At 45.2% G+C, this 57671-nt stretch carries 46 protein-coding genes, 1 tRNA gene and 3 pseudogenes (2 of these 50 running past the window's edge); 37 read left to right on the top strand and 13 right to left on the bottom strand.

What is annotated here, in order from left to right; genetic code table 11:
- From MHB80_RS18535 to MHB80_RS18470, 14 genes are all read left to right on the top strand, one after another.
- Window positions 1–1177 carry the 3' portion of an extracellular solute-binding protein gene (locus MHB80_RS18535; RefSeq protein ID WP_341278361.1) on the top strand. It extends 236 nt beyond the left edge of the window, so 1177 of the gene's 1413 nt are visible here — the last part of the coding sequence; the start codon falls outside the window, past its left edge; its stop codon occupies window positions 1175–1177.
- A gap of 96 nt (window positions 1178–1273) precedes the next feature.
- On the top strand, window positions 1274–4171 hold the full coding sequence (locus MHB80_RS18530) for an extracellular solute-binding protein (RefSeq protein ID WP_341278360.1): 2898 nt from the start codon (window positions 1274–1276) through the stop codon (window positions 4169–4171).
- 16 nt (window positions 4172–4187) lie between these two features.
- Entirely contained in the window at window positions 4188–5147 is a 960-nt protein-coding gene (locus tag MHB80_RS18525; protein WP_341278359.1) for a sugar ABC transporter permease, read from the top strand.
- Window positions 5148–5155: 8 nt separating this feature from the next.
- Window positions 5156–6025: a carbohydrate ABC transporter permease gene (locus tag MHB80_RS18520; RefSeq protein ID WP_341278358.1), complete on the top strand. Its 870-nt coding sequence runs from the start codon at window positions 5156–5158 to the stop codon at window positions 6023–6025.
- Between the two features lie 16 nt (window positions 6026–6041).
- Complete coding sequence (locus tag MHB80_RS18515; RefSeq protein ID WP_341278357.1) at window positions 6042–7505, top strand: hypothetical protein; 1464 nt, start codon at window positions 6042–6044, stop codon at window positions 7503–7505.
- On the top strand, window positions 7495–8121 hold the full coding sequence (locus MHB80_RS18510; protein WP_341283023.1) for a YIP1 family protein: 627 nt from the start codon (window positions 7495–7497) through the stop codon (window positions 8119–8121). Before MHB80_RS18515 ends, MHB80_RS18510 begins: the two co-directional genes overlap by 11 nt.
- Before the next feature lie 16 nt (window positions 8122–8137).
- Window positions 8138–10690 carry a DUF5696 domain-containing protein gene (locus MHB80_RS18505; protein ID WP_341278356.1) on the top strand — a complete coding sequence of 851 codons (2553 nt, stop codon included), beginning with the start codon at window positions 8138–8140 and terminating at the stop codon, window positions 10688–10690.
- A complete protein-coding gene (locus MHB80_RS18500; RefSeq protein WP_341278355.1) occupies window positions 10687–11598 on the top strand; it encodes a sugar ABC transporter permease in 912 nt (303 codons plus the stop codon). Before MHB80_RS18505 ends, MHB80_RS18500 begins: the two co-directional genes overlap by 4 nt.
- A 16-nt stretch (window positions 11599–11614) precedes the next feature.
- The gene (locus tag MHB80_RS18495; RefSeq protein WP_341278354.1) at window positions 11615–12562 is read left to right on the top strand and encodes a carbohydrate ABC transporter permease; all 948 of its coding nucleotides are present in this window, start codon (window positions 11615–11617) and stop codon (window positions 12560–12562) included.
- 174 nt (window positions 12563–12736) lie between these two features.
- A complete protein-coding gene (locus MHB80_RS18490) occupies window positions 12737–13141 on the top strand; it encodes a hypothetical protein (protein WP_341278353.1) in 405 nt (134 codons plus the stop codon).
- 137 nt (window positions 13142–13278) lie between these two features.
- Window positions 13279–14637: an FAD-binding oxidoreductase gene (locus MHB80_RS18485; protein WP_341278352.1), complete on the top strand. Its 1359-nt coding sequence runs from the start codon at window positions 13279–13281 to the stop codon at window positions 14635–14637.
- 210 nt (window positions 14638–14847) lie between these two features.
- Window positions 14848–15570, top strand: a complete 723-nt coding sequence (locus tag MHB80_RS18480; RefSeq protein WP_341278351.1) for a metallophosphoesterase — start codon at window positions 14848–14850, stop codon at window positions 15568–15570.
- Window positions 15571–15868: 298 nt separating this feature from the next.
- Window positions 15869–16678 (top strand): lysophospholipase, encoded by an 810-nt coding sequence (locus MHB80_RS18475; protein ID WP_341278350.1) that lies wholly within the window; start codon window positions 15869–15871, stop codon window positions 16676–16678.
- Window positions 16679–16710: 32 nt separating this feature from the next.
- On the top strand, window positions 16711–17244 hold the full coding sequence (locus MHB80_RS18470) for a MarR family winged helix-turn-helix transcriptional regulator (protein WP_341278349.1): 534 nt from the start codon (window positions 16711–16713) through the stop codon (window positions 17242–17244).
- Between the two features lie 127 nt (window positions 17245–17371).
- On the opposite strand, the gene MHB80_RS18465 is transcribed toward MHB80_RS18470, so the two are convergent.
- The 6 genes from MHB80_RS18465 to MHB80_RS18440 form a co-directional block, all read right to left on the bottom strand.
- A complete protein-coding gene (locus MHB80_RS18465; RefSeq protein ID WP_341278348.1) occupies window positions 17372–18856 on the bottom strand; it encodes an Lsa family ABC-F type ribosomal protection protein in 1485 nt (494 codons plus the stop codon).
- 302 nt (window positions 18857–19158) lie between these two features.
- A complete protein-coding gene (locus tag MHB80_RS18460) occupies window positions 19159–19938 on the bottom strand; it encodes a stalk domain-containing protein (protein WP_341278347.1) in 780 nt (259 codons plus the stop codon).
- A gap of 177 nt (window positions 19939–20115) precedes the next feature.
- Entirely contained in the window at window positions 20116–21489 is a 1374-nt protein-coding gene (locus MHB80_RS18455) for a helix-turn-helix transcriptional regulator (protein WP_341278346.1), read from the bottom strand.
- Between the two features lie 2 nt (window positions 21490–21491).
- Window positions 21492–21725, bottom strand: coding sequence for a hypothetical protein (locus MHB80_RS18450; RefSeq protein WP_341278345.1), 234 nt, complete (start codon window positions 21723–21725; stop codon window positions 21492–21494).
- Window positions 21726–22130: 405 nt separating this feature from the next.
- Window positions 22131–24485, bottom strand: coding sequence for an MMPL family transporter (locus tag MHB80_RS18445; RefSeq protein ID WP_341278344.1), 2355 nt, complete (start codon window positions 24483–24485; stop codon window positions 22131–22133).
- Window positions 24486–24532: 47 nt separating this feature from the next.
- Window positions 24533–25150 (bottom strand): TetR/AcrR family transcriptional regulator, encoded by a 618-nt coding sequence (locus tag MHB80_RS18440; RefSeq protein ID WP_341278343.1) that lies wholly within the window; start codon window positions 25148–25150, stop codon window positions 24533–24535.
- A 425-nt stretch (window positions 25151–25575) separates the two neighbouring features.
- Here MHB80_RS18440 and MHB80_RS18435 point away from each other — a divergent pair, with 425 nt between their 5' ends.
- Complete coding sequence (locus tag MHB80_RS18435) at window positions 25576–25956, top strand: hypothetical protein (RefSeq protein WP_341278342.1); 381 nt, start codon at window positions 25576–25578, stop codon at window positions 25954–25956.
- A gap of 132 nt (window positions 25957–26088) precedes the next feature.
- On the opposite strand, the gene MHB80_RS18430 is transcribed toward MHB80_RS18435, so the two are convergent.
- Window positions 26089–26979: a LysR family transcriptional regulator gene (locus tag MHB80_RS18430; protein WP_341278341.1), complete on the bottom strand. Its 891-nt coding sequence runs from the start codon at window positions 26977–26979 to the stop codon at window positions 26089–26091.
- Window positions 26980–27105: 126 nt separating this feature from the next.
- Between MHB80_RS18430 and MHB80_RS18425 the strand changes: the two genes are divergently transcribed.
- The 19 genes and pseudogenes from MHB80_RS18425 (at window position 27106) to MHB80_RS18335 (ending at window position 50910) form a co-directional block, all read left to right on the top strand.
- The gene (locus tag MHB80_RS18425) at window positions 27106–28296 is read left to right on the top strand and encodes an MFS transporter (RefSeq protein WP_341278340.1); all 1191 of its coding nucleotides are present in this window, start codon (window positions 27106–27108) and stop codon (window positions 28294–28296) included.
- 32 nt (window positions 28297–28328) lie between these two features.
- A tRNA-Ala gene (locus MHB80_RS18420) sits at window positions 28329–28402 on the top strand.
- Between the two features lie 700 nt (window positions 28403–29102).
- Window positions 29103–29999 carry a helix-turn-helix domain-containing protein gene (locus tag MHB80_RS18415; protein ID WP_341278339.1) on the top strand — a complete coding sequence of 299 codons (897 nt, stop codon included), beginning with the start codon at window positions 29103–29105 and terminating at the stop codon, window positions 29997–29999.
- A gap of 88 nt (window positions 30000–30087) precedes the next feature.
- Window positions 30088–31623, top strand: a complete 1536-nt coding sequence (locus MHB80_RS18410) for a nitrilase-related carbon-nitrogen hydrolase (RefSeq protein WP_341278338.1) — start codon at window positions 30088–30090, stop codon at window positions 31621–31623.
- Between the two features lie 313 nt (window positions 31624–31936).
- Window positions 31937–32617: pseudogene (locus MHB80_RS18405) on the top strand (IS3 family transposase); the annotation flags it as partial.
- A 389-nt stretch (window positions 32618–33006) separates the two neighbouring features.
- Complete coding sequence (locus tag MHB80_RS18400) at window positions 33007–33570, top strand: sigma-70 family RNA polymerase sigma factor (protein WP_341278337.1); 564 nt, start codon at window positions 33007–33009, stop codon at window positions 33568–33570.
- Entirely contained in the window at window positions 33551–34243 is a 693-nt protein-coding gene (locus MHB80_RS18395) for a DUF4367 domain-containing protein (RefSeq protein WP_341278336.1), read from the top strand. Before MHB80_RS18400 ends, MHB80_RS18395 begins: the two co-directional genes overlap by 20 nt.
- Window positions 34244–34499: 256 nt before the next feature.
- Window positions 34500–34664, top strand: coding sequence for a hypothetical protein (locus MHB80_RS18390; protein WP_341278335.1), 165 nt, complete (start codon window positions 34500–34502; stop codon window positions 34662–34664).
- Between the two features lie 210 nt (window positions 34665–34874).
- Window positions 34875–38006, top strand: a complete 3132-nt coding sequence (locus tag MHB80_RS18385; RefSeq protein WP_341278334.1) for a carbohydrate binding domain-containing protein — start codon at window positions 34875–34877, stop codon at window positions 38004–38006.
- A gap of 64 nt (window positions 38007–38070) precedes the next feature.
- Window positions 38071–39711: an S-layer homology domain-containing protein gene (locus tag MHB80_RS18380; protein ID WP_341278333.1), complete on the top strand. Its 1641-nt coding sequence runs from the start codon at window positions 38071–38073 to the stop codon at window positions 39709–39711.
- Window positions 39712–39791: 80 nt separating this feature from the next.
- Entirely contained in the window at window positions 39792–41327 is a 1536-nt protein-coding gene (locus MHB80_RS18375) for an ADP-ribosylglycohydrolase family protein (RefSeq protein WP_341278332.1), read from the top strand.
- Window positions 41328–41444: 117 nt separating this feature from the next.
- The gene (locus MHB80_RS18370) at window positions 41445–43229 is read left to right on the top strand and encodes a sensor histidine kinase (RefSeq protein WP_341278331.1); all 1785 of its coding nucleotides are present in this window, start codon (window positions 41445–41447) and stop codon (window positions 43227–43229) included.
- A 42-nt stretch (window positions 43230–43271) separates the two neighbouring features.
- Window positions 43272–44006, top strand: a complete 735-nt coding sequence (locus MHB80_RS18365; RefSeq protein WP_341278330.1) for a response regulator — start codon at window positions 43272–43274, stop codon at window positions 44004–44006.
- A 138-nt stretch (window positions 44007–44144) separates the two neighbouring features.
- Window positions 44145–45449 (top strand): ABC transporter substrate-binding protein, encoded by a 1305-nt coding sequence (locus tag MHB80_RS18360; protein WP_341278329.1) that lies wholly within the window; start codon window positions 44145–44147, stop codon window positions 45447–45449.
- A gap of 77 nt (window positions 45450–45526) precedes the next feature.
- Window positions 45527–46417: a sugar ABC transporter permease gene (locus MHB80_RS18355; protein WP_341278328.1), complete on the top strand. Its 891-nt coding sequence runs from the start codon at window positions 45527–45529 to the stop codon at window positions 46415–46417.
- Entirely contained in the window at window positions 46414–47226 is an 813-nt protein-coding gene (locus MHB80_RS18350; RefSeq protein ID WP_341278327.1) for a carbohydrate ABC transporter permease, read from the top strand. Before MHB80_RS18355 ends, MHB80_RS18350 begins: the two co-directional genes overlap by 4 nt.
- 15 nt (window positions 47227–47241) lie before the next feature.
- Complete coding sequence (locus MHB80_RS18345) at window positions 47242–48156, top strand: glycoside hydrolase family 130 protein (protein ID WP_341278326.1); 915 nt, start codon at window positions 47242–47244, stop codon at window positions 48154–48156.
- Entirely contained in the window at window positions 48131–48910 is a 780-nt protein-coding gene (locus tag MHB80_RS18340; protein ID WP_341278325.1) for an alpha/beta hydrolase, read from the top strand. Before MHB80_RS18345 ends, MHB80_RS18340 begins: the two co-directional genes overlap by 26 nt.
- A gap of 38 nt (window positions 48911–48948) precedes the next feature.
- A complete protein-coding gene (locus MHB80_RS18335) occupies window positions 48949–50910 on the top strand; it encodes a beta-L-arabinofuranosidase domain-containing protein (protein ID WP_341278324.1) in 1962 nt (653 codons plus the stop codon).
- 264 nt (window positions 50911–51174) lie between these two features.
- Here MHB80_RS18335 and MHB80_RS18330 read toward each other — a convergent pair whose 3' ends face one another.
- The 4 genes from MHB80_RS18330 to MHB80_RS18315 form a co-directional block, all read right to left on the bottom strand.
- Window positions 51175–52614 carry an L-fucose/L-arabinose isomerase family protein gene (locus MHB80_RS18330; protein WP_341278323.1) on the bottom strand — a complete coding sequence of 480 codons (1440 nt, stop codon included), beginning with the start codon at window positions 52612–52614 and terminating at the stop codon, window positions 51175–51177.
- Between the two features lie 33 nt (window positions 52615–52647).
- A complete protein-coding gene (locus tag MHB80_RS18325; RefSeq protein ID WP_341278322.1) occupies window positions 52648–53868 on the bottom strand; it encodes a carbohydrate kinase family protein in 1221 nt (406 codons plus the stop codon).
- Window positions 53855–54757: a TIM barrel protein gene (locus tag MHB80_RS18320; protein WP_341278321.1), complete on the bottom strand. Its 903-nt coding sequence runs from the start codon at window positions 54755–54757 to the stop codon at window positions 53855–53857. The genes MHB80_RS18325 and MHB80_RS18320 overlap by 14 nt, the downstream gene beginning before the upstream one ends.
- A 170-nt stretch (window positions 54758–54927) precedes the next feature.
- Entirely contained in the window at window positions 54928–55968 is a 1041-nt protein-coding gene (locus MHB80_RS18315; protein WP_341278320.1) for a LacI family DNA-binding transcriptional regulator, read from the bottom strand.
- 497 nt (window positions 55969–56465) lie between these two features.
- Between MHB80_RS18315 and MHB80_RS18310 the strand changes: the two genes are divergently transcribed.
- Window positions 56466–56867: a hypothetical protein gene (locus tag MHB80_RS18310; RefSeq protein WP_341278319.1), complete on the top strand. Its 402-nt coding sequence runs from the start codon at window positions 56466–56468 to the stop codon at window positions 56865–56867.
- Between the two features lie 159 nt (window positions 56868–57026).
- On the opposite strand, the pseudogene MHB80_RS18305 reads toward MHB80_RS18310, so the two are convergent.
- Together MHB80_RS18305 and MHB80_RS18300 are read right to left on the bottom strand one after the other, a co-directional pair.
- A pseudogene (locus MHB80_RS18305) lies at window positions 57027–57164 on the bottom strand (transposase); the annotation flags it as partial.
- 51 nt (window positions 57165–57215) lie between these two features.
- Window positions 57216–57326, bottom strand: a pseudogene (locus MHB80_RS18300) (LysR family transcriptional regulator); the annotation flags it as partial.
- A 20-nt stretch (window positions 57327–57346) separates the two neighbouring features.
- On the opposite strand from MHB80_RS18300, the gene MHB80_RS18295 reads away from it, so the two are divergent.
- Window positions 57347–57502, top strand: a complete 156-nt coding sequence (locus MHB80_RS18295) for a hypothetical protein (RefSeq protein ID WP_341278318.1) — start codon at window positions 57347–57349, stop codon at window positions 57500–57502.
- Window positions 57503–57646: 144 nt separating this feature from the next.
- On the top strand, window positions 57647–57671 hold the 5' end (the start) of the coding sequence (locus MHB80_RS18290) for a glycosyltransferase (RefSeq protein WP_341278317.1). Its footprint extends 935 nt past the window's final position; the window shows 25 of its 960 coding nt (coding positions 1–25); the start codon lies at window positions 57647–57649; its stop codon lies beyond the right edge, outside the window.

Here is a 57671-nt window from a genome sequence, read left to right as displayed (position 1 = left end):
GGGCGGACGGGTGATCAAAATCGTATCGTGGTGGGATATGACGATACCCGAGGACAATCCAGACAACATTCAGCGCAAGAAAAATCTGGATGATCTAATGAAGAAGCATAATTTTAAAGTGGAATACGTCGCTGTTGACTACGGTGAGTATCAGCAGAAAGTTGTCGCATCTTTGGTAGCAGGCGAGCCACTAGGCGATATCGTCAGACTGGGTAAAGCCTATATGATTCCGGCATTGGTCCAACAAGATTTAATTTGGCCGATTGATGAGTATACGAAAAATACGAAGGTATTCAACCAGAAGGTTACAAATGAGTTTATGCAGTATGAGGGCAGAGGCTATGGTTTTACGGATAATCAGTCTGATTTTATGAGTGGGGTTTTCTATAATCGTACTCTTCTGAATCAGCTAGGACTTAAGCCGCTTCAGGATTATGTAGATGAAGATAATTGGAATTGGGACACGTTCATTCAAGTTGCCAAAGAGGCCAACAAGGATACGAATAACGATGGGAAGCTGGATAGATGGGGACTTTCACAAGGCTCGCTGATGGATCAGTCGCTGTACTCCAATGAAGCAAGCCTTACCCTAGGGAATAAGCAAAATTTAGAAGATCCCAAAACGGTTGAAGCCTTTAATTTCATTTCCCGTGTGGCAACCGAGAAGGTTGCCAGAGCTACGGAAGGCGGAGATTGGACAGAGCCTGGCCAGTTTTTCCGTCAAGGCAATACGCTGATGTATGCAGGCGCCATTTGGGAAATCGGAGGACTTAAGACTGATATGAAGGATTATGACATCGGCTTCGTTCCCTTCCCTAAAGGTCCGAGTGCTACCGCCTACCATGCTGGCGAAGCTCTCTTCCAGTCCCTGGCGATTCCAAAAAAAGTCGAGAACCCAGAGCAGCTTATGTACATTTGGGAAAAAATAAACGATGTCGATTCGCTTTATGATTATCCAGACCAAGCTACACTGGAGAGCAACTTTACGAATGAGGATGATATTGAGAACGCCATCATTTCCGGAAAAGGCATGCTTGTTCTCGATCACAATACATTCCCGAAATTGCCTTATTACGATATTATAGGCGATCTTATTGCTGGAAACTCGGTATCTACCGTTATAAGCAAATTTAAAGCGAATGTTCAAGCTGCAATTGACGAAGTGTATAAAAAATAGCGATTCCTTACGAATGTCGAACAGTCCCTATTGAGCCAGTCTATTAATAGGGGCTGTTCGGAATATTTTATCTCTAGCAGCAGGAGGGGAGAAGAATTGAACAGCAAAGCGAAGAAATACACAATCGCCATACTAGCTCTAGTTTTATTTTTTTTGTCCATTTGGAGCTATAACCCTCCGAATCAATCTGATAGGGGGAAGGTTAAAGCCATGAGTGCTTTTGAGATGGGAGAGCATTCCTATGCCAAGGGCGGCTATGACGACTATTTGAACAGCTATTCGACTGCCGATCGTCCGGCTGAAGTTATCCGAATCGAAGGGGAAAGCTTTTCGAAAACGGTTGGAGACGGCTTTGAAATGGCAGATCGGTTTGAAGGCTTGGATGGAAAAGCGGTGATTACGCCGGAGGCTGGAGCCATTAGCTGGAATCTGGAGATGGCAGAACCGGGACTATACAACATTAGAATTCATTATTACCCCATAGAGGGGAAAAGCTCAGCGATCGAAAGGCAGCTTGCTATTAATGAGAAGGTGCCATTCAAGGGTGCGGAAATGCTGTTGTTCAACCGACTGTGGGGTAATCTGGAAGATGCTATAAGAAGGGACGATAGAGGAAACGACCTGCGCCCGAGACAGGTCGAGAAGCCATCATGGCAGCTCAAAACTTTAACGGATAGCGGCGGTTATTATGACGAGCCGTATTTATTCTATTTTGACCAAGGGCAGCAAACCTTGTCGCTGACGTCATCACGGGAGCCAATGGCTATCGATTATATCGAGCTGTATCAGGAGAAAACCGCAAAATCATATGCGGAAATCAAAAAAGAATATGAAGTCGCAGGTTTAGCACCTGTTAAAGATCAATACGTGACGATTCAGGCGGAAGAGGCTGTGCTGAAGTCATCTCCAACCTTGAGCCCGCTTATCGACAGATCAAGTTCGTCGGTTGTTCCGTACGATGTTTCCAAGCTCAGAATCAATACGATTGGCGGACTGAATTGGAAGCTGCCTGGGCAGTGGATAGAGTGGGAAGTAGAGGTGAAGGAGGACGGCCTGTATCAAATTGCCCTTAAGCGCAAGCAGGATCAGCTCCGGGGCGTTTACAGCACACGCAGCCTGATGATTGACGGCCAGTACCCGTTTACGGAAATGAAGCGAATCCCGTTTAAATTCGATATGAACTGGCAGATGAATGTACTCGGAGGAGCGGAGCCGTATTTATTCCATCTGACGAAAGGCACGCATCGAATTCGGATGGAGGTTTCTCTCGGCGAAATTGCGCCGCTGCTGCGAACGGTTGAGTCCAGCGTTTTGCAGCTTAATGAAATGTTTAGGAAAATATTGATGATTACCTCGAATACGCCGGACCCCTACCGCGATTATCAATTGGAGAAGCGTATACCGGAGATGACGAAGGTGTTCAAGGAGCAAGCGGCAACGATTCAACGTGTGGCCGATTACTTGGAGCAAGCAACGGGGGAGCGCAGCGACAAAGTAGCTGTTCTGCATACGATGGTTCGTCAATTGGAAGAAATGGTGGACAAACCGGAAACCGTCGCAAGGCGCTTGAATGCATTTAAAATCAATGTCGGCGGTCTTGGAACATGGATTCTGACCGTACGTGAACAACCGCTTACACTTGATTATTTGGTTGTCTCCTCGCCAGATCGCGAGCTCCCTCAGGCGGAGGCAACGGCATTGGGTCGAATAAAGCACGAGCTTGGCGGCTATATAGCCTCTTATACCGAAGACTATGACAGCATTGGAAATACAGGAGAAAATCAGCGTTCCATAACCGTCTGGATTACGACAGGGCGGGATCAGGCGCAAGTGCTGAAAAGCTTGATTGACGATTCGTTTACATCGGCATCGAATATTTCGGTGAAGCTTAGGCTCGTCCCGGGCAACATCCTTCTACCGGCTACTTTAGCTGAGGAAGGGCCTGACGTTGCTATGCAGATTGGCGAAGATGTACCCGTCAACTATGCGATGCGGAACGCCTCTGCGGACTTATCGAGCTTTGCTGATTTCAAGGAGGTGGCGTCCCGTTTCCGCGACAGCGCACTGGAACCGTATGTGTACAGCAACGGGGTGTATGCCCTTCCGGAGCAGCAGACGTTCCCGATGCTGTTTTATCGCAAGGATATTTTGGAGGAGCTGGAATTGACGCCGCCTAAAACCTGGCAGGAAGTATACAACATGATTTCCGTTCTTCAAAAGCATAATATGGAGTTTTATTTGCCTATTGAGGCGGCAACCAATAACGCGAACCTCGTTCCGAATGCGACATTCGCGATGCTGCTGTACCAAAATGGCGGAGCGTTCTATCGGGATGAGGACAAAAGAAGCGCTTTGGATTCCGAGATATCGATGGAAGCCTTCAAGAGATGGTCGCAGTTCTATACGAACTACAAGTTTCCGCTGCAAGCGGACTTTCCTAATCGCTTTCGGACGGGTGAGATGCCTGTCGGCATTGCGGACTATACGACCTACAATGCACTGACGGTCATGGCACCGGAAATTAAAGGCCTATGGGACTTTACAATCGTGCCCGGCATGGAGCAGCAGAACGGCTCGATCAATCATGAAGTTGCCAGCCATACAACCGCAGTGATGATGCTTGAGAATGCGAATGACAAGGACTCGGCATGGGAATTTATGAAATGGTGGACGGACAAGGAAACCCAAGTGGCATACGGACGCGAGATGGAAGGGCTTATGGGTGAAGCGGCACGTTATCCGACAGCTAATATGGAGGCGCTTGGGCAATTGCCTTGGCCGATTAAGGACTATCAAAATTTAGAGAGCCAGTGGCAGTGGGTGCGAGGAATCCCGCAGGTTCCAGGCGGCTATTTCACGGGCAGGCATCTGGATAATGCCTTCCGAAAAGTCGTCAATGGAAATGAGAATCCTCGTGAGGCATTATCCGATTATATTTTGTACATTAACGATGAAATAGCGATCAAACGAAAGGAATTCAACTTACCGTACTAGATTGGGGTGAAAGCCGATGCAAGCAGAAACAGCAACAGGTAAAACCGTTCCTAAACCCGTCCAGCCAACGAAGACGTCCAAATGGGCACATACGATAAAGGAGTTGAAAAGAAACAAGCATCACTATATTTTGATGAGTCCGTATATGCTTATTTTCTTCTTATTTACGGTCATTCCAGTCGTATTCTCTTTATGTCTAAGCTTCTTTTATTTTAATATGCTCGAATTTCCGCGTTTTGTTGGCTGGCAAAACTATTCAAGGCTGTTTCTTAACGACGATGTATTCATGATTGCCTTAAAAAATACCTTTATGTTCGCGGTCATTACCGGCCCGGTCAGCTATATCGCTTGTTTTCTATTTGCATGGATCATCAATGAGCTGTCACCGAAGATTCGTGCGGTCATGACCTTGATTTTCTATGCGCCATCGATTTCTGGAAATGTGTTCTTTATATGGCTGATCGTATTTTCCGGAGATAGCTACGGCTATTTAAATGGGTTTCTGATCAAATATGGATTAATGCTGGAACCGATTTTATGGCTGACCAATGAGAAATATATTTTGCCGATCGTGATTCTCGTCCAGCTATGGCTTAGCCTGGGCACGAGCTTTCTCGCCTTTATCGCGGGTCTGCAAACGATTGATCAGACGTTGATTGAAGCGGGCGCCGTTGATGGCATTAACAATCGTTGGCAGGAATTGTGGTTCATTACGCTGCCTTCCATGAGGCCGCAGCTGTTATTCGGGGCCGTCCTGCAGATTACTGGAGCATTCGCGGTTGCGGACATCTCCATTGCGCTGGCTGGCTTTCCAAGTGTCAACTATGCTGCGCATACGGTGGTTACGCACCTGATGGACTTTGGCTCGATTCGCTTTGAAATGGGCTACGCGTCAGCCATTGCGACAGTTCTTTTTGTCATTATGATTGGAACGAATATGCTGACACAGAAAATGCTGCGAAAGGTCGGTGAGTGACGTTGGCCATGAAAATGCTCGCGGTCCTTCGGACGCCCAAAAGGCTCAATCGTTCCTTTCTAGTCAGCTTTTTGCTATTCGCGCTCCTGGCCTTATTCGGCGCTTTTATGGCAATGCCCTTGATTTATGCAGTGAACAATGCGTTTAAGCCGCTTGATGAGCTGTTTATTTTCCCGCCACGCATATTTGTGCACAACCCAACGCTGGATAACTTTTTTGACCTGGTGGCGATAATGGGCAATTCGTGGGTCCCGCTCACGCGATATATTGCAAATACGGTGATCATTACAATTATCGGTACGGCCGGCCATATTTTGCTTGCCTCGGCCGCAGCATATCCACTAGCAAAATACCGATTTTTGGGATCAAAAACGCTGTTCTCCATCGTAGTGCTGTCCTTGATGTTTTCTGGGCATGTGACGGCAATTCCCAACTATATGGTGATGTCATGGCTTGGATGGATTAACACGCATGCGTCGATTATTGTACCGTCACTTGCCTTTCCGTTAGGTCTGTTCCTCATGAAGCAGTTCATGGAGCAAATACCGGATGCCTTGCTGGAGGCGGCAAAAATTGATGGTGCTAATGAATACCGGATTTTTTGGAGCATTGTCATGCCGAATGTGAAGCCTGCATGGTTAACGCTCATGATTTTACAGTTTCCTATGTTATGGGGGACCGATGGGGGCAGCTTTATCTACAGTGAGAATTTAAAGACGCTGCATTATGCTTTGGGTCAAATTACGCAAGGGGGAATTGCCAGAGCAGGAGTCGGTGCGGCAGTTGCGCTAATCTTGATGGTCGTTCCGATCACACTCTTTATCATTTCCCAGAGCAGCGTCATTCAGACGATGGCAACTTCCGGAATGAAAGAGTAGAAGGGAGTCGTGCAGGATGTTGAAAGGCAGATTACAGACAAAGGTATACCTATTCATTGCGCTTTGTTGCCTGATAAGCATGGGCATGGGAGGAACGATTGCCAAGGCGGCGGAGGATGCGGGCTCTTACAATTATTCGTTTTGGGGGGACACGGTAGCCGCTCCTGCAGCTTACAAAGCAACTAGCTTATGGAATGGCGAGAGCATGGGAATTGGGCCGTTAAAGGAACCGAGCGATTTGCACGTTACGGCTGATAAGCAGATTTATTTGCTCGACACAGGCAATAATCGTGTCGTCATTTTGAATCAGCAATTTGAGCTGGTGCGAATGATTACTTCATACGTCCATGAGGGCAAAGAGGAAATGTTCCAGAACCCTCAAGGTTTATTCGTAACGGATGAGAAGCAGTTGTTCGTTGCTGATACAGGAAATCAAAGAGTGGTTCATCTCGATCAGGACGACAAGCTGGTGAAGGTTATCGAGTCGCCCGAGTCCGAGCTGCTGCAGGACCCATTTAAATTTGAGCCGGTAAGGGTTGTCGTGGATAAGGCGCAGCGAATTTACGTGATGGCAGCGGGTGTTTTTGACGGATTTATGGAATTTAATGCGAATGGCGAATTCACTTCGTTTATCGGCGCAAACCGTGTGTTTTTCAGCCCAGTCGAGTATTTTTGGAAAATGCTGTCCACCCAAGCGCAGCGGAGCCAGATGGTGATGTTCACGCCGACGGAATTTTCGAATTTGGATATTAATGATGAAGGCTTCCTTTACGCGACAAATAGTCAAATGCAAAACAACGTCAGAAAATTGAATGCACGGGGGGGCGATATTTTAAGGGAGGAAGGTTATTTTCCTCCGGAAGGAGATATTCGTTTTATGAAGGCTGATGGTCCAACCCGCTTGGTCGATATCGATGTCGCGGACAGCGAAATATACGCCATTTTGGATGCCAATAGAGGCCGAATTTTCACCTACAATGGTGACGGACATTTCATGTATGTTTTCGGCGGGCTAGGCAATCAATTGGGTGAATTCCATACACCGGTGGCGCTTGAGCGCGTTGGTGATGATTACCTCATACTGGATAAGGCGCTTGGTGAAATCACGGTATTTCAATCGACGGAATACGGCCGCACCTTGAATGAAGCGGTCAGGGCTTATTATAAAGGCGATGAAGAGCAGGCCAACACGTTGTTTCATCAGACGATTAACATGAATGCAAATCTAGAATTCGCCTATGCGGGCATTGGCAAAGCACTGATCCGGCAAGGGGATTATGGCGAGGCGATGAAATATTTTAAACAAAGCATGGATCAGAAAGGCTATTCGAAGGCGTTCCTGCTTTATCGCAAGCAAGTGCTGCGGGAACATTTTACTGCGATTATGACGGGCATGCTTGGACTTGTGATCGTTGCCTTGCTTATTAAAAAGTATCGGAAAAAGAAAGGGGGACGTCAGGTTGCCTCCATTGAACAGTGAGCTGTATAAATACCCTTTCTATCTCATTATGCATCCCTTTAATGGCTATTGGGAGCTGAAATATGACCGCAATCAAAAGGCGAGCATCGTCATTTCTTTTGTGATTCTGTTTTTGCTGGCCGTGACCAATATTATGCAGAGCCAGTACAGCGGGTTTGTGGTCAATCTCGTTAATCCAAATGGAATGAACAGCTTTATGGAGATTTTGTATGTCGTTGTTCCCGTATTGTTTTGGTGTGTGGCCAATTGGTCGCTGACGACCTTAATGGATGGGGAAGGGAAGTTTGTCGACATCTTTACTTCAACATGCTTTGCATTAATACCGTTCGTTATTATTCAGCTACCTTGGATTTTGCTGAGCAATTTCATTTCGCTGCAGGAGACGGCGTTTTATCATTTTTCCAGCAGCATCGCCATGATATGGTGCGTGTTTCTGCTCTTTGTCGGCAATATGACGGTTCATCAATATACGCCGTCCAAGACGATCGGGACCATCATTTTGACGATTGCAGCTATGGGGTTCATGGCCTTTTTAAGCTTATTGTTCTTTAGTTTAATCCAGCAGATGCTGGCTTTTATATCGGTTATTTATCAAGAATTGGTTTTGAGAAGCTAAGGGAGGAGGCATAGAGATGAATATAGCCAAAAATGCCCTGTTGGTCGCATGCTTCCTAGTCGGGATTATCATTGCAGGCTGCTCCGATACGCCATCTGGCAATCATAGCGAGGACGATAATCAGGCTTTGTCGGTATTTGCGCAGGGGAAGTCCTTGAGCGCTGCTTTCACGGATTCTCGTGTCGCCGGTATGAAGGGAGTAGCTGAAAATGACCAACTGCGGCTATTCGTAGATGATCAGAATGGGGCGATAGCGGTTCTTATTAAACAAACGGGTGAAATATGGAACAGCAACCCGCTTGATCGAGGCTCGGATTCGCTTGCTACGGGAGTAAACAAGGATTTATTGTCCTCGCAAATAAAAATTGATTTTTATAATAGCTTTGGCCAGATCAACTCTATTAATTCATACACAGACAGTGTTGTCCATAAACAGATTAATGTCACAGAGATTCCGAGTGGGATCAGCGTATCTTATCAATTTGGAACGAGCGCAAAAACAGCAGAAGATTTACCCAAAATGTTAAGCAAGGCCCGTTTCAAGGAATTGTCGGGCAAGCTGAAGAAAGCGGGAAAAAGAGCCTTGCTCATCGCTTATAAAGAGGATACGGAAAAAGCGGTATATACAAGAAATGACAGCGCATTGAATGGGCTTCAATTGGAGCGGGCGCTCGCTGCGTTGGAGGAATCGGGTTATACAGAAGCGGAGCTGCAGGAGGACATGGCCGAGCTTCAATTTACGCAGGAGAAGCCCGCCGCGCGCATTTTTCAAGCATCGATTGAATATACGCTGGATGCGGATAGCCTAGTTGCCAAAATTCCCGTTTCCAGCATCCGCTATCCCGATGAATATCCCGTTAACACGATTTCGCTCCTCAGCTTTTTTGGTGCAGGAGGGAAGGATGAGGACGGTTCGATGTTCGTTCCGGACGGCTCAGGTGCTCTTATCCACTTTAACAACGGAAAAACCAAATATCCAGCCTATCAGCAGCTTGTCTACGGGGCGGATCAAACGATAGACAGAACCGAGAATGCAGCTAGAGAACAGAAGGTGAGACTCCCTGTGTTTGGGATTATTCGGGAGGGCGGAGCTTTTCTCGGAATCATTGAGGAGGGCGCATCTGTTGCTACCATCCATGCGGACATTGGAGGCAGGTTGAACAGCTACAACTATGTTTATCCGAATTTTTATGTGATCAATAAGGGAACAGTATACCTAGATGGGAATGGGCAGCAGCGTTCACTCCCAAGATTTCAAGAAAATCCGATGAAAAGCGATTATACGATCCGTTATGCTTTTCTAAGTGGCAAGCAAGCTTCTTACCAAGGAATGGCTCGATATTATCAGCAATATTTGGAGAAAAAGAATGGATTGCTTAAGCACGAAGCAGATGATACGACAATGGATACCCCCTTCTATTTGCAGCTGGTTGGAAGCATATCCAAGCAGAAGCACTTCGTGGGCATTCCCTATCAGGCACTTGAACCGCTTACGACATTCGAGCAAGCGCAGACCATTATCGAGCAGCTGCAGCAGCGTGAGATAAGCGATATTAAGCTCAAGTATTCTGGCTGGTTTAATGGAGGTCTCGATCATAAAGTCCCGAACCATGTTAGGGTCGATAAGGAAATCGGGGGGAGCAAGGGCTTGCAGGAGTTTATTGCGTTTGCCCAGAGCAAAGGGATTTCTCTGTTCCCGGAGGTTTCCGTTTTGACTGCGCTTACAGGAGGAGGGTTCGATGAGTCCGATGAAGCTTCAAGAACGCTAAGAGAGGTTCCTGCCATGCTTTATCCGCTTGATCTGGCATTGAATCGACGTGATATAACCAAATCGCCGTCCTATGTCATATCCCCACGGCTCGTAGTAGGTTATACGGATTCCATGCTCAAAGGCATTCGTGATTTACAGCCTGGAGGCCTCTCGCTGCAGGATTTGGCTGATCAATTGAATAGCGATTTCCGTAAAAACAAGCAAATGGATCGAACGGTGTCTGAAGCCATATCGGGCGAAGCGCTGGAGAAAATTCGGGATGAAAAGTTGAAGGTAATGGCTAACGGAGGAAATGCCTATGCGCTGCCTTATTTGTCCCATATTACGAATGCACCGTTGTCCGGCAGCGGATTTAAGCTTGAGGATGAAGAAATTCCTTTCTATCAGATGGTCATTCGTGGGTTTATTGAATACGCCGGGGCGCCGTATAATCTTTCTACCTATACGAATGAAAAGCAATATGTGCTGAAAAATTTGGAATATGGAGCGGGTGTTTACTTCGAATGGATTTACGAGCCGAACTATAAGGTAAAAGATAGTGAATACAATCATCTCTATGCTGTCAATTACAAGCTATGGCTCGATAAAGCCTCCGAGATCTATCAAGAAGTGAACGCCGTTCTGAGGAGCGTTCGAAACGAGCGGATTACCACGCATGACAAGCTGGATGAAGGCGTATTTAAGACGGTTTATGAGAATGGAATATATGTGATTGTGAACTATAACCAGACTCAAGTGACGGTTGAAGGCAGGACGGTTGAAGCCGAGAGCTATATTACGGGTGGTGAACGCTCTTGAAGCTTATTACGAAGCTCGGGTTGAAGCAGCGGACATATGCGCAGCAGAAGGCTTTTTTAGGTTTTATTTTTGTACTGCCCTGGCTGCTTGGATTTGTTTTTTTCTTTTTTATTCCGATGGTCTCCTCCTTACGCTACAGCTTTAGTTCTATTTCGGCTAACTCGGAGGGCCTGAGCATCCAATTTATCGGATTTTCAAACTTTGTGGAGGCTTTGACGATCAATACGAGCTTTAATCGCATATTGACAGAAGCGATTGTGGACATGGTCGTAAACGTACCATTGATCGTTATATTCAGTTTGTTTTTAGCTGTATTGCTGAATCAGAAATTTTTCGGCAGAGCTATTGCAAGGTCGATCTTTTTTCTGCCTGTCATTTTGGCTTCGGGGGTTATTATGACGCTTGAGAGCACAAGCTTGATCCAAGCTGTCAATGACCAAAATGCGGGCTCCAGCATCATCAATGCTTTTGGCGCTTATGAGCTGGCCGGATTAATGCTTGATGCGGGAGTTAATGAAGACATTGTCTTGTATCTTACGGGGGCAGTCGACCGTATTTATCAGATTGTAAGTCAGTCGGGCGTGCAGCTCTTGATCTTCCTAGCGGGTATCCAGACGATATCTCCTCAGCTGTATGAGGCGTCCAAGATGGAGGGAGCTACGGGCTATGAAGCATTTTGGAAAATTACGTTCCCGATGGTCAGCCCACTCATTCTCGTCAATATGATCTATACGATTATCGATTCGTTCTCAAGGAATAATATGACGGAATTGATTCGGGAGACGGGCTTTGCCACCTTTAACTTTGGACTCAGCTCAGCGATGGCATGGCTTTATTTTCTGGCAATCATGATTATTTTGCTGATCAGCTCGTATTTTGTATCTAAAAGGGTGTTCTACCAAGACTAAAAGGAGCGTGAATGCCTTGATAATGGACCGATTATTATCGCTAGAAAGCTGGAAGCGGTGGCTGTGGTCATTCGTTCGTTTAACTTTAATCGCAGGATTATCCTTCGTTATCCTTTATCCTATTCTGCAAAAGATTTCTACAGCGATAAAGTCCAAGACCGATCTATACTCACCGATTGTAATATGGATTCCACAAAATTATTCGCTGGATAATATTAAGCAGGCGATAGCCATTATGGATTATTGGCAGACGCTGCTGAACACGTTTGCGCTGTCGTCGACAACGACCCTGCTGACGGCTGCCTCCTGCGCGCTCGCTGGCTATGCTTTTGCAAGACTTAAGTTTAAAGGGAGCAAGCTGCTTTTTGGCGGCGTCATTCTAACGATCATGGTTCCGCCTACGACTATACTTATTCCCGTGTATTTAAACCTGAAGGACTTTACCCTGATGGGCTTGATTCCTTTATTGACGGGGAAATCTGTTAATTTGCTGAACACGTATTGGCCGTTTATTTTAACCTCCATAACAGCCAATTCCTTGCGAGCAGGGCTGTATATTTTTATTTTTCGCCAATTTTTTAGAGGTGTGCCCAAGGAGGTTGAGGAGGCCGCTTATATGGACGGTGCGGGTGTCGGGCAGACGTTTTTACGCATTATGCTGCCAAATGCGATGCCGGCAATCGTAACCGTGTTGCTGTTCTCGTTCGTATGGCAGTGGAACGACAGCTTCTTTACGACAACCTACCTAACGTCGAGCAAAGTGATGTCTACACAATTGGCTTCCTTGCCTTATAATTTATCCATCTTTCTCCAAGACGGCGCATCCTCCAAAGCAGACCCGTTTTACTTGAGCATGGTACAGGACACGGGAATACTGCTTGCGATTTTGCCGCTAATTATTCTTTATCTGTTCGTGCAGCGCTACTTTGTCGAAAGTATCGAGCGGACAGGACTTGTTGGATAAGAGAAACAACCAAATGATAGGCAAGCATCTAGTGGGAGCAGCGAATTGCTGGATAGCCTGCTAGGTGCTTTTTTAGTCTGTAGATCAATAAATAGATTCACCACGCTTGGGATTCCAAGCGTTTTTTGCTATGCTGAATTTAGATGATTTGAAATGAGGAAGTAGTGAAAACCTATGAAAAAAATACTAATAATAGATGATGAAGCTGATCTTCGGAAACTGCTGACGGAAGAGAAAGCTGAAACTCCTGTCTTTAACAACAGAAATATGGAGACGGTTATGATGCTGCTGGTAGTTGGAACGGTCCTTTGGGGAGGCTATGCGATCTTCCGAATCAATAGGAGCAAGAAGAGAATAACAGCTGGGAGATTGATTATTTCATCGGTCGGGAGACTGCTGCCGGTCTTGATTTTTCTATTCCTGCCCCAGCTAGCTTCATTTATTGTTGCTGGACGTGTGCTGCCTTGGTTAGGATTATGGACCACCATGTCATCTCTGATCATATGGCTTGCTGTATTATCGCTGGTAAATATAACGAATCTAGTATGCCGTTACCGATTGTATTTCCAGTCTAGATAGGGGGGATTCTAGGTCGATTTTCGATAAAATTTATTTCCGTACATTAGCCCATTCCCTACACGAATGTCCTTCATACGATATACGGTGCCTTATGTTGAGTTGCCGTGTCATCATCTGCTCAAAGGGAGTTGCGATTATTGAAATCAAAAACGAAGCTTACTGGGCGAGTTATTTTCAAAGGCGATCCAGGTTATGAAGCAGCACGTAAAAATTGGGACCCCCATACGGACAAATTCCCTAAAGTGTTTGTTTTTGCCCAAAGAACGCGAGATGTAGCTAATGCTATAAAATGGGCCCGTGAGCATAAGGTGCCGATTCGACCGAGAAGTGGAAGACATTCTCTCGAAGTCAATCTTTCACAGGTCAATGGCGGAATTGTCATCGATGTAAGTAATATGAAAAAAATCAAATTAAATAAAAGATGCGGAACGGCTGTTGTCGAGACGGGCAATAGAGTGGGAAGAATTGCAAACACGCTTGCACGGAAAGGTTTTATAGCTCCTTTTGGTGACAGTCCTACTGTAGGGATCGGCGGTATCACACTCGGTGGGGGAATCGGGCCGCTCCAACGGTCGATTGGCCTCATCAGCGATAATCTTCTTGAAGTCGAAATGGTTGATGCGAAGGGAAGGGTGATTCGTGCCAACAAAAAGTGCAACTCTGATCTGCTATGGGCCTCCCGTGGGGGTGGCGGCGGCAACTTTGGCGTATATACCAAATACAAATTTAAAGTACATCGCGCTCCAGCCGAGGCTACCGTATATCGCATCACTTGGCCCTGGAATCAATTCGAAGCGGTACTCAAAGCCTGGCAAAAATGGGCGCCTTTCGTCAATAACAGGCTAGGCAGCGAATTATCCATCGGTCCGAAAAAGGGCGGCAATGTATCCATGGAAGGGCTGTTCCTCGGATCAAAAACGGAGGCGATCCGCCTATTAAGGCCCGTTACGAGCGTCGGAACGCCTACGAGCACAATAATCCGGTTGCTGCCGTACACGGAAGCGGTGAAATTTCTATTGCCTCCCGATCCGGTGCTTACTCAAAGATACAGCAATCAATTCTCCTCCGGTTTCGGAAGGAAGCCGTTCCCCAATCAGGCGATAAAGTCCATGCGCAATTTTTTAGAAAAGGTAGAAGGAGAGTTCGCGGGATTCTTTTTCCTCAACTGGGGTGGGGCCGTAAGCCGTAAAGCTCCTCGATCAACGGCATTTTACTGGCGTAAAGCGAAATTTTATGTGGAGTGGAACAGCTCTTGGCTCAAGAAATCTGAAGCCGTTAAAAATATCGCCATTGTTCGCAAAACACGCCGGAAGCTGCAGCCCTTTATCGTAGGGTCCTATATAAACGTTCCAGACCAAGGAATTAAAAATTCCGGACCGGTATACTATGGAGCGAACTATCCTAGGCTGCGGAGAATAAAAGCGAAATATGACCCTCAAAATGTGTTTAGAAATCCCCAAAGTATTACTCCGGCTCGCAGAGCAACGACAAAGTAACCATTTTTCCAGGTAGCTAGCTTAGTGATTTTGCTAACATTAAAAACTCCTTCGTTGTAGGCATATAGGCATGTAGGTATGCACGCAACGAAGGAGACCCAATATATGTGCTACATAGAATTTTCAAAGTGAATACTATAGTTAGTGATGTTTTTAAGGAAGGTTTTGCGTGTTATCCTATACAGGGATAATATACTAGGGAGAAAACTTATGAATATGGAACGAACATTGGTAATTAGCGATATTCACGGCTGTTACCGCGAGTTTATAGAACTCTTGGAAAAAGTCGAATATCGTTCAGTACAAGATAGACTGATTCTTCTGGGGGATTATGTCAGTAGAGGGCCGGAAAGCAAAGAGGTCGTTGACTTAGTCATGCATTTAGTCCAAGAGCAGGGGGCAATTGCATTGCAAGGCAACCATGACCATCGTTTTGTTAGGGTGATAGAGAATCGGGCGAGTGAACAAGAAATAATTAAATTTTTTGAGCATGGCGGCAGCGAAACTTTACATAGTTACTGTAAGACTACCAAAAGCAATAGTTTAGATCATTTGAAGGAAGTACGAGATGTGATTATGGGGGAGCTTTCTTCTCACATGGACTTTTTGAAAAACCTTCCTTTCTTTTACGAAGATAACGATTACATCTATGTGCATGCAGGTTTAAATCCTTTAGTATCCCAATTATCTGAGCAGAATGTTCATGACTTGCTGTACATCAAGGAGGAGTTTTACAGGAACAAAACCCGTATGGAAAAGGTTGTTGTCTTTGGTCATACGATTACAAAGGATATTCACGGTTCCTGTGAGATCTGGCTTGGCGGAGACAAAATAGGTATTGACGGTGGTTGTTCCTTTGGAGGACAACTCAATTGCCTAGAGCTGGTCCATGGCAAAGTAAGCGGGTTTTACGTAAACGCTTCAAAATGCTGATGTTATCCATGTGCTTGATCGCGGGCGGATTGTGAGTGGTGGGTCGGGTAAAGCATGAACGACATTTATGACGATCGTCACTTATCATATGACGGCCGTTTTTCTTTTTGAAAGCGCTTAAATTTTGCGTGGACAAAAAGTTGTGATGGTGATAATATTGTTTCTACAAGAAACAATATTATTTTTAAAGAATATAATTTTCTAGGCAATCACACAATAAGCACACTAAAAAACGCTCGGGGCTGGTGGATTTCAATCTGTTTTGTGCTTGAGCGTAGCGAAAGGAATGGGAATTATTATGAGCATGATTGAAACAACGATCGCCTCCTTTGACGGTACAAAGCTTTATTTCAGTAAAAATGTGGTCAGTGATGCAAAGGCCGCAGTTGTAATCGTTCATGGTTTATGCGAACATGCTGGACGCTACGATTATTTGACGGAAAAATTAAACAAGCGTGGTTTTAATGTATATCGTTTTGACCATCGTGGCCATGCCAGGTCAGAAGGTCCGCGCACCTTCTACAACGATTTTCATCAAATGATTGACGATGTAAATGTCATTGTTGAGGCGGCATTGCAAGAGAGCGGCGATACCCCTCTTTTTGTAATCGGACATAGTATGGGAGGCTTTGCTTCCTCTTCTTTTGGAACCAAATACCCAGGCAAAGTAAAAGGGATTGTTTTATCTGGAGCGCTTACGCGTTATCATACGAAGGTTGCCGGAGAACTGCCGCTAGCGCTTCCTTTGGGCACGTATTTTCCAAATGAGCTTGGCAGCGGAGTATGCAGTGATCCAGAGGTTGTATCCGCTTACGCGAATGATCCGCTAGTAGAAAAGCAAATTTCTGTAGATCTATTCAATTGCCTAGGGTATGGAATAGAGTGGCTGAAACAACATGCGAAGACATTTGTTGATCCGGTTTTAGTGCTGCACGGAGCGAATGACGGGCTCGTAAGCGAACAGGATTCTCGTGATTTTTACGGAGATATTGCTTCTACTGATAAAACGTTGAAAATTTATGCGCATCTCATGCATGAAATATTTAACGAACCAAGTCGCGACGAGGTCATTGAAGAAGCCGTTTCTTGGATGGAACAACGAATCTGATTTTTGTACATGCAAGATGAAAGGGATCGCCAATGAAATTAGAATGGATGGGCAACCATCGAGCACTTATTGAGAAAATCATTAAGTACGGGAATGCTTACTCAAACACCTATAAGCTGCAGCGCAGCTATGGAACAGATGTGATGTTCTCTGCCTCGCAAATTCAGACGCTGGAATATATTCTGGAAGCGGAGGACAAAGATGAGAAAATGTCGGAAATGGCAGCACGACTTGGCGTTAGTCGCAGCACTTTTTCCAAAAACGTTAAAAATTTAGAGGAAAAAGGCCTATTGGAGAAATATCATTTAAGCGGCAATCGCAAAGATATATATGTAAAGCCTTCTGCCGAAGGGCGCAAGGTGTATGCAAAATACACGGAATTTGTCCGCCAAATTTGCTTTGATGATATTTTTCAGTATGCTGACAAAGTATCAGAGGCGGACAAGGATAACTTCATTCGTATTTTAGATTTATTTGCTGATGTGCTGCTATGGTATGGTGAAAAAGAACAAGTGCCGCGCAAGCTAATAAAAATGGATGCAGTAACGGATGATATAAATGAGTAAATTCGCTACTACCTGTGAAAGTTGAGTTACTCATCCCCTATTTAAATGGAATTTCCCCTCAGGCTGTGAAATGGCTTGAAGGGAAATTCCTTTTTTATATTTATGGGAGCCTGAGTCATCTGAAAAGCTAGCCTTTCAATTCCACGACCTTCGTCGCCACATGCTTGCAAAACTCGCTGTCATGCTCTACAAAAAGTATCGTTGGCGCATGCTCCAGCAGCAGCTCTTCGATTTGCATCCGGGAGATGACATCGATAAAATTGAGCGGCTCATCCCAAATATGCAGATGGGCGGGCTCGCAAAGGCTTTTAGCGATCAGCACCTTCTTTTTCTGGCCGCCGCTGAAGGAGGCTATGTCCTTTTCGAATTGAATACGAGAAAAATCCAGCTTCCTTAAAATCGCTTTGAACAAGCTTTCGTCGATTCCATGGCTTTCGGCATAAGCTGACAAATGGCCTCGCAAATGCGCGGTGTCCTGCGATACATAGGAAATTTTCAGCTGGCTTCCTTTGCGGAACGTTCCAGAGAAGGGAATTTCCTCGCCATAAATCAGCTTGAGGATACTTGATTTTCCAGAGCCATTCGGGCCGGAAAGAGCAATGCGATCCCCTTGCTCGATCGTGAAGCTGACGTCGCGGCAAACCGGCTTCTCGCCATACTGAATCAAGACGTGATCCAGCTCAATCAGCTGGGACTTGTGATAAGCCAATTGCGAAATTTTGAGGCTATCGGAGCTTTCGACATTTTTCAGAAGCTGGGATCTTTCGTCGATAGCCGACTGCTGTCTATGCTCGAGCGACTTGGATCGCTTCATCATTTTCGCGGCCTTGTGACCGATGTACCCTTTGTCTACCTTGGAACCGGAATTTCGGGTGCCATTTTTCGTTTTCTCTACTTCATGTGACCAGCTGCTCGTTCGTTTTGCCGCTTCGTTCAGCCGCTTGACGTCCTTGCGCAGTTTTTCGTTCTCGGCCATTTCGAAGTGGTCCTGCCGTTGTTTATTTTCCCACCAATCGGAAAAGCTGCCTTTCTGAATTTCGATACCAGCCTTGTTGATCGTCAGAATATGATCGACGCAGTTGTCAAGAAATGCCCGATCATGGGATACGAGAATAAACCCGCTCTTGGCTTTCAAATAATCGCTGACCAGCTTCCTGGCATGGATGTCCAGATGGTTCGTCGGCTCATCGATGAGCAGAAAGCTGTTTTCCTTTAGAAACAAGGCAGCAAGCTGCACTTTCGTTTGCTCCCCGTTCGATAAAGTATCGAAGGGCCTGTATAAAACATCCTCCGACACCTTCAGCAGGGAAAGTTCGCGCAGAAGCTCCCAATGCTGATAGTCCGGACATATATGGTCGATGATATCCAGCGTATTGTTTTCCTTATTTTTGATAGGGAATGGAAAATATTCAAAGCTGACATCGGCAGAAATGGTGCCATTGTATTCATAGTTGCCGAGCAGCAGATTAAGAAACGTCGTTTTCCCCCGGCCATTCCTTCCCGTAAAGCCCAGTTTCCAGTCGGTATCGATTTGAAAGCTGACCTGATCAAAGATATTGTCGTAGCTGCCTTCATAGGCAAATGTAAGGTTCGTCACTTTAATTAAGGACATGACAAATTCCCCCTTTTGAAAAAAATAAAAAGAGCTACAAGAAAGTTACCCTTCTTGTAGCTCAAAAAATACAGCAAATTCAGCCCAGCATGGGCCAAATAAGCCTATATATTTGAGTGAAAAGAATAAGTAACTTTCTTGCACGCAAAGAACAAAACACGATGTTTTATTCTTCAAACGTTCAGCAAGAAAGTCTACATTATCCTCTTCAGCTCCTATCGCACAGTTTAGTGAATTTTAACATATCCTTTGTTTGGCTGCAACCCTACAAAGGAGTTATGCGTAGCCAAAGTGTTAGATAATCATGCTTCCGTTTTGTTATCAATGATAATTGCACTGGAGGTTTCTTTATCCCATGTTACATTGGTGTTCAGTGCTTCGCTAAGAAAGCGTAGTGGTACAAAAACTTTGTTGTTTTTAACCTTACCAGCAACTTCAAGTGTAACGGCTTTCCCATTAATCGTAGCGATTTTACTGCCTAGCGTCAGTTTGACCACGATACCATCACGCGTAACGGTCACCGTTTTCGAAACATTATCATAAGTAACTACGGCGTCCAGCGACTCGGAGATTGCGCGAAACGGAACAAACGTGCGTCCGCTCTCAACAATGGGAGATACGTCAGTACCTAGCGTTTTGCCATTTACATAAACCTTTACACTTTTGTTGCCGAGCTTTATTTTTATTTTACTAAGCTTCTTATATTCTTCAATATTGGTAGGGTCCTGCGAGACAACCTCGGCTTGCACTTCTTCTGCAGCTTTTAGTTCTCCATCCTGCTCCAATGTAGTGACCAGTGTACCTAAACTAGTATCAGCATTCACATCAATGTTATATTTTGTTTTAAGCAGCTCGGCAATTCGATCGCCCGCGGGTGTATCTTTGACGTTTCCATACGCATTTTGAAGACCTTTCGAGCCATTGTTCTTTCCGTTGCCGTAAACGGAATCGCTCACAGTAGTACCTTTTGCTTCGACTTTAATAGTTGCTTCGTTTTTGCCTTGATTTCCAGGTGCGGCAAATGCAGTGGTTGCCATTAGGCTAAGTGAGACTACACCAGCCAAAATTACTGATTTTTTCATTTTTTTACCTCCGTGAGTATGTAGTGTATGCAACAGCTACAACTATTCGGAGGGCATAAAGCTTTTTTGAGGGTACACTGAAATATTTGAGATCAGCAATCGCTCCCACGTTTGTAATAAATTTTGTACCGCTGCGCTTTTCATCGCTGAAAAAGCTTTTATGTACGTTTAAAGTACCTAGCGGCCGTGTACCGCTTCCATCAGTTTTTTGAGCAGCTGCGTTTTGCCACGCACTTCCGCTTTCTTGTATATTCTACCTAAATGCTTCTTCACCGTTACTTGGGTGACGCGTAAGCTCTCGAAGATTTCCGCGATGGACTTGGTCGATATGACGAGAAGCGCAACCTCACGCTCTTTACTCGTGAAGCCGAAGATTCCCTCGGGCAGTGATGGAGCGGAAGAGACTCCTACTTGTTGAAGCAATTGGTCGAAATACTTCCTTTGTTTTTCTCCTCGCAAATCCAGAAGAAACGTGGGGGACGGAAGCTGCGGACCGAAGTCAAAATGAGTGGCACCCTCCACCTGATGAAAGCCCATCCGTTTCGTAATTTCTTGATGATAGGGAAGCGGGCTTGAAAATAAAATGATTCCTTGCTTCATGAGCAGGGAGAGCAGCAGATGCATTAATGCTGTTCGGGAAGGAATACCGCTGTCTTTTCTTAAATCGATGTGATAAATGTACCAGCCTGCCGGTTGATCAGGAGCACTGTGATACGGCTTTAATTGTTGTTCATTAAGCGTTGCAAAATAATGTCTGGATACCGGTAGCGCTTGCAAATAATCCAGGGAATCGCGATGAATGGGAATAAATACGGCAAGCCCAATGGTTAGCCCATCTTGATTTTTGATCATTCGAATGACATCTGTCCCAAGTGTAATCAGCTTGGCGGGCTCCAGATGGCTGAAGGCCACTCGGTCATGCTCCGCGGAAATTTCCATAGAATGCGCTTCGCCCGATTGCAGGTCATAATAGCTGCGGACATAATTAGCCTCGGTTTTCAGCACATCCTCAATATAATCCTCGACAAGCCGAAGATTGCCCTCAGACACCGTCTCGTATTCGTACCCCTCATACGGAGCCTCCTCGAAGAAAGTAGAGAGCAGGATGGAGTCGCCCAATCCGTACATTAAGCTGGCGATGGTTTCGGTCAAGTCAAGCTCGGAGAAGTTGTTCATGATCTCCCGATGATAATAAGCGATGCTTCGCTGCCATAACCTCGAATATCGCTTTGGCGTACGGGAACGAATTTCCCTCGATAAAGCCTTGCCCAGCAAAGCATGTATATAATATCCGCCGTGGCTGGGACGAATGAAGGATAAATCAATCAGCTTGCGAAAAAGTGAGCTTTCAATGGCAGAGCCAAGCATCCACTCCAGCAGCTCCTGATCAAAGCTCCGCACGAGTGATGCAGCCTCCACTAATGCTTGCAGCGATTCGTCGGGCACTTCACGCAGCCACCGATAAGCGATTTCCCGAAATAGGTCATCCTGCTTGGTGAAGCGCTCTTCAGGCGGCAGCTCCTCCAGTGATAAGCCGATCGATAACGACATCGTTAAGGGATGGCCTTGTGTGAAGGCATACCGCTTGCGAAGCATGGAGTCATTGTGGATATGATAGATTTCGGCGTAGGCTTTGCAGGCATTCGTTCATGATGCTGGTCTTTCCTAGCAAAGCTGATGAACAAGCTCTTCTCCTGCTCGCGGCCAACGAAGAAACGGCTTTCCATCCGCTTGATTCGATCTCCTAAAGTGACTTGCTCTATTTGATCTGTATGATCCTCAATCATTTCAAACTACCCCTTTGTCCTAACAAAATGCAGCCCTTTGGATACTAGGATTAATATGAAACATGTAAGTATGATTCGTTTATATGCAATCTTAATTTTACCATGGCAAGCCGAAAGAGGGGGGAATATGCAAAGGATTAAGCTAAGAAAAAGGATTTCATTATGGCTCGTATTACCGCAGAGGATAACCATTTTTTTGTGGCAGGTCATTTAACTAAAGGATAGACGCTTCCAGCACTAGCGCAAATGAACCACATCCTATGGACGTGGTTCATTTGTGTTAGTGCTGAAATGCCGTGGGTGCGAACCCCGCGGCTCAGTCTGCATGGGCGAAAAGGAGTGAGAAAGCTTCCCGCCCCATTTTTGATCAAAATCTCGATACAGCTTGCACGAAAATATCACTCATTAAGCGGGCTTGTTCGCCTTCTTTTTGCTGTCGATGCTGCCCTGAGCATTCAGCGCGGTAATCAGCTTATCGCCCTCGACATCGAGGTTCGGCAGCAAACGGTCTAGCCATTTTGGCAGCCACCAAGCTTTATCTCCGAAGACAGCCATGACGGCTGGAACCAGCGTCATACGGACAATGAATGCATCGATAAGGATGCCAATAGCCAGCGCGAAGCCGATCTGTTTGATCATGGCATCAGGTGCGAAAATGAATCCGGCAAAGACGGATACCATAATGACAGCAGCGGCAAGAACAATGCGGCTTGCTTGATCATAGCCGTGTACGACACTGTCGGTTCCTCTATGGCCATGCACGTAAGACTCACGCATAGAGCTGACTAGGAAGACCTGATAATCCATCGCCAGTCCGTAAAGAATTCCGGTAACAAGGATTGGCATAAAGCTGAGCAGCGGGCCGCCTGTGTCAAAGCCGAAGAGCGAATGCATCCATCCCCACTGGTAAACCGCCGTGGTAAGGCCGAACGTTGCAAGTATGCTGAGAATAAAACCGACCGTCGCTTTAATTGGAACGATGATCGAGCGAAACACCAAGAGCAGAATAATAATGGACAGAATGACGATAATGCCGACATACAGAGGGAACGCCTCTGACAACTTAGACGACATATCAATATTAATCGCGGTGAATCCAGTAACGCCCAGCTTAACATCCGTATTTTGCGCAATGCTTGATTCTGGGGCACGCAGATCGTTTACTAGATCCTTCGTTGCTAAGTCCGTTGGTCCTGTTTTAGGAATCAGGCTAATAATCGCCATATTGCCCGTTTTGTTCACACCCATCAGTGTGACGAGTGAAACGTTGTCATGCTTTTGCAGCTCCTGAACGAGCTTGCCGAGTTTTTCAGGAGTGAATGTATCGGAGGCGTTTTGCGGCTCGCCCACCAGAAGCAGGGGACCGTTGAAGCCTTCTCCGAACCCTTTGGAAATCGCGTCATAACTTTGCCTAGCAGATGTATCCAGGTTTGCCGAAGCGCCAGAGGGAATCCCGAGCTCCATTTTCGTAACCGGAATTGCTGCCGTACCTAGAACGATAATCACTCCGATAATAATCAACCAGCGATATTTCACCGTTCCCTTAACCCAGCGAATGGAGAAGCCATTCTGAGTTTTATGGACAGAGCTGCTGTTTTTCATGCGGACTTTAGGCGAGCAGATACGTTCACCTACGAAACCAAGCAGGGCAGGCAGCAGAGTCAGGGCGAGCAGCACAGTGACGAAAACCGTCACACCAGCGACCATTGCCATCGTAGACAAGAACTCAATGCCAATGACGAGCATGCCGAACAAAGCAATAATAACGGTTAAGCCTGCAAAAAATACGGCGCTGCCAGCTGTACCAACCGCTCTGCTCGCAGCTTCACGCGCACTTAGTCCCTGATCTAAAATCATGCGGCGCTGACGATTTACAATAAATAGGGAATAGTCGATGCCGACAGCAAGTCCAATCATGATCGCCAAAATAGGCGTAATGTCATTGATCGGGATAAATTTCGAGAGGGCAAATGCGCCTCCAATACTGATCGCAACGCCAAAAATAGCGGTAAGCAGCGGCAGACCCGCAGCAACAACAGAGCCAAGTGTAATAATGAGTACAACGGCTGCAACGAGAAGACCGATTGCCTCTGTCGAACCGATGGCCGGCGTGCTCTTAAGCGAATCGCTAGGTATAGCTGTAATGCCGGAATTATTCTGCTCGACGGCAGTAACGGCGTTGATTACAGCATCTGGTACGGATTTGGGCAGTGACGCCTGCTGCTCGGTGAATTGGAACTGGAACAGGGCGAGACTACCGTCAGATGAGAGCATGACGCCAATTACAGGAACGCCATCTACTATCAACGGGCCATAAGGAGGTATTTCAGCGGTGCTTGTCTGGTTCGTTTGTGTTCCTTGATTTGCTTGTCCTGCCGCAGCGCCCATTTGGCTGCTGTCAGCAGCCGAAAGGCCAGCTTCCGCAGCCAATTTGGCAGGATTAATGACATAGTCTACATTATAAACGTCATTAACAGCCTTCTGGATTAAAGCTAACCGTTCCGGTGTATCTAAACGTTCTCCTTCTGGAACGGTAAAGGCTATGCTGGCTTGTCCGCCAGAAGCTTCGGGAAGCTCTTTCGTTAGTTGATCGAGTACCTTCTGCGATTCTGTACCGGCAATTTTCATTTCAGAGGTGGAATGAATGCCATTGACTGCGAGCATAGCGATTACGACTCCAAGAATAGCGATCCAGCTGATGAGGAACTGCCAGGGCTTGTCGTAAGCGGATTTCCCTAATTTGTACAAAAATGTTGACATGTGATGTTAATCTCCTTTATATCATGATGATTGGTGGTCAAAAGCGGCTAGAAGCCCTTTCGCAAATACTCGAACATCTCATTCAAATATTGATCGAATGGGATCGCAGCTGTCGGTTCAGCTTCTGTCTCACCCGGAAGCTGGACGTTCAGACTGCCGTCAAGTATTGGCACAAACGCTCCATAAACGGCGCCGACTAGAAGATGGGTATACCCGTCTTTATAACGTCCGCGGGCGAATGGTTCCAATGCTTCCTGAGCTGCCATTTGCAAACGGCGGAATACACCTAGGATATACGGTTCAAGTGTGGGGTACTGCTTGGAAAGGGAGATGAATTTGCGTATTTTAAGCAGAAACTCAGCAGTAAACTGCATCTGCATCAGGCTGTACAGCACATCAACCGGTGTTGCTGTTTGTGGCAAGCCCGCAAGTAATTTCTCATATTCCTCTATACTCGTTATGGGGACAGCGACTGCAGCAACGGCTTCTTCTTTACAGGAGAAATAGTTGGCGAACGTTCGTCTGGAATATCCGGCCTGCTGCACGACGTCGTCGACTACGAAGCCGTCCAAACCTTTTTCAAGCGCGAGCTCGAATGCGGCTTCGGCTAGGGCAGCGGCTGTGGCTTCTTTTTTCCTGTCACGCAAGGTTTGTTTAACAATCAATGACGATACCTCCTTTGTAAATTTTTATAAATGGGAAAAGTTTAACTTGTACAACTCCTATGAATATTATTGCCCAAAATGCAAAGATGCACAATGGGCAAGTTTTTCGAAATTGTGAACGTTACTGAGAGAATTGAACGTGATTTTCTATTGAAAGCAACTATTTCAAATTTTATAAATGTTGACAGATAATCGTATACTCGCTGCCTGCCAAGGTATTGAGCAGGTCCTTAGGCTTGTTTATTTGAATATAGTAATTAGGTTAATATATATTAAGTAGGTAATATGTATTACGAAAAGGTTTATTCTAAATCGATTTTTAATTGCGTTACTATAGTTAAGCTAATACTCGTTTTGCCGTTATTTTATGCTGTCGCAATCTCATATGAGCGTTTGAAAGAACTTTAATTAGGAGGCGGAATTTGGTGAGTCAATCACAATTGGACAATTTGCTAGAGAGCTTGGAGGCAGGGAGCCTGCTTACAGAACAAACATTTTCTGAACTGGATGCTGACCAATATTTAGATAAGCGTGATGCGAATGATGAAGAATGGATTACGGCTTCAAAGCGATGGGAGCTCGACGCTGATGGTACTGATGTGGAAGAGAGCGAACAAATACGTGCGGGGCGTGAACAAGCATTTAAGCAAGCATTCCGCTTGACAGAGAACCATGATTTGGCCGGGTATATAAGCGATGATATTCGTTTGATCTGTATGGCTTTAAAGCAGGACGGGGGCGAAGATCCGGTTATTAAGCATATGCTATCGTCCTATTTGCAAGGCCAATTGCCTTTCTTAAGCTAGATGCTGTATATGGAATAGTCGTGATGTGCCGCACCGTAACCGGTTCATTTAAGGCAGCTAGAACAAGGGACAACCCTTGTGCATAGCTGTCTTTTTTTTGCATCACTGCCGCTGCCTGAAGGCATAGTCGCTCTAGCTATTTTTCCCAGTAAAAAAATCAATCAGCCCATCCGTTAATTGTTGATGCGAGCGGCTAATAAATCGGTCTGTACAATACATCAGCTCCATATGACGCACAGGCGTAGGCCCTGTAAAAGGGATAGCTACAATGTCCAGACGTTCTGGAAATTGACGAAGCAAGCCCTTCGGCTGAATAGTAGCGCCTATCCCAGCAGAAACTAATTGCAGCAGCGAATGAGCCGAACTCGTTTCCATAACGGTAGCTAATTCAAATCCCTCTTTGATGCAAACCTCATCAACTAAATCACGACCGAGAAAGCCTTTCGGGTACATAACTAATGCATGCTGCTCCAGCTCCCGCAGGGTAATTTCCTTTCGTTTAGCGAGTTCGCTTGCTGCATGAACGAAGAGATGATAGGGCTCCGAGCCAAGCGGAACTTGGACTAATCTTTTATCTGGTGGGCCCTGCAAGCCAATGCCGATATCGACTTTATGGTTAAGCACTTCTTCTTGCACATGTATAGTGGAGAAAACCTGCAGCTGGATCTGAGGATATTTCGCTTTAAATGCAACGAACAGCGGGACAAGCTGAAAATCCAAATCCGAGGGCAGCACGGCCAGACGGACGTTGCCGCCTTCTCCAGATAGAAGCTCCTTTATCGCATTTTTGGCATCCCGTTCTGCTTGCAGCATCTTCACTCCATAATGCCAGAGGAGCTTGCCGGCTTCCGTTGCCACAACCTTTTTACCGATGCGGTCAAAAAGCGGCGTGCCGAGCTCGGCTTCAAGGATGCGAATTTGCTGGCTTAAAGTAGGCTGTGAGATGCCAAGCCTTTCGGCAGCCTTCGTAAAATGAAGCAGCTCAAATACGGCCATAAAGTATTGTATATTTCGATTGTCCATGCAGCGGCTCCTTTAAATGATAGTATTTTACTATCATAATAATATAAATTATAGGATTGATCAATGGATTGTGACACCATATACTTGATGAAGAGTTACAAAGCTAAAAAGAGAGAGGCAGCAGCTATGAAAAAATATTTTTTATTGTTAGCTATATTTATTGCAGCTTTAAATTTAAGACCGATTATTACATCGGTTGCTCCATTGCTTCGTACGATTCAAAATGATCTGGCAATGAGTGGGCTAACCGCAAGTCTGCTGACGACCTTGCCTGTATTATGCATGGGGATTTTTGCTCCAGCGGCAACCGCATTGCGTGATCGAATAGGGCTTGAGCGAACTATTTTCTTTGCATTATTTCTCATTACAGGGGCTACCGCTTTGCGGGGGATCGTTAGCTCCGTTTTTATACTGATTGTAACTGCGTTAGTTGGCGGTATCGGGATTAGCTTGGCAGGACCGCTGCTGTCTGGGTTTATTAAAAAGTACTTCCCCACCAAGCCCGGAATTGTCAGTGTTTATTCCGCCTCGATGACCGTAGGGGCAGCCATTGCCTCTGCTTTTGCAATACCATTATACAATCGAAGTAATCATAGCTTAACGCTGACTTTGTCATGCTGGGCTGTTTTCGGAGTGATTGCTTTAATCGTTTGGTCGGTTTTTCTTGGGAACAGGGGGAGTAATGGGGACAAGAGGAGCAAAGAAAGCTTAGTGCGATCTAGTTCGAAGCTTCCTTCAAGGCTGCCAATTCGCAATAAAAAAGCGGTTCTGTTGACCTTGTTTTTTGGATTAATGGCCAGTGTGTTTTATTCGGTTACGGCGTGGATTTCACCGATTGCTCTTAACTTCGGTTACAGCGCAGCAAGCGCGGCTATGCTCCTTACCGTTTTTACGATTATTCAAATTCCTGTATCGTTGACGATTCCCTTCCTTGTTGCTAGGTCAGGGAAACGGAGATTTTACCTGATCCTTTGCAGTGTGTCTGAGCTAATCGGGATTGTTATGCTGCTTTTCCAACTGCCAATGCTGCCAGCTGTAATATTGCTAGGCATTGGGGCGGGAGGGTTATTTCCACTAGCACTTATGCTGCCGATTGTCGAGACGGACACGCCGGAGGAAGCAGGGGCATGGTCGGCGATGTCTCAGTGTGGCGGCTACATCATTGGTGCAATGGGACCATTATTAATTGGGGCGATTTATGATAGTAGTGGAAGCTTTATGGCTGCGCTTGTTGCGATGCTTGCTGTTATTGTGGTGATGATTGGGGTGCAGGTGGTGATTACGGGGAGGAAAAGTGAGGGGGAGGTAAGTATATAAAGGTACTGAGTACCAGCATAAACATTCATCAAGGGGCCTTAACTAAACTGGGAGAGCGCATCGCTGGCAGCGATGAGGTCAGGGTTGAGGTTCCCCCTAGGCTCCGTACAAAAAGGAACGCTATCACATTACGTGATGGCGTTTTTTTATGGATTGCCAAGGGGGCAGACCGCGCGCACGAAGCGAATGCGGAGGAGCACGGCATCGAAATTTACCGCTGCGAATTGCTTCATTGAAACACATCGTTGACCATTCATTCGGAATTTTAATACCCCGGGGTTCAGTCCGCGCGGAGGTAGTGGTTGAGACGCTACGAGGAACAACATCAAACGCATGAGCACGTCGTCTGAATCTACCGCTAAAAGTCCTCATCGAGTCGGCTTCGTCAGCCATATAATCAGGATTCGGACATCCAATGCTATGCAGCCCGGTGACGGGTGAAGACGACTCACTCATGAAGATGAGGAACTGACGTAGGAAAGCTGTGTACGGGAAATACGCATGCACGGTTTGAGGGGGAGTCCGGGGGAATTAATTCCCCGTCTTACCCTACTTTTACATAGTGGAATGCCTAGGAGATGAAATCCAAGGCGTCTGAATCTTCTGCCAAAAGTTCTCGACGAGTACGGCTCATCAGCCTATAATCAAGGTTTTCTGTGTATAGGGTACTTTTCTACTTCATCCTTGGAATAGTATATCGATAATAACGATGAGTTTGGTTGTTATATTGCCGATTTCTGCTCAGTATTCTATGATCAATATAAGTGATTTTGAAGCGGATATTTTCGTTGAAGAGGGGGATAGCGATGGATTATCTGCAGGCGATTCAGCGTTTTGTTGATTCAGTGGAAGACCAAATCGAGGAACAAGTCGACATTGATCGGCTGATTGGAATGACCCATATCTCGAAGTTCCATTTCTATCGTCTCTTTACAGCAGTGGTCGGTATAACGGTATACGATTACATACGCAAAAGGAAGTTGATTTGGGCTGCTGCTGAATTAAGAAAAGATAGCGGCAGAATTTTGGATATTGCGGTTAAGTACGGTTTTGGCTCACAGGAGGTTTTTAGCCGCAATTTTAAAAAAATGTATCAGATTCCTCCCGCAAAATATCGTTCAAAGTATGCAGGCAAGAATCACCGGTTGGAGAAGCTGTCTTCGAGAATCGATTTAGAATCGATCTGGTTGGATATTAAAGCAAAACATGGTCATGTGGTCGTAACAGACCATCGTGAAAAGATTGAGAATTTACAGCTCGTCGGCATTGAACGACTGTCGTGCGACGAGAATGTGAGCACAATCTTTCCGTCTATCGAATCGTTCATTCAGCAAACTGAAGGAATTCCTAACCGGAAATCGGATACCGTATTCCGTCTGTGCTACGATATTACTTACATCGGCGAAACAGCTTATTTTAAGGAGATGGTTGCGGTCGAAGTGAAGGAGTGGGGGAGTATCCCGGCCGGAATGAAGCGAATCGAATTAAACGGGCTGAACATGATGAAGTTTGTACATCGGGGCAAGTTGTTTCAAACGAATAAGGACAACATTCTCTCAACCTACCATTTTTTATACCAATACCGCATTCCTGCTTCAAATGCGAAACTGACAGGCGAGCTTCTGCTTGAGAAGTATGCACCCACATTTCAATCTCCTTACTCAGACGATGCGGAGGTGGAAATTTACCTTTCGGTTCAGTAGCCCTTTCGATATATGTTGTAAATGAGAGCAATAAACGTCAAACGTGACCTGCAATTCTTTGCTACAGTAAGGGCAAGAATGAAAGGAAGTGAATGATGTGCGGTTTAATTCGAATGTCTGGTTAATAGCTGCTGTCTGTTTATTCTATTTGGTGCCAATTACTTCGAATCTCTATGTGTTGACGGCTTGGTTAGCGCCAGCTTTACTGCTGATCTATATGTATAGAGAGAGGGTGAAACATTCAGTCCCGATCGCGCTTGCGTTCGTTAGTGTCGTGATGATCATTTCCAATCGAAGCGTCATTCCTGGCGGTCTCGTAGTTGATTCAATCACGGTGTTGATTTCTACCGTTATGTTGATTGTGTTGCTGTTGTTAAATAAATGGGTGGTCACCCAAACCAGACATGCAGCAGCTTTGTTATTTTTTCCGTTGTTGATGACATCATTTGAGTATTTTGTAAGCTATGGGAACGTGTTCGGGACATTCAATTCTACCGCATATAGTCAATTGGCGATAAGACCCCTTGCGATGTTGGCATCTGTGTTTGGTATATGGGGGATCGTATTTATCCAGTATTTGTTCGCCTCGCTGCTGGCATATACGTTTCAATCCGGATTTCGCGAGGGTGTTGGACAACATAAACGGCTATTGATCAGTACAGTAACAGTATTATTACTATTTGTTGGAGGAGGCGTTGTGCTGGAATCGGGACAGAATCAGGCAAAAACGATCAAGGTGACAGGTATTACACCGGATCGGATCATATGGGATGACACAATACAACATTTATTCGACCAATGGGAAAAGAAAGGGTTTTATGATCAACTAGCGGAACATTCCGCATTAGTCGAACAGATAAACCGTATAAATGAAGGCTTATTCCTGCGTACTGAGCAGGAGCTCGACCGTGGTAGCAGCTTGATCAGTTGGTCGGAGGGAGCTTCGATTGTGTTGGAACAAGAGGAACAGGCATTTCTGAGACGTTTGCAGTCACTTTCGGCAGCGCACGGAGCGGTTTTGGTTGTAGGATATGTGAGAATAAACGCACCGGATGGAGCGAAGATGGATAACCAAGTGGTTATTATTGATGCAGATGGCATGATAAAAGCGGAATACTCTAAATTTTCTTTAGTACCCGGGGAGGAGCGCTACTTCCATAAAGGCGAAGAGGCAGTGCCAGTTGTCGAGACTGCCATTGGGAAAATTGCGGTAGCGATCTGCTTCGATGCGGATTTCCCACACCGAATTCGCGAAGCCGGATTACACAATCCTGATATATTCATTATTCCATCCAGCGATTGGGAGTCGATTACACCTTATCACACGGAAATCAGCGCTTTTCGAGCGATTGAAAATCAGATGCCGGTTCTGCGCGTCACACATGCCGGAATGAGTGCGGTATACGATGCGAAGGGTCGGAAGGTCTCAGAAATGAACGATTTGGATAGCGATCACGGCATTGTCTTCAAGGCGGAGCTTCCTCTATCAGATCGGAAACATACCGTATACAAGATCATCGGCGATCTATTACCTTTACTGAGCGGAGCTGCAGCTCTACTGATTCTTACTATTACCGTAGCAGTAACAATCAACAGCAAAATGCGTAAAGCACGAACAACATAGATATGTTTGGGTAGCGATACTGAGCTTAACGAGAGAACAACGATCCCCTGCACTTTAGTGCAGAAGCGTTGGATCGGCTACACTAAGTTGGACAGAAAAAATAAGGGCTTGTAGAATAAACCTATCATGTTAAGGAGCGAATCTCTACAATGCCAAAACAACAACGATGTACCTTTACAGCAGAGTTCAAAAAACAAATGGTGGGACGCTATGAAAATGGGAAATCCAGAGCAGCCCTTGTGGAGGAATAAGAACGAGCCACTGAAGACGATGTCACCGAAGCTATTGTGGATATCTTTCACAAGAATCGAAAAGCTACGGCACACGCAAGATCAAAGTGAAGCTCCATGAGCGTGGGCTGATCGTCTCCAGAACTCGCATTGGAGACATCATGAAAAAGCAAGGGCTCGTTTCCACCTACACGGTGGCACAATATAAGCCTCATAAAACGGCATGTAACGAAGCAACGACGGCGAATGTTTTAAAGCGGGTGTTTGAGCAAACGGAAGCCAAACGCTTCGTCGTCAGTGATTTGACGTATGTGAAAGTCCAGAACCGATGGCATTACAGTTGTGTGCTGGTGGATCTGTTTAATCGAGAAATCATTGGTCATAGTTCAGGCCCGAGTGAGGACACTGCTCTGATTACCCGTGCCTTCGCGACCGTTAAGGGTGATCTACATCAGATTCAATGGTTTCATACCGACCGTGGCAGTGAGTTCAAAAATCAAAAGATGGACGAGCTTCTGGAGACGTTTGAAATCGGTCGATCGCTAAGTATGAAAGGCTGTCCATACGACAACGCGGTGGCTGAAGCCACCTATAAGATTATGAAAACAGAGTTTGTGAACCAGATGAACCTCGAGAGCCTTCGTCACTTGGAACTCGAACTATATGATTACGTCAACTGGTTCAACAAGCATCGCATCCATGGAACCTTAGGCTATATGACGCCTGTTCAGTATCGCCAAGAAGCCCTTAAAAAAGTTGTCTGATTTACTGTGGACAATCCAATTTAAGGATTCTGAAGAAATAAAGAAATTACATGAGGAGATCGTAACGGATCTCAGCTAGAGCTTTAATGGTTGTTCTGGGTAGTGAAACCAACTATGGCGGCAGAGAGCATCACTGGCAGCTAAGGGGTCATCTAGAGAAAATAGTGTTAGTATAAATGGACATTGGGGATTTTTTAAACTAAAGATGAAGTCGAAAAGCCGCATCAACAGGATACTGTTCATGTGGCTTTTATCGTATGAAATTCAAGCTAGAAGGAGTATGGGGAATTAAGCTCAAATTCGCTCAATCTTTATTGGACTGTCAGATTTAAAACGCAGTGCAGCGAAAAATGCGCTCAGGCCGTCTAATAGGTGGAGGTGATAATTCAGTGAAGCTGGCCGGCTCGAATAACAAGGGGAATTTCCCGAAAGATCCCTCTCAAGCTCTAGAGCAGCTGATGGAAAGCTTTGGCTCGACGATCATGCGCACCGCTTATTTTTATACCGGAGATCAGCATCTTGCCGAGGATATCAGTCAGGAGGTATTTCTTCGCGCTTATCGCAACTGGAACTCGTTTCGTGGAGATAGCGCGGTTAAAACCTGGTTGACGACGATAGCTATCAACGTTTGCCGGGACAAGATGGGCGTGCGGATGTTTACGGAACAGCCGACCGATCCGAGCCTGATGGAGCGGGGACGGATATTCAACGTGGAAGAAGAAGCACTTAAAAGATTGCAGAAAAGCGAGATTTTGCGGCATATGCTGCGTCTGCCTCTGCCGTATCAGGAGGCTTTGTATTTATATTATTATCTGGATTTGGACACACGGGAAATTGCGAAAGCGACGTCGTCGCCAGAGGGTACCGTGAGAAACAGACTGCACCGGGCGCGCGAGGCGTTGGCTCGGGAAATGCGTAAGGAGGAGACAACCGATGACGGACATGGAGCGTAATTTACGTCAAAATTTGCAAAAGGAGTTGGATGATATGTTGTTCTCTAAAATGGAATTGAGCGATAGCGTTAAACGGAAGATCAGGAATCAAGCCGCCGCGGAGCAGAGAAGCCGCCGCCGCTTCGTTCTTCCGAAAGTCTGGACTGCAGGAGCGGCAGCGCTGGTCGCGGCAGTCGTCATAGTGACGGGATTGCCGATGCTGCAAGACCCCGCCGCAGTCCCGACGCCAACGGATAATTCGCCCGGAATCGTGCTGCCCGGAAACGGAGGAGCCACAGGTTCGGAGTTGTCCCAATTGATTACAACTCCCTTAGGAACGGTGGAGGCAGCAAAAGCAGCTTTCGGTTCCGGTGTGCTTGTTCCTCAAGTCGCCCCGGAAGGCTTCAAGCTGGCTGATATCGTCGGCGTGGGAATGAAGGACCAACCGCTCAGAGATTTAAACTTCACATACGGCTCGGGTGATAAGACGGTGACGTTCAGCGCGAGCCGCATGCCGGCGGCGTTCCCGACGGACCTGTTCACACAGACTAAAGTGGGCGGAGCGGACGGCTTTATTTTCGAGCAAGCCGAGTTCACGGAGCTGTTCTGGGTGGTTGACGGCATTCAGTATGGCGTGTCCGGTCCGATTTCGGGCGACGAGGCCATGAAGGTAGCCGAATCGGTGGAGCCTTAATGAGTTGATGCGTGTATATCGTGAATGAATGGAACGCCCCACCCGTCGAATGCTAGATAAATTGGGGTAGTGTAATATCCCCATACGGGAAACCGCATCGCTGGCAGCGATGAGGTCAGGGGTGAGGGTCCCCCTAGGCTCCATAGAGAAAAATCCTTTAAACACAAGGATCTTGGTATTATCCCCTTTAAGTAGACACTCAAAAAACCCCTCATGTTATCATGAAGGAAAGAGTGACCTTGTAGGGGAGTTTCTTATGGCTAAAAAAGGACAAGTGTTCCAACAGTATGCGGAGGCATTCAAGCTGGTTGCAGTCCAGTTATATGTAGAGGGTTCAGAGAGCTATCTAATCCCTTCAAGACTTGGCTATGAAATGAACAAAGATCGTCATGCTTATTGGGCCGTTGGGTCGAATAGGTGACGATCTTTATTTGTGTTTCCTATTTAAATTCGATCAGTTTCCTCTGCGATGACCCCATATAGATCGTTATAGTCATCACAAGACTATAAATGTAAGGGTGATCCATTATCCGCAGCAAATGAATATGATAACATTTTTAATGTAAGCGGTATCATTTCGAGGTGCGAATCCACGATACCCTATAACATAATTTGAAGGGGCGAGAACAGGATGAGAAGTAAGCTTACAGCATCATTTTTTTATTATGTAATGGGTTTTAGTTTCATTGTCATGCTAGTTGTGTTGTTCTACACACCTACGTCAGCATATGCGGCCAATTATTACATAAGTAATAATGCCTGCAACAATGAGAACACGGGGAACTCTGGAACGCTCACGGCTGGAAATGAAGGTCCATGGTGTGATTTCACGAATGTAAATGCCAAGACATTTGCAGCAGGTGACACAATTTTTCTGGAGCGGGGTGGCAGTTGGACGCAAGAGTTCAAGCCTAGCGGAGGTACCGGCACGCCAAGCAGTTGGATTGTTGTCGATGCTTATGGCACAGGTGATCGTCCTGTCATTCGTGGCAGCAACAACGCGACGGATAAGACGCTTACGTTACTGAATGCTGATTTCTGGGAAGTCCGCAATTTGGAGTTCAGTCATGCAGGCATAGGACCGCAGTTTCTGTACTCGACAACCGGCCATCAAGGCATTGTTTTTCGAAATAATTATATCCATAGCATGGTGGGAGGGCCTAATGCAATCGCGGTGCAAGTCCGAAGTGCTGATAACGCGGTTACTCCATCTTCAGGTCAGTGGCTGGTGAAGGATGTAGAGATTTCGCATAACGAGATCGGGCCAACAACCTCTTATGGGATTGTTGTCATGCATAATAACTCTGCTGCACCGACGAGCACATTCCAAAACGTACTAATTAAAAATAACGAACTGCAGGACATTTCCGCCAAAGCTCTCGTATTTATGAGTACAAAAAATTCGTATTGGATTGACAATCGGATAGACAAAGCGGCCAACGCAAATCAGAGTGGTGGAACGACGGCAAGCTTTCTATTCGGGACTCAGAATATGACGATAGCCAATAATCTGTTTTTAAATACACCAGACACGGGCTCGACTGATCAATCCGCGATTGATAACGAAGGGAAAAATGACTCAAATAATTTCAGAGGCAATTATTTTGCTAATAATTATGGAGGAGCTTTGGAATGGCTGCTATGTAATTGTGTCGTTCCCGACAGGTTCGGTACTGATTTTAATAGCAACAATGAGGTGATAGGCAACACGTTCGTCCGTAATGGGGGAGGGGCCATTTGGGCAACGAGCGATACGGGGCAAACAACTGGAACCATTAAAGACAGCCTGTTCTTCGAGAATGAATTCATTATTGATGAAAGTAAATTTATCGAATGGTCGGAAATATCGAATAATGTGTTCATTCCGGCCGCTAGCAAAATCAACAATGCTGCGAATGAGTTTGGAGCGACAGGAACTACAGGAAACTGGTCGTACCAATTGTTCGATGGTACTAGCTATGCGAGCTTGACGTATGACCTGGCGGAGAAATGGTACGGGACTGCTGGCGGTCATATTTCACAGTTTAATCTAAGCGCTTCCGATTCAGCGGACCATTGGATCTCTAACGCATGGACAGCTCCATATAATGGCGTGATTAGTATTCGAGGGCAAGTATTTAAGAATGAAATCGGTGGTGACGGTGCACTAGCCCGCATAACTAAAAACGGTCAAGTCATTTGGCCAGCCGGTAATGCTGCACAGTTAATCGCATCCGACGATTTGGCAGGATACGCGACGAATTTGGATGCGATCTCTGTTAACCAGAATGATGTTATACGGTTTGAGGTTAATAATGGCGGGACGAGCACAGACCATGATGTGATCAGTTGGGCACCAACAGTAGCTTTTACAAATGGCGGACATGATTCTGCAAGTGATTCCATGCTGCCTGGTGCTATTACGGACCTTGCGATTAGTTCCATCGATCATAACAAGGCGGTATTAACTTGGACGGCATCAGGAAGCGATGGGGCAACAGGCACAGCGAGTCGTTATGATATCCGTTACTCGACTTCGCCGATTACCGATGCGAATTGGTCAAGTGCTACAAGAGTAGGAAATAGACCATTCCCTGAATCGTCCGGAACTTCACAGTCCGTTACCGTGCCTTTTTTAACGGCCGATAGCCTATATTATTTTGCTGTGAAAACAGTAAATGGCATTCCTAATGAATCTCTTTTATCCAACGTAGCAAGCGCTTCCACTTTAGCAGATATTACTGAGCTCGTTAATCCCGGATTTGAAGAGGGGATAGCGCCATGGGCTGCACAAGGGGCTTCCATTGATGTGAGCAATATCTATGCACATTCGGGGAATTATTCGCTTTGGGCCTTTAATCGAACGGATACTTGGGCGGGAGCCAATCAAGACATTACAAGCTTACTAAATGTAAAAGGACCAGGTAATTATTCCTTTGGGACATGGGCGAAGTACGCTAATAACTCAGCCGGGGGATTTGTAACGATAAATATTACGGATAGCGCGGGGTCACGATGGTTTACGGCACCTATAACGATGATAAGCCATGAGCATTTTACTGAGATCACAGGTGTTGAGAATATTACATGGACAGGCACGGTTAGCAGCGCAATGATGTATTTTCAGTCAGACGGTTCGCTAGATGATGTCTATTTGGATGATTTCTTTATCAACAAGGTTACGGAGTCCAGCAATGAGTCGACGCTTGTTGGTGACGACCAAATATACAGTGGGGCAGAGTTTGGGCTAACGTACGGACTGAAAGATTTTAATGTGAATGGGTTTGAAAACATCTACGCGCAGGACCTGGTAATTACATTTGATTCAACGAAGCTAGAATTTATCGATGCTATTTCTTTGAAGTCAGGATTTGCTGTGCTTAGCCATCAGGCAGTTGAACCCGGGAAAGTAAGAGTCATTGCAGCAGCACAAGGGACGGGTTTTGCACCTAACGGGGATTGGTTGAAATTTACGTTCAAAGCCAAGCCTTTGACTCAGATCACAGAAGCGGTCACCGCCTTAAGTGACATTGTGGTTGCAAACAGTCAAGGAGATGAGTTTGAAGTGGCAGGCATTTCTCATGCGGTTCAGATTCAACAACGAGGAGACCTAAACGCGGATAGCAGGATCAGTATAGGCGACCTTGCTATAATTGGCTCCTATTATGGGAAAACGTCCGCCGATGCGAACTGGAACAGTACGTATATGAAGGCCGATTACAATCAAGACAATGTGATTGATATTGCGGATATGGCCGCGATCGCTCAGCTAATATTAAACTGAAATGATGAGAGGGACAGCGATGATGCTGTCTCTCTCGATTTCCATAAAAGGATGGGGTCCATTAATGAAAAATAGATGGCTGAAATTAAGCTTAGTCATTTCTCTAGCTATTGCTGTTTTTGTACCGAATCAAGCATCAGCAGCACCAGTGCCAGTGCCTTCTTATTCCTTAATGCCTTCGACACTGTCGATTCAGGCTGGCAGCGAGTTCACGGTTAGAGTCGAAGGCAGCAACATCGTCGATCTGTATGGCTATGAGGTAAACCTAACGTACGATTCAACTCGCCTACAGCTTCAGGAAACCAAAGATAAGATTGGCAGTTTTGCTATTGATCCTATCGTTACTCAAAATCGAATTCAATATGCGAGCACCAAGATCGGTCCAGTGCAGGGCGACAATGGATCGTTTACATTAAGTGAATTTAAATTTAAGGCGATCGCTACTGGTGCCTCTTCCATTTCTTTAACGTCTGTCAAGGCGATTAATAGTCAATTGTTATCGACCGTACAATATCCCACAGCTGGAGTTAGCATTCAGATTAGCTCAGATTCTTCTGTCAGCGGCAGTGAAGTCATACAGGGGAATAGCACCGGTTCAACTCCCGTGAAAATAATCGATCAAATTGCTGTTGCGAAAGCTGATTCCAATCAAAAATTCGTTTCTATTCTAAATAGCGAAATTGGAAGCCTGCCGCTTAAAGTACAAACGCCACTTCTGACGATCAACGTCAAGCCGGAAGTGATACAAGCATTGAGAAACCAGTTGGGGAATGTAAAGGATGCCTTACTGAAGGTTGAATTTCTTCCCCTAGTCGATGAGAGCGGAATTGCGGAAACGATGCTGAAGCAGCAGCATGCTAAGGTGAAAATCATTGGACAGCCATATGATATTAGCCTTGTGCTTGTTGCCCCTGATGGGCGGAAAGCCACAGCGGGGCAAGTAGAGTCTGGCATAGAGCTTGTTTTCTCTTACTTGGACAAAGAAGTGGATAGCGAGCTTTTAGGTGTCTATTATTTCAACGAGGCAGCTAGTAGTTGGGAGTATGTGGGTGGTACTCTCGACGCTCTAACAGGTAGGGTAGCTGTTTCGCTTGATCATTTGAGCAAATATGTTTTGCTGGAGTACAACAAAACCTTCAAGGATATTCCTGCTGCCCACTGGGCATCCCGAACGTTACAGATCATGGCAGCCCGGCATATAGTTCAAGGTGTGACGGATGACGAGTTTAAGCCAAACTCATCCACGACTAGAGCCGAATTCACATCGTTATTAGTCAGAGCACTTGGTATGAAATCAGAAGGTGCAGCTGTTACTTCTTCATTATTTGCCGACGTTGCAGCTGGGGCCTGGTATGCGGGCGACGTGGAAATGGCTTACGAAGCAGGGTTAATCAACGGAATTTCTGAAGGGCGATTCGTCCCAAATGCTAAGATTACACGCGAGCAGATGGCTGCCCTTATCGTAAGGGCATTCGAATGGAAAACCAAGAAAGCTATGCAATCATTGGATGAGCCAGTAAGGTATCGTGACGCTAACACTGTTTCCGGTTGGGCAGCCAAAGAAGTTGAAATGGCACTTGCTGCGGGTTTAATGAGAGGTAAGCCAGGCGAGCTATTTGATCCAAAGGCGAATTCGCTTCGTGTTGAAGCGGCGCAGGTTATGATGAATCTCTTGAACCAAATATCCATACTTGAAGGACTATAAATGTAATAACAGACCATTAAGATTGAAAATCGGATTGGATATAATAAACTTGTTCATCTTTACTATCAGGAGGAGATACTATGAAGCTAACTTTTCAGGAATATAAAAGTAAATTGGAAGGCTGTTGGTTAGGGAAAAATATTGGAGGGACGCTCGGGGCCCCTTTTGAATGTAAACGCGGCGTATTCGATGTTTCGTTTTATACACAGGAGCTGTACGGGGAGCCTTTGCCGAATGATGATTTGGATTTGCAGCTGATCTGGTTGAATGCCGCCGAAAAATATGGAAGCGCTTTGAATGCACATATATTAGGCGAGTATTGGATTTCTTATATCTCTCCTAATATGGGAGAGTATGGAGCAGGGAAAAATAACCTGCGTGCAGGAATTGTGCCTCCATTATCTGGCTACAATCATAACCTGTATCGTGATAGCAACGGTGCATTCATACGCTCCGAAATTTGGGCCTGCCTTGCACCCGGGCATCCGGAAATTGCCGTTAAATACGCCTATGAGGATGCAATCGTCGATCACAGCCATGAAGGAGTCTATGCGGAGGTATTTTGCGCAGCTATCGAAAGTGCAGCTTTCGTAGAAAGCGATACTTACCGATTAATAGACATCGGGCTATCCTATATCCCAGAAGATTCCGGCATTGCAAAGGCCGTACAAACGGCCATTCATTCTTATCAATCTGGAGCTACGTGGCAAGAAGCAAGAATACAGGTATTAACGGCGGTACCTGGAAGCTTCGGGCTGCTGAGTACTTCCGCGATACAGCCTCAAGCTGAAGGTGATATTCCAGTAGGGCCTATCGGTTACGATGCTCCTAGCAATGTTGGCATTATGATTATCGGTTGGTTATATGGTGAAGGTGATTTCGAGAAAAGTATTTGCATCGCCACGAATTGTGGAGAAGACGCAGACTGTACAGCAGCCACGATTGGGTCCATTATGGGTATTATTCTTGGCAAAGAGGGGCTTCCTGCGAAATGGCTCGATCCGATTGGCGACTCCATCAAGACCATAACGCTCAATGTATGTGATCAAGGGACACGTATTCCTTCCACTGTCGGAGAGCTGACTGAACGAGTGATGCGGCTTGCTCCTGAATTTTTAGGCTCCGAGTATTGCGACCTGCTTCATGCAGGGGAAGGTTATCTGATTGACATGAATGAAGGTGACGAGCTTCTTGATCATCCGGTTCACATTAATGCATGGAAAGACAGAAGCTTCAAAGACACGCTAACCCTTAGTCCTTTTACGGTAAAATATGACTTTTCTATTTTCAACGCATTCTTGTTTTATGGACAGGAACCAGTGGTGAGCGAAGGAAAGCCTCGTACCTTTAAGCTGTTGATTGAAAATAATTTATACATGCAGCAATTTATTCAGGTGAAATGGCATGTTCCAGCTGATTGGGAAGTAACACCGGGGGCACATCTGGGCTTTCCTCTAGAGCACTATCATTGCAATATCGGCATGACAGAAATTGAGTTTACTGTAACCGGTCATGGGCTCTCACAACCGAGATATGACCTCTTGATAGAGGTGACATCTGTAGGCCGTCCTACCAAAGGGATAATCCCTATTGTATTAATAAATAACGGCTATTGATTCATGATAAGATGATATTGAAAAAAAGTAAGCGTTCTCGCTTGCTTTTTTCATGTTTCCAGACACTTTATATGTTTTAATGAGGTTAACGGCTAACCGATAGAAATGAGGTGCAGGATGCACAAAATTAAATTCAAGTTTTCTAGTCTAGGTATGTCTAAAAAGCTGGTCATTATCTTTGTTTTCATGCTGATTATTCCGATTACCATCTCCGCGCTCGTTTCTTATAACTATTACCGGAAATCAATTGAACAAAATACGGCTGATTACGTTTCACAAACGTCCTTGGAGGTTCTAAATCGAATAGAGGATTATATTGAAGATATGCGCATGATTACGAAGATTCCGATGTACTCCAGCGAGCTTCAGAGCTACATCGCCTCTCCTGAGAATGGAATAGAGAAGGACAGCCGCATCGATTTTTTTATCCGCTTGATGTCCGATATGAAGAAGGGGACGAATGCAGTCTACATTTTCGACAATTATGGCAACACCTTTTACCGCAACAGTCTGAATGGAAATAATAAGGAGATTGCCACGCACTATGACCGGTTAAAGCAAATTGCAAGGGACCAGAGCGGCTCTGCCGTATTAATTAATACGCAAGCGGGCACAACAGCTTCTGGAAAAACGAAATATGTGTTAACGATGGTTCGTGACATCATTGATTTAACGACGTATAAGCCTGTTGGTTTTGTAGCGGTTGAGACGGATTTAAGTGCGGTAGAAGCCTATTTCAAACATCTGGATCAGATTACGGGCGGTAAAACAACGATTGTAGATAATAAAAATAACGTTATTTTTGATAGCGCTTACGAGAATATATCGAGCTCATGGGGAGATTTGGAAAGCATTGAGAAATCACAACAGGATTCGGGCAATTTCCATATTAATCAGAAAGGCGAGCAATATTATGCCATTTATCTAACCTCTCAGAAGCTGGGCTGGAAAGTATATGTATACGTGAAAACAAAGGAATTGTTCAGCAAAGCAACAAAGGTTCGTAATTCCACACTAATTATCACTTTCGCGATTTTGCTCGTTACCTTGATCAGCTCCGTATTCATTTCTTTGGCATTTACCAAACCGCTGCGGGCATTAACTCGGTTGATGAAAAAGGTGCAGGAGGGGGATTTCACCGTCAGCTTCCCTGTCCGATTCTCAGACGAGGTTGGTATATTGGGACTTAATTTTAACCGGATGATCAAACGAATTGATGAATTAATTAAAGACGTACAAGCAGCCTCTTATCGGAAGCAGGAGGCGGAAATGGAAGCACTGCAAGCTCAAATTAACCCGCATTTTATTTATAACACCTTAGAGAGCTTAAGGATGAAGGCGCTGCTTAATGAAGATAGAGAGGTATCCCAAATGTCCTTATTTCTAGGGAAGCTGCTGAGGTACAGCATCATTCAAGGGAGAGAAATCGTGACGGTAAAACAGGAAATCGAGCATCTCACGAACTATATCAAGCTTCAAAACTACCGATTTGAGAATCGGTTTTCCCTGCACAATCACATTGATGTCAAGCTTGAAAACTATACGATGATCAAGCTTGTCTTTCAGCCTATTGTTGAGAATGCCATATTCCATGGTCTCGAGAGTAGGTCGGGCCAGGGCAGCATCACCATTTCATCCAGGGTGGAAGGTGAGATCTGTTACTTTACCTTTGCAGACGATGGCATTGGCATGACACCCGAAATGGTAAGTCAATTGAACAGCCGAATTCAATTGGGGAATGAGAATAGCAGCGGAAACAGGGTTACGGGTAGTGGGATCGGACTCAGAAATGTGAATGAACGTATTAAGCTTCACTTCGGGACCAAGTATGGTTTGTTTGTTTACAGCGAGCTGGGGAAAGGTGCCGTTGTTCAATTGAAGCTGCCCATGATGGAGAGTTGAATCTACTGCACCTATGTTTTCATCTAGAGAGGAGAGAGCCGTATGTTAAACATTGCGATTGTGGATGATGAGGTAGCCATATTAAAAGGAATGACCAAGCTTATAGGTGAAATGAATGCAAACTATCATGTACAAGCTGCCTATAACAATGGACAAGAAGCGATAAACGCGTTAAATGCCATGCAATCAGGGAAGCTCGATCTGCTTATTACCGATATTAAAATGCCATTTATGGATGGCTTGGAGCTCATAAAGGAAATTAAAATCCATCAGCCGGATTTGTCTTGCTTGATTATTAGCGGCTTCTCGGATTTTGAGTATGCAAGGACAGCCATGCGCTACGGTGTATTAGATTATCTGCTTAAACCGGTAGACCCTGATGAGCTTGATGAGAAGCTGTCTGCTATTCTTCTAGCCAAGCAGCAGCCCATTAGAGCGGCAGCGGTAAATGGTGACGAGAAGAAAGCGATTCGCGTCGTTAAAAGCTGGATATCGGATCATTATCATTTGGATTTGGACATGATCGCTATTGCAGAACGCGTTCACTTGAATCCGAATTATCTATCTCGCTTATTTAAGCTGGAGACAGGAGAAAGCCTAACTGGTTATTTGATTGCTGTTCGAATGCAGAAGGCAAAAGAACTTCTGATGGAGCAGACTGAGCTAAAGGTATATGAAGTAGCCGAACAAATTGGATATCAGGATTCTACGTACTTCACAAAGCTATTCAAGAAAATGAACGGCTACACGCCGTTGGAATATCGGAATAAATGCTGAGGTGAAAAGTGTAATCGTAACTATGGAAATGTAATTACAGACCATTAAGGTCATGGAAATGCTATGTTACAATTTTATATGTAAGCGATATCATCGGCCGAATGATTCAGCTGCAATAAGACAAATAGGGGGATTTGTATGGGGAAAACATCAATGAGCAGTTTATTGGCAGCCGTTCTTTCTATGTCGTTGATTTCCGCATGTGGTGGAAACAATGCAAGCAATAATAACGGGCAATCAGAGGCGAGCACACCTCCAGCCGAGTCTGCAGCAGCAACGGAAACGTCGTCAACCAGCGAGATTAAAGGGAAGATTACCTTTGCAATCAACCGTACGGATGTAGATGAGAAGCTCAAAGAATATGCGGCGAAATTTCATGAGAAATACCCAGAAGCAGAAGTCGTGATCGAGCCTATTAAGGATTATGAAGGCACTCTAAAAATTAGGTTGGCTTCCAACGAGGCACCTGATGTCATGTACATGAATGCGATTATTACGCCAACGACCGATTTATGGCCGGAGTTTTATGCCCCTATAGACGACCTTGGATACGAAGGGAAAACGTACCTGCCGCTATCTAAATTTGAAGGAAAAGCTTATGCCGTTAGTGAAGGGGTATACGTGACAGGGGTTTTATACAATAAGAAAACATTTGCCGCAGCGGGTATTGATGCCGCTCCGAAAACCTATGATGAGCTGCTTGCTGCCTTGGAGAAGTTAAAGGCCAAGGGGATTCTACCGATGGGAAGCATGCTGAAAAGCAATTGGCCGCTTGGCACATGGGAGACGGTAGCCTTTGCGAATACAGCGGATTCCAATGCGATGTATGAGCAAATGGCTAACGAGGATGCCCCGTACAATCAAGAGAATCCATTAGTAAAAGGATTTAGTTTTGTTAGGGGTTTAGTAGATAAAGGGTATTTCGAGAAAGATCTGCTTTCCAGCGATTGGGATATTCTGAGAAAACAGATGGCTTCTGGTGAAGTAGGAATGCTTTATCTGGCTAACTACGGTTTGGCAGCTCTAGAGGGAACACCAGCAGAAGATATTGGATTTTTCCCGCTACCTATCGATAATTCTGGAGAGCCCGTCACCATGATGACACCAGGCTGGAGTGTAGTCATTAATAAGAAAAGCAAAAATATGGAGACTGCCAAAGCCTTCTACAAATTTTGGATAGAAGAGTCCGGTTACCAGGACTATACCGGCATGATTCCAGCTCTTAAGGATATGAAATCTAATAATAGTCCGCTTGCGGAGTTCCTGGCTAACGGGCCGCGCATTGTTACGGTATTGCCTCCGCCGGATCGTTACAACCAAATTTTGAACAAATCACAAATTACGAATCCAACGATCCTACAGGAAGTGATGTTGAACAAAGACAGCAACATTCAGCCTATATGGGATAAGTACAATAAAAAATGGGCAGATGCAAGAAAATAATAAGGGGATTATTGGAGAGCAGGGCCCTGCTATACGCAATTAACTGTTCTCCAAATAAGCCGGAAAGGCTGCTGAATATGGCTATTCTATCGTTGCGAATGCAGAAGATTATTATTCTGTGGTCGTTTCTGATTATTCCTTTGCTGCTGCTAGGTGTATTCACGTATTACCCTGCAATCAGTTTGATTTCAATAAGCTTTACGGATTGGAATGGAATTTCATCGGTAAAAACAGGAGTAGGCTTGGATAACTACATTCGGGTGTTTAGTGATCCCAAGTATTTCGAAATCTTTAGTCATAATCTGATCTACTTTTTTGTAGGCTTTGTGCAAATCGGCTTATCTCTTTATTTCGCGGTCATCTTAAACAGCAAGCTGCGCGGAAGAAATGTCTTTCGTGCGATTCTGTTCTCGCCGTATATCATTAATAGCGTAGCCATTGCATTTATGTTTACCTTTCTGTTAAACAATGAAGTCGGTGCCCTAAACGTCGTGCTGAAGGAGATCGGTCTTGGGTCTTTATCCATGAACTGGTTGAGTGATCCGAAGATTATCAACTATACGCTGGCTTTTATGTCGACGTGGAAGTACATGGGCTTTATGATGGTTATCATCATTGGTGCCCTTCAATCGATACCGAATGATATTTATGAGGCAGCAAGCATAGACGGAGCAAACGGGTTTCAGGCGTTCCGCTTCATTACACTGCCGAGCCTAAGAAGAATATTGGAATTATGCTTTTTCCTAAACCTGAATGGAGCTTTATCTGCCTTTGAATTTCCGTTTGTCATTTTCCCATCGGGTTCACCCCTCGGCATGAGTGATACCTTCGTAACGAATACACTGCTGACCTCTTTCCGCTACAGTGATTTCGGTCTAGCTTCTGCAATGGGTGTTCTGTTAATGATCATTACCATCATTCTAGTTCTAGCTCAAAGATGGCTGCTCTTCGGGAGGGATGAGAAATGATTCGCACGCTTAAATATATCAGTCTGTTAATTGCTGCAGTCTGCATCCTGTTCCCGCCTTACATTGTGATAGTAACGGCGTTCAAGACTCCAACAGAGTTTGCGTTATCGGCGGGGTATGCACTTCCAGGCAGCTTCTTTAACTTTGATAATTTTGCAAATGTTTTGCAAAAGGGTAACTTCCTGCGTTCTTACTTTAATATTTCGTACATTATTATTCTCTCTCTCGCTGGAAATATCTTGTTAGGCACGATGGTGGCTTATGCACTAGGCAGGTTTCAGTTCAAATTGAGGTCATTGATTCTAGGGGCATATGCAGGTGCGCTTGTCATTCCTGGAATCACAACTCAGGTAGCGACCTTCGGAATCATCAAGAATTTGGGTTTGTTTAATACTCACTATTCCATGGTGCTTCTATCACTCGGCGCAGATGTTGTTCAAATTTATATTTATTTGCAATTTATTAAAAATATCCCTTATGAGCTGGATGAGAGTGCTTATTTAGAAGGAGCGTCATTGTTTCGAATTTATCGATCTATTATATTTCCGCTCCTTACGCCAGCAACAGCGACCATTCTAATCTTGCGCACGATTAGTATTTATAATGATTTGTATTCACCGTATTTGTATATGCCTTCTCAGAGTCTAGGCGTTGTCACGACTGAGCTGATGAGGTTCTCCAACAGTTATGGCTCGTCCTGGACGATGCAGTCTGCTGCTATTATTCTCGTAGCGATTCCGATGGTTATCTTTTATTTGGTTCTTCAGAAATATATTTTTTCAGGTGTAGTTAATGGAGCCGTGAAATAAGAAGGGGAAATGATCATGAAAACTAGAGTGCTGACCAAATATGCAAACAATCCAATCATGTCACCTGAACAAATGCCGCAAGAGGTGTTGTACACGTTTAATCCGGGGGCAATTAAATTTAACGATGAATACATCATGATGATGGACGTCACGACTTTGGATGACATTCATCGCATTTGGATTGCAAGAAGCCATGATGGGTATAAGTTTACTCCAGACCCTGAGCCAGTCAATTGGCCTGCTCCGGATCCGGACCATCCAGAGACCTGCACGTATGATCCGAGGATTACGCAAATAAGCGAGAACGAATTTATTATTTTATACGCCAGCGATTTATCCCAAAACGATGTGAGAATCGGCATATTGCGTACTTCCGATTTTGTCCATTTCGAACGTGTTTGTACGGGAAGCGAACTTGGCAATCGGAATGGCGTGTTATTCCCTGAGAAACGGGATAATCTTTATGTGCGTTTCGATCGTCCATTCGGAAATGAATTGAACCCCTCCTATATGTGGGTCAGTTATTCTCCTGATCTTGTATTTTGGGGAAAAAGCAAACCTCTTTCCTATGAAGGCAAGCCATTCCGAGACGGATACAAGATGGGAGCAGGCGCTGTGCCAATCAAGACCGACAAGGGCTGGCTTGAGATTTACCATACCGTATCACAGACTTGTAATGGATTTATTTACCGGCTCAAAGCTTGTTTGCTCGATCTTGAAGATCCTTCTCGCGTTATTGGCTATACAAGGGACTATATATTATGGCCGGAGCATGACTACGAAATGAAGGGTAGAGTGGCGAACGTCGTATTTACTTGTAATGCGATCGTTGAGCCAGATGGTACGGTCAAAATTTACTACGGCGCGGCGGATACGAATATTGGCCTCGCAGAGGGGCGTCTCGATGACATTATCTCAGCCTGTGTTTAATTTGGAGGCTCAATTGCATCCCTATATAACAGCCGGCAATCATCCAACAGGAGCCATCATCATTTGCCCTGGCGGAGCTTATGGGGGTTTAGCAGAAAACGAGGGTGAGCCAATCGCCCTTTGGCTGAATACAGTAGGCATTTCCGCTTTTGTTCTGGAATACCGCGTGTCACCACATAAGCATCCGGCTGCATTATATGATGTGCAGCAAGCAATCCGGCATGTTCGCGAACATGCCGGGAGCTGGAATATAGATCCTAATCGTGTAGGCGTTCTCGGTTTCTCAGCAGGGGGACATCTAGCTTCAATGGCAGCTACTCAGTTTGATTTGCGAATACCTGGCGATGATGAGACAGCGCAGACAAGTTGTCGTCCGGATTTGATTATTGCTTGTTATCCTGTGATCAGTTTTGGCGAATACCGTAATGATCCTTCGATGATCAATCTGCTCGGTGCTTGCCCGGAGGAAGCGTTCAAGCGGCAATTATCCTCCGAACTGCGGGTCACAAGCCAGACCCCGCCAGCCTTTATATGGCATACGGCTGATGACCAGGCTGTTCCCGTTGAGAACAGCTTGTTGTTTGCACTTGCGCTCAGTAAACATAAGATTCCATTTGATTTGCACATTTACGAGAGTGGCCCGCACGGAATGGGATTAGCGACTGAGAATGACCATGTAGGAGCATGGAAATCTTCGTGCGTAGATTGGTTGAAGATTAGGAAGTTCATTCCATCAGCTCAAAAGAAAACATAATCATCATAATAGCTACCAAAGTCAGGAGACGAATTCGTATGTTTAAGAGAGTGAACAAAATTCCTTACGATCAGGTGTCGATCAATGATGCTTTCTGGTCTGAGAGACTGGCCAGTATGCGTGAGCATACACTGCCGCATTTATGGGACAAATTCAGGGAAGACGGTTTTTTCCGAAACTTTGACAGAGCTTCTGGAAGCTTGAAGAGTGCTTATGAAGGAGCGATCTTCAACGATGGTATATTTTATACGATGCTTGAAGGAGCTTGCTGGATTTATAAGGAGTGTCAGTCTCCTGACGTCCTAGCTCTGATAGATGAAGTTGTTGACAAAATTATCGCCATGCAGCAACCGGACGGATATTTGAATTCTTATATCATAACGGTTGCTCCAGAACAACGATGGAGCGATCTGCTATTCGGACATGAGCTCTATACGGCTGGCACTTTTTTCGAGGCGTCCGTTGCACACTTTGAAGCAACCGGCAGTGAAAAATTGTTAACAGCGGCTTGTCGGTTTGCGGATTTAATTGATGCGACCTTTGGCGTGGATAAACGACTTGTTTATGAAGGGCACGAAGAGATAGAGCTCGGCCTAATCAAATTATTCGAGCTCACAGGCGAACGAAGATATAAGCAGCTGGCGGAGTTCTTTATCGAAATGAGAGGTAATCCCGAAGCTGAAGAGCAAATGTATAACGGTTGGTCGGCACTTGAAGGCGTTCCTCGTGAAAGAGGAGCACTTCCGTTCAGAGAGTACGGCATAGCTAAGTACATGCAGGCACATTTGCCTGTTAAAGAACAAGATACTATAGAAGGTCATGCAGTGAGAGCAACCTATTTGTATGCTGCGGTAACGGAAATTGCTGGAATGAACAATGACGCGGAGTATGCGGAAGCCATGCATCGCTTGTGGTCGAATATGGTAAATAAGAGAATGTACATTACAGGCGGGATTGGGGATAACGTCTGGCGGTGGGAAGGCTTCTCCACAGATTACAATCTGCCAAATGACGAAGCATATTGTGAAACTTGCGCTTCCATTGGCTTGGTATTTTGGAGCAGTCGGATGAATCTCCTTTTTGCGGATGCGCAGTATGCGGATGTATTGGAGCGGGTTCTTTATAATGCGCTTTTGGCCGGAATCTCTTTGGATGGAAAAGCATTTTTTTATACGAATCCGCTTGAGAACGAAGGAAGTCATCTACGCCAGCCTACATTTAGCTGCGCATGCTGTCCGCCTAATTTGACCCGGTTTATTCCTAAGATCGGTGAGTACATTTATGGATTGAAGGATAAAGAATGTTATGTGAATTTGTATATTGGCAGTGAGACGAAACTAAACATCGAAGGAACTACTATAAAATTAAAGCAGGAGACACAATATCCTTGGAATGGAATGACCAAGCTTACTATAAATCCTGAGGCCCCAACGTCATTTACTTTAAAGCTACGGATACCGAGCTGGTGCAACCAAGCGGAAATTCGGGTGAATGGCGATTCAATTCCTCTAATAACGAATATAGGCTATGCAAAAATCGATCGACAATGGCAAGAAGGAGACATCATCGAACTTTTGCTTGAGATGAAGGTCAAACGGGTGGAATCACATCCTAATGTCGAGAGCAACCGCGAGAAAACGGCTTTGGTGCGAGGGCCGCTTGTGTATTGCCTAGAGGGTGCTGACCATGATCATGATGTAAGAGATCTGGCTTTGAAGCGCAATTCTGAGTTCAGAGTTGAACATGTTTCCGAATTGCTCGGCGGGGTGACTGTTATTAAAGGTTCTGGTAGTGTCATAAGAAAAGCAGAATCCGCGCATAGGGAGCATTTCTGGCATACGCAGTTGTATGCAGAGACTGAGAGCTGCGAATGGCAGGAGGAATCGGTGGACATTCAGGCTATACCTTACTATGCATGGGCAAATCGTGAGCCCGGAAGCATGGCCGTCTGGATTAATGATACGCCGAAATGGACGAAAGCTGGTAGAACGGAGTCCTAACATTAGCTTCATTAGAATTCATTAACCTGTAGTTGTCTATTCTACAACCGCTAGCTTAAATTGAAGCGCATTATGAAAGATCCACATTAAACCTTGGTATCAGCCGAGATTTGATGTGGATTTTTATTATGGGATGGTGAAGCCCGAACGGAGATGGATATTTCTTTAGATATAGATAGTGAACAAGGTTTTGCCATAAGCGAAACAAAATGCAGCTAACCTAACAGGCAGGAGAGCTGCATTTTTCTTTTTAGCTATTGTAGGCTAGCGATCGTGACGAGCTTCTTCATGACGATAGGTTTTCCAGCCCATATACTTGCCAAACGCTTCCTCCATAGAATCAGCAACGCTTGACATATTGGATGATACATGGTGTTCAAAGCCATTTTCACAAATATAACGAAGCAGCTTTTGGAATTTCGGTACTTGGACAACACCGTAACCTCCGAACGTCAGCAGTGGATCACGCGTAAACTGTCCTTCACCCGTATAGACTGCAATACCGCCATTCAAATCATCGGTTGCAATGCCGCAGTACGTGAATGTACTTGCTTTAATTCGTCCTTGGATCGTACCGAGCGTATTTTCCCTGCCCACCGTACCTGATAGGATCTCATGGTAATCCATATGAATTTCTTCGAAGACTTCCTTAGGCAAATTACTGCAGTGGAATACTACGCCTTTGTTCGGATCTTCCCCATAATTGTTGTTCCAGTCCAGCAATGCGCTTGGTCTGCCTGATGCCTGCTGCAGTGCATACATTCCGACAAGACCTGTAATGTCTACTTCGCAAGCGCTTGGAATCAGGCTGCTGCTCAGCATACTCATGATGGTGCAAGGCACGACACCAAAATATTCTTCCATGGAAGTCCAGCATTGCAGCGCCGTTCCCGATAGGTCATTATCATCCATCCATTCCTCGACGACAACCCCGAGAGACGCCATACGAACCAAATTTTCCTTTGGAAAACCCTTCACATCGACATAAGCTGCGATTTCTTCTAGTTTACGTTTTACTGCGGGGTCATGTTCTTTGCGTTTGCCTGCTCGTCCGAATACTTCTGATAGATCCAATGTCTCAATCGTAATACCTGAACGCTCTAGCAGCTTCTCGCTGTAACGGACGGTATTGAAGGAGGCTGGCCGGGCACCAATAGAACCGAGGCGAGCATTGCAAAGCGATTGGACAACACGGCAGGTAGCTGCGAAGCGTCGTAAATCAATTCGAAAGCTATCGCTATCTGGTGCTACGGTATGTAGTGTTGTCAATGTGAACGGAATGCCGTACTGCTTCAGGTTATTGCAGACTGACATTTTACCACAGAAGCTGTCACGTCTATCTTGGATGCCCATCAACGTAATATTGTCACTGAAGGCGTGGACGAGGATAGGGACGTTCAGACCCGAATAACGGATCGTGTTCGCAACAGCCTTCTCATCACCAAAATTAGGCAATGTGATGAGAATACCATCGATATGGTCGCGGTTAGCTTTAAATAAATTTCCGCAAACTTTGGCGTCGTCCAAGGTCATAACCGCACCGTTCTTAGTTGCATTTATGTCCAAAATGACGACATCGATGCCTTCTTCTTCGAGCACACGCAGTATCTCCGCACGTCCTGTGTCACAGAGGTGACTAGGGAAAAATCCGCGATTGCCTACAATAACGCCAAGCTTCGTTCGTTTTAATTCTTTCCGTGCCATCGTTTGTATCCTCCTATAGGGGTAGCCCCAATATTAATGGTTATTCGTTGATTGTTTGTCTGCAGGCCCTGCCCATATGCCTTCTTGTTCTCTCCAATACCAGCCTTTTAATGGTCTACCGATAGGAAGCCGCTCCCAGCCCGAATGAATTCGGTTCTGAACCGTTTCCCATGGCTGGATACCGCCTGTCGCACCAAGGTGTTCGACACTGAAGGCTCCGACTGCTACGGCTCCGGTCATCGTAGCTGCTGGCCCAAGCTGAAGGAGAAGACCTTGTATGAAGCCGGCAATTGTACAGTCTCCTGCACCTGTTGTGCCTATGACATTCGTACGAAAGCAAGGTGCCCATAACTCACGGTTTTTCCATTCCTCGCGAATGTTTAGAGCCAATTGGTTTGTAGAATGCAGCAGGAGCTTTTGGGAGCTGCGCATATATAATCCCGATGCGCCGAGCTTGAGTATGACCATGCCGCAGCCCATTTGGAGAAGTTCATCTGCAAGTTCCTGAATGGTCTCCTCAGGCACTACCTCGCATAAATCTCCGCCTAGCTGAAAGTATTTTTCATACTGGTCACGATTAATCATCATTAACATCTCTTCCAGACTAGGCATGAAAACGTCGACATAAGGAAGACATTTAGTTAATATGCCAATCCAATCTGCTGAGAAAGCGGCTGTCCCTTTACCTGGCATCGCCATATCTAGAGAAATGCTCATTCCTTTCGCCTTGGCCGTTCGTAGAATGTTGGATAATTGATCGCCACCATCGGCGTACATGCTTTTCATTAATGGGGGATAACCGAAATGAAAATGGCGAGATCCACTTACTTGGTCCCAAGCGATATCATGCTCGGAGAACGTGTCGTTTGTACCAGGGCAGTGCAGGAAAATACGATCTATCCCTGGAGGGTTGAGGACTATCGTATAGGAGCTAGTTTCTCCTGCTACCTGAGTAATGCCTTCAGCGAGAGAGGAATCAATGTCTCCGAGCAGTTTTAGGGTCAAGCTTCCGAAAAAATCGTCACTGACTTTTCCGATGAGACTCACGTTCGCCCCAAGCTGATGTAAGGCAATGCCTGTATTCGACACAGCCCCGCCTGTACAATATTCTGCCTCGCCTACCTCTACAAGAGTGCCTGGCAGTAGATGGCTGTTGCTGGGCTGAGTAGAGATGAACCTCGGTATAATATCTACCGAGATATGTCCGCACACGATGACGTCTACCTTTTCAGTAGACTCCTTATTGCGTGACATATTTCCGCCAGTAAGCAACAGATTCCTGATGATCAGGAATAATGTCGAATTCGGATGACCATGCTTCACGATGATAAATTTCAAAGATCAGCTCCGCTTCAGTAGCACCAGATGCTTCAAGGGCTTCAATGACTTTATTAGCGTGAATAATGCCTATTTCGTTGTATGCACTCGTGAATGGCCAATGTCGGCTGTGTCCAGCCTCTGTTTGCTGGAGGTGGATTATGGGAGATTCGCTTCCCAGTTCACGAATCCAACGATACGGGTCGCGATCGTTCGGATGAGGGGCATGACCGGGATCAAGACAAAGTTTAAAAGGAAGACCCGCACCATCATTCAACCTTGCGAGCAGCTCCCTTGTTTCCTCAACGGTATTGGCGAACTCACGAGGAATGGACATCGGCTCGAAGATCATGCAATTCATGCCGAGGTCTCGGCAGAACCAGCTGAGCTCCTGCCAATATTTGATGCCTTCAGCTGTTCTCTCTTCTCTGCATGCAGGATCATCGTAATCATTGAAGGTAAGAATACCTGGGTGGCCGCCAGTCATCTTTGCCCCCATCCTTGAGGAAATAACAGCAAATTTCTTGAACCAATTCAGCCATGCCTTGCGCTGCTTGGCATCGGGATGCATGAAATGATTGACTCTAGTGAAAGAACTGAGGAAGCTGCTCGTTATCGAAAGCCCATATTTATCTGCGTTCTCTATAATTTGCTCCGTCTGTTCTTCAATAATGTCATCAGGGAGGTAGACGTTAAGGAGGTCAGCGACAAATTGGACATATTTAAGCCCCATTTCTTCGGCGACGATTCGTGTCCATACTTTAGGTTCAGGGTATTTGTTATTCGCGAATCCCATATTAATTCCTAGCTTCAAATCAAGCGTCATATAAAAGATATCCCCTTTACGTTCGATTTAATTTACATTAACGTTAATGTTAACGTTAATGTAAATTAATATAGATCATATTGAAAGAGCTGTCAACGATTTATTACAGGGAGTGGCAACAAATAAAACCCTTCATCTCTAGAGGATGAAGGGCAGGGGGAGGTGTGGTATTATTCCAGAAGCGATTTTGTACTACCACGGATAATTAGCTTTGCATCAGCGATTTCGTGATAGTGAAGTTCTGTATTTTGCTTATTCATTCGTTTTATTAATATTTCAAAGGCTTTACGAGAAGTTTTACCTTTGGAGTTGCTTATACTCGTCAACGGAAAGGGAATATACATCCGTGATTGAATGTTATCAAAGCCCACAATGCTAATGTTTTCGGGTACCTTAATATTACATTTGTTTAAGAAAAAGACGGATTCCCACGCCATCATATCGTTGAAGGCGAATATGGCCGTAAACTGCAGCTTCGATTTGATCACTTCATGGAGCTCATCTCTAGAGCCTCCCGAGATCGTAGATACTTCACGAATCAGATCCGATCTTACGGATATTCCATATTCCTCCAAAGCTCGTTTGTAACCAATAAGTCGCTCACGAGCACTGGAAATCGAATGATGGGCATTAAGGAATAAGATCTCTTTGTGTCCAAGCTCTAATAGGTGCTGCGTAGCTAAATAACCACCCTTTGCATCATTGCTAACAACATAATCCATCGTGTCATTTCCCAAGTGTCGACCGAGAAGCACAAACGGGATTCCTAAGCGTTGAAGTATTTCCATATTGTTGTCGCTGCCTTGAGCGGGACAAATAATGATACCATCGACGTTCTTGGACAAAGCCGAAAATATCGCATTTTTCTCTACTTCTTGATCCTCATAGGAGTTTAAGATGAATGTGGTATATTCTTGCTTCCTTGCTGCCTTCTCAATTTCTTTCACAGCTATAGAGAAATGGGGATTCGATACATCAGCCACGATCACTGCAATGGTCTTCGTCATTCCCGAACGAAGAGAGCTAGCCAATGCATTACCGATATAGCCGAGCTCCTGTGCTTTTAGTTGGATGAGTTCAATTGTTGTCGCGGAAATATCTTCTTTATTCTTAAGCGCACGAGAAACGGTATTGACCGTAAATCCAGTCTGCTCGGCGATATCCTTTAAAGTAACGGCTCTAGTGGTTGTTTGATCCTTTTCTTTGCCCATTTCATCATTCCTTATCCCGAGTATCGGCGGTCCATTAGTATATGGTTTAAATACTAATGACAGCTATGCGAGTTGTCAATGTGACCGTGTAGCCAAGTATAGGTCAAGCACCTCAACGTAACTACGGATTCAACGCTAAATCCCTCTGCTTGTTAAAGGAGACGAAAACGACACATAGCAGCAATACAAGTCCTGGTCAAAAATCCGAATGAGTCACGGGCTATGTCTTTAGCTTGCCTGAATTCATAGTAGGAGAGCAAGGAAGTCTTTGTTTTAGTGAATATCTAGCGGCAGTAATCATTAAATGTAAACGATTGTACTTTAAGTAAATTAATGCACATATTAACCAATTTGGTTTTCTGCCTATAATTAAAATGCGAGTTAGTGGCTAAACAGAAGGAAAGAGGTGGTGTTTCTAGTAAGAAACAGGCACCAAAATAAAAGATTTATGGGATGTGCCAGGTTAGAAGGCTTATGACTATTTTGGAGGTGGATGTATGATGAAGAAGAAGTTTACGATGTTTATCTCTATTTGTTTGATTTTTTTGTTAGCGCTTCCAGTATCGGCTTTTGCAGGTCCTGCTGTTCCTGGCAATGGGACGAATCTGAGTGAAACATTCGGAAACGGGAAAATTACGGTGAATGTCACTTCTTTTGATGCCAACTATCAGCCTGCGTCTAACGGTCCGGTCGAGGTTAGAGTAAAACTTTTGAATGGATATCCGGGTAATTACATTTATCAAACGGTCAACCTGACATTGACATCCTCGAGTCCAAGTCTAGGCTCGTATGTCTATACTTCAAACACGCTGGATTACGGTTGGAGGATTATTGAAATCGTAGCTGTCTTTGGTAATTTCGTTATTGGGAAGTCTGCTAACTATTTAGTTGAGTGGTGACATCAATTTTATTTGCAAGCAAGCGATGAACAGAAGGAGCTGTCCCAAAAGCATGAAGTTCGCTGGAGAGATAGCTCACTTTCAACCCAAATACATGAAAACATGAAAACATAGCCGTACAGGGTGTCTATTCCTGTACGGCTATGTTTCTCTTTTGGTTTATGTTGCTTGCTTCATGAGATTATGGGCAAGCGAAAGCCACCCGACCTCCAGATTTACCTTAGGCAAGCTGCGAAGCAGAAAACGTTGGAATCTCCGGTTATTTTTTATCTGCCCGAATACACTTTCGGGTTCAATCATGAGTTCGATAAACGCGTTTGGGCATACTAAACGGTTCTTCTTGTAAGTCTCTATAACTCCTGTCTCAAACCACTCTATGATTTCATCATAAGTCCCTTCATAAAAAATAAATTTAATATTTGGATGTTTTTTATGAAACTTAGAAATTATTTTTGGTAATCATCTTCCGCATCTCAGCTATGGAGTATGCTGATAGTGGATTCGATATTGATCACGCCATCGAATTGTCCCAAATTGTTGTGATTGGCCGGGGCATGCTGCGTGATCCATATTGGGCTGCGCATGCAGCCATTACGCTTCGCAATGAGCATAATCATATTTTGAATCCAAGGTAGCCAAAGAAAACATGGCTTTGATAGGTTGAAGCCTATTCAACTGCGAAAGTCATGAATATAATGTTGGCACCTGTAGAAAAATGCGATTGAAGCAAGGAGACAAAAATGACTATACGCCGAATTTTGTTTCTGGAGACCCACCCGATGTGGATTTACGGTTTGCCAAAAG

It is taken from the genome of Paenibacillus sp. FSL H8-0537, assembly GCF_038051995.1.
GTDB lineage: Bacteria > Bacillota > Bacilli > Paenibacillales > Paenibacillaceae > Pristimantibacillus.
This window is presented reverse-complemented; position numbering and strand designations above follow the sequence as displayed.

Excerpts from the sequence above, each read along its gene's own strand:
- MHB80_RS18350 (WP_341278327.1), top strand. The coding sequence starts at position 46,414 with ATGATTCGCACGCTTAAATATATCAGTCTGTTAATTGCTGCAGTCTGC.
- MHB80_RS18490 (WP_341278353.1), top strand. The coding sequence starts at position 12,737 with ATGAAAAAAATACTAATAATAGATGATGAAGCTGATCTTCGGAAACTG.
- MHB80_RS18355 (WP_341278328.1), top strand. The coding sequence starts at position 45,527 with ATGGCTATTCTATCGTTGCGAATGCAGAAGATTATTATTCTGTGGTCG.
- MHB80_RS18455 (WP_341278346.1), bottom strand. The coding sequence starts at position 21,489 with ATGTCGTTATCGATCGGCTTATCACTGGAGGAGCTGCCGCCTGAAGAG.
- MHB80_RS18365 (WP_341278330.1), top strand. The coding sequence starts at position 43,272 with ATGTTAAACATTGCGATTGTGGATGATGAGGTAGCCATATTAAAAGGA.
- MHB80_RS18450 (WP_341278345.1), bottom strand. The coding sequence starts at position 21,725 with ATGATTGAGGATCATACAGATCAAATAGAGCAAGTCACTTTAGGAGAT.
- MHB80_RS18480 (WP_341278351.1), top strand. The coding sequence starts at position 14,848 with ATGAATATGGAACGAACATTGGTAATTAGCGATATTCACGGCTGTTAC.
- MHB80_RS18375 (WP_341278332.1), top strand. The coding sequence starts at position 39,792 with ATGAAGCTAACTTTTCAGGAATATAAAAGTAAATTGGAAGGCTGTTGG.
- MHB80_RS18460 (WP_341278347.1), bottom strand. The coding sequence starts at position 19,938 with ATGAAAAAATCAGTAATTTTGGCTGGTGTAGTCTCACTTAGCCTAATG.
- MHB80_RS18390 (WP_341278335.1), top strand. The coding sequence starts at position 34,500 with ATGGCTAAAAAAGGACAAGTGTTCCAACAGTATGCGGAGGCATTCAAG.
- MHB80_RS18345 (WP_341278326.1), top strand. The coding sequence starts at position 47,242 with ATGAAAACTAGAGTGCTGACCAAATATGCAAACAATCCAATCATGTCA.
- MHB80_RS18445 (WP_341278344.1), bottom strand. The coding sequence starts at position 24,485 with ATGTCAACATTTTTGTACAAATTAGGGAAATCCGCTTACGACAAGCCC.
- MHB80_RS18505 (WP_341278356.1), top strand. The coding sequence starts at position 8,138 with ATGAATATAGCCAAAAATGCCCTGTTGGTCGCATGCTTCCTAGTCGGG.
- MHB80_RS18415 (WP_341278339.1), top strand. The coding sequence starts at position 29,103 with ATGGATTATCTGCAGGCGATTCAGCGTTTTGTTGATTCAGTGGAAGAC.
- MHB80_RS18370 (WP_341278331.1), top strand. The coding sequence starts at position 41,445 with ATGCACAAAATTAAATTCAAGTTTTCTAGTCTAGGTATGTCTAAAAAG.
- MHB80_RS18325 (WP_341278322.1), bottom strand. The coding sequence starts at position 53,868 with ATGTCACGCAATAAGGAGTCTACTGAAAAGGTAGACGTCATCGTGTGC.
- MHB80_RS18320 (WP_341278321.1), bottom strand. The coding sequence starts at position 54,757 with ATGACGCTTGATTTGAAGCTAGGAATTAATATGGGATTCGCGAATAAC.
- MHB80_RS18340 (WP_341278325.1), top strand. The coding sequence starts at position 48,131 with ATGACATTATCTCAGCCTGTGTTTAATTTGGAGGCTCAATTGCATCCC.
- MHB80_RS18385 (WP_341278334.1), top strand. The coding sequence starts at position 34,875 with ATGAGAAGTAAGCTTACAGCATCATTTTTTTATTATGTAATGGGTTTT.
- MHB80_RS18425 (WP_341278340.1), top strand. The coding sequence starts at position 27,106 with ATGAAAAAATATTTTTTATTGTTAGCTATATTTATTGCAGCTTTAAAT.
- MHB80_RS18330 (WP_341278323.1), bottom strand. The coding sequence starts at position 52,614 with ATGGCACGGAAAGAATTAAAACGAACGAAGCTTGGCGTTATTGTAGGC.
- MHB80_RS18310 (WP_341278319.1), top strand. The coding sequence starts at position 56,466 with ATGATGAAGAAGAAGTTTACGATGTTTATCTCTATTTGTTTGATTTTT.
- MHB80_RS18465 (WP_341278348.1), bottom strand. The coding sequence starts at position 18,856 with ATGTCCTTAATTAAAGTGACGAACCTTACATTTGCCTATGAAGGCAGC.
- MHB80_RS18395 (WP_341278336.1), top strand. The coding sequence starts at position 33,551 with ATGACGGACATGGAGCGTAATTTACGTCAAAATTTGCAAAAGGAGTTG.
- MHB80_RS18315 (WP_341278320.1), bottom strand. The coding sequence starts at position 55,968 with ATGGGCAAAGAAAAGGATCAAACAACCACTAGAGCCGTTACTTTAAAG.
- MHB80_RS18520 (WP_341278358.1), top strand. The coding sequence starts at position 5,156 with ATGAAAATGCTCGCGGTCCTTCGGACGCCCAAAAGGCTCAATCGTTCC.
- MHB80_RS18380 (WP_341278333.1), top strand. The coding sequence starts at position 38,071 with ATGAAAAATAGATGGCTGAAATTAAGCTTAGTCATTTCTCTAGCTATT.
- MHB80_RS18335 (WP_341278324.1), top strand. The coding sequence starts at position 48,949 with ATGTTTAAGAGAGTGAACAAAATTCCTTACGATCAGGTGTCGATCAAT.
- MHB80_RS18475 (WP_341278350.1), top strand. The coding sequence starts at position 15,869 with ATGAGCATGATTGAAACAACGATCGCCTCCTTTGACGGTACAAAGCTT.
- MHB80_RS18430 (WP_341278341.1), bottom strand. The coding sequence starts at position 26,979 with ATGGACAATCGAAATATACAATACTTTATGGCCGTATTTGAGCTGCTT.
- MHB80_RS18295 (WP_341278318.1), top strand. The coding sequence starts at position 57,347 with ATGGAGTATGCTGATAGTGGATTCGATATTGATCACGCCATCGAATTG.
- MHB80_RS18470 (WP_341278349.1), top strand. The coding sequence starts at position 16,711 with ATGAAATTAGAATGGATGGGCAACCATCGAGCACTTATTGAGAAAATC.
- MHB80_RS18360 (WP_341278329.1), top strand. The coding sequence starts at position 44,145 with ATGGGGAAAACATCAATGAGCAGTTTATTGGCAGCCGTTCTTTCTATG.
- MHB80_RS18515 (WP_341278357.1), top strand. The coding sequence starts at position 6,042 with ATGTTGAAAGGCAGATTACAGACAAAGGTATACCTATTCATTGCGCTT.
- MHB80_RS18525 (WP_341278359.1), top strand. The coding sequence starts at position 4,188 with ATGCAAGCAGAAACAGCAACAGGTAAAACCGTTCCTAAACCCGTCCAG.